This window comes from [Clostridium] aerotolerans DSM 5434, from assembly GCF_000687555.1.
GTDB classification, from domain to species: Bacteria; Bacillota; Clostridia; order Lachnospirales; family Lachnospiraceae; genus Lacrimispora; species Lacrimispora aerotolerans.
The window spans coordinates 1-57,671 of record NZ_JHWJ01000012.1; the positions used below are offsets into that span (position 1 = coordinate 1).

Consider the following 57,671-nt stretch of genomic DNA (forward strand, 5'->3'; position numbering starts at 1 on the left):
GTTTATCCAAAACTGTGACATACATTATCTTTTTCTTTATTTATAAAGCTTTTTTACATTACATACGAAAAAATTGACGGAGAATCAAACGACTTTCATTTGGGTCACATGCATCAGATTCAGCTTTTCTATTGCTGCCTTCTTCTGCTCCATCAGGGAATGAGCATAGATATTTAAGGTGATGGTTACATTGGAATGTCCTAGAATCTCACTGAGTGTTTTAATATCTACCCCGACCTCCAGCGCCCTGGTTGCAAAAGTGTGTCTTATGGCATGAAATTTTCTGTCCTTGATTCCTGTTTCTTTCAGAATTCTTTTATATAGCTTCTGATAAACACGGGGCTCAAAAGGCGTATTTTTATTAGAAAGGATAAAATGTTCCTCGGATTTAAATCCTGGCTTCTGTTCTTTTACAAGCTCTAACAAAAATCCAGGTAAAGGAATCTTTCTGGTGGAGGTTTTACTTTTTGGCGTTCCTATGTGGAGCATTGTTTTGCTTTCCTCCGACTGAAAATTCCGAATGCGGGATACCGTATTTCCAATAAACATAGTCCCTGCTTCCAGATCAATATCACGCCAGCGGAGAGCACAAAGCTCTCCTAAGCGAATGCCCGTATAAAAGCACAGAATGATACCCAGTGCTCTTTTATCCGGAGACATGAAGGCAGCCTGCTCCAGTATTCTCTGCTCCTTCATGGTAAAAACGCTGACCTCCTGATGAGTTTTTCCAGATGGTAAGACAGCCGCTTCCAAAAGCTTGGGCTGATTGGGGTAATCTTTATAAATTTCCCGGATAGACATCTTAAACACAGAAATGATTTTTCTTTTATATGTCTGGGAGATGGAAGTGTTCTCAGAGATCGACTTCACAAATCCACAAACACAGGACTGGGACATGGGCTGATTTTCTAATGATTTAAAATAGGGAATTACATACCCATGAATACAATGATAATAACTCTCATAGGTGGATGGTTTCACTCTTTCGGATACCGTGTCTGACAGCCAGCTCTGAAATAACTCTCCTGGATTTGTTGGAAGCGGAATGGTATTTTTCTTCTCAGCTTCCCTTTCCTGCCAGGCTTCCTTCATCTTGGCCCGTACCTCCCGATAAGTACTTGCATAGAAATACCGGTATTTGCCGTTGGCTCTTAAGCTTCTTCCTTCCCAGCGGCCATCTTTTCGTTTATAAATATTCTCTCCTTTGCGCGGCATCGCACGACTCCTTTCCATATGACGATCATTATGACGGCGGATTTTTTCTTTCAAACCGAAAATAACTGCTATATTTAGGATGAAAGCCCTAAATTAGCTTAGAATAAGTTTCATTTCCTCTTGTTGACAAACAATATCTGTCGATATATAATGAAATTTGTCAGAATATGTCTAACTAAGGGGTCTCGGTTTTGGATAAACTGCGATCATAAAATGCCCGTTCCATGGTTATTATGGAACGGGCGTTTTTTTAACTTTAAGGCTATGATCCAAGACATTTTTTTATGATATAAGACTTAAAAATACATCTGGATAGCTTTATTAAGAAATAGTATACTAACAACATGATATTTAATCAACATACTGTTCGTTAAGAATTGCCTATTAAGTAGCATCTTACGCCAGATGTGTTCGATATTTTTGAAAAAAATATATGATTAAGGAGATACCTATGAATAGGAAGGGAAACGGCAGCGATCGCAGGGTCTTATATACGAAAATGTTTTTAAAAGAAAGCCTGCTCTCTCTCATGGAGCAAAAGCCGGCGGCTAAAATATCTGTTTCTGAGCTTTGCCGCCATGCCGAGATAAACCGCAATACCTTTTATACCCACTATCGATCAGTGGAAGACCTGTTATCTGAGATAGAAAAGGATTTATATGATCAAATCAAAGAGGCCGTAGATCATTCCTGGAATCATGGGTCTGTTGCCCTTCTTTTAGAGGATTTATTTGCAATCTTTTTAGCAAACCAGGATTTTTGTAAGGTACTCTTTCAGAAAAACTATGATCATTTTCTTCAGAAAATGTTTGAGATGTTCTATGAGCAGGCAGTGACGGACTGGAAGATACTGGGCCAGCATGAGGACGTGGAACGCCTTGATATACTCTATGCATTTCTCTCCGGCAGTTGGCTGGCTGTCATACGCAGCTGGGTTCTGGGAGAGATCAAAGAATCCCCTCATGAACTGGCATTATTAATAGAGAAAGCAAATTACTTCGGATTAAGCAGCTTTATGAAAGCTTGATCCGTCATTGATATAAGGAGACCATTATGCCACAGGATAACGAAAAAAAAGTAGATCGCAGGGTGGTACTCACAAAGCTCTCGCTTCGGGAAAGCCTGCTCACACTGTTACTGGAAAAGCCCCTCCATAAGATTACCCCCTCCGAGCTCTGCCGCAAGGCAAATATGAACCGCAATACCTTTTACGCTCATTACCATTCGCCGGAACACCTGCTGCATACCATTGAGGATGATCTCTATGAAGAGGTCTCTGGAGCAATTAAAATGCTGGAAGCCGATTGGAGCAGCATTAAGCTTCTGACCACCATTATTGAGATACTGGCAAAGAACCGCAGCCTATGTATGGCACTTTTTTCAAATTGTAACAATCTGGACCTTCTGCATCGGATTGTTGAATTAAACCGGGAGACAATCACGGAGAAGTGGAAACAGGAAGGTATGAATCTGCCCAATACTCAGGGAGATATCCTGTATACTTATTTTTCAAACGGCAGCCTGGCTGTTGTACAGAAATGGGCGCTGGACGGAATGAAAAAAAGTCCCAGGGAGCTTGCTCTCTTTATCGGTGCCACCATTCGCTTCGGCTTAAAGCAATATACGTAATCCCCTTTCTTTTAAGCAGACATACAAGCCGCACCAAATCTCCTTTCTACTAATAACATGATAGTAAGAAAGGAGGCGCTTATATATGAATACTTGTAATTTTGAAGGTCTGACCGGCCGGGTGGTGACACCAGACGACCCTTTCTACCAGGAGTTAAGACAAGTTTATAACCGAGCTGTCAATAAATTCCCGCTTGCCATCGTTTTCTGTCAAAACGAGGCGGATGTAAGCAATGCCGTCTTATGGTCCAGATCACACTGTGTATCCCTCCGTATCCGAAGCGGGGGACACAATTATGAAGGCTATTCCACAGGAAATGATATTCTTGATATTGATCTAAGTGAATTAAGTCAAATTGCCATAAATGAAGCTTTAAGTCTTGTCACGGTTCAGGGAGGAGTTACCAATAAGCAGGTCTATGAAACTGTTTCAGCCCTGGGGTATCCCTTTCCAGGCGGTACCTGCCCTACCGTTGGTGTAAGCGGTTATGCCCTGGGAGGCGGCTGGGGACTCTCCTGCCGGTATCTGGGGCTGGGCTGCGATAATTTGGTGCAGCTGCGGCTTGTAAATTACGAAGGTGTCGTCCTGACCGCCAGCGATACGGAAAATCCCGATCTTTACTGGGCCCTTCGCGGAGGCGGAGGCGGAAACTTTGGTGTCGTCACTTCTATGACCTTCCGGCTTCCACCAAAAGTCTCAAACGTCACACTCATAGATATCCGTTATTCCAATGCTGACCAGGAAAAGCAGTCCTTATTTATCCAGACCTGGCAGGATTGGCTGAGGGATGCAGATATCAGGGTCACTCTTGTTTCACGAATCTTTAATTCACTGGAAGAGGGCCTGGGAATCATCGCAAGAGGCATCTTTTATGGTCCCCCGGAAATTGCTCTTGGTATTGTAAAACCCCTTTTGGAGCTTGGAGGTGTAAGATACAGTTTACGAAGCCTTACCTTCCTAGAAGCTGTCACCATCATTGGAGAATTTTATCCTCCCTATGAATCATTTCAATCTGCCAGCCGTTTTGTCCTCCGTGATTTCAGCGAATGTGAAACGTGTCAGCTGGCAGGTCTGATTGCAGAGAGGCCCAGGGGTTCTGTCTATGCTGCTCTTTCCTTCTATGCTTTAGGAGGAAGGGTCTTAGAGACTTCACCAAATGAAACTGCATTCTTCTACCGAAACGCACATTATATCACATGGCTTAATACCGTGTTTGAAAGCTGTAAATGTGAAAATTCTGACTGGATCAACGAACGATTCTGCTATTTACAATCTGTTACGGAGGGCTCCTATGTTAACTTCCCCTATGGTTCACTTCCCTGCTATCTAAAAGAATATTATGGAAGCAATGCCTGCCGGTTAAAGAAAGTAAAAAAACGTTATGATCCTTATAATGTTTTCTCCTTCCCACAGGGAATTCTAAGGAAGCCACCGTGCATATAAATAGTGGAAAATAATTCCATTTAACACACAAATCATCCCATAGCCTCGTGTAAATTACCCTTACACGAGGTCTTTTTAATTTCAGGTTACATTTATTTACAAAAAGCGACAGTTTTTTACTAATTTGATTGAGTTTTATCATTTTTTCACTTATAATCATAATTACAAATTTTTGGCTGATATGGAAATATTAGCAGATAGGAGTGAGCATAAAGAGTATTATATTTTAGCCGTGATCCAAACCTTACATATATCATCTGACCCATAAGAATCGTTTGGAACACATGGCAGGAACTGCCCTTTTTGTTTTTCAATCTTCACCGGATTCCAAAGAGCCTGAGCAGAGAAATAAACTTAATTATGGAATGAAAAATCAGCAGTCTTTCATTTCATCCCTACCGGGTCAGGTAGCTAGTAACTATCAGGAGGATTACTTATGAGAAATTTTAACGACTACAGTATTTCAAAAAAGCTGAGTGCTGGATTTATAGCCGTAGCTGCGATTATGCTGGTGGTAGGTCTGGTGGGTCTTGGGAGTATGCTCCGAATTAATTCATCAGATACCTACATGTACAAAGAAAAAACCGCTCCCCTGGAGGATATGTTCACTGCCGTACGAAGCTTGTATCAGATCCGTACCGATGCCAGGGATATGGTCATTAACTCCGGCGACAAGGAAAAAGTAGCAGCGCTGGAACAAAGCTATCAAAAGAACAAGGAACTGTTTCTTACCAGCTCAGAAACCTACCGAAAATCCATTCCTTCCTCGGCTCAGGATTCCATACAGTTATACGACGAAGCTGTGAAGCTTTTCCACGATTCCTATGACCCTGCGATCTCAAAAGCCATTACAGCCGCAAAAGCAGGAGATAAATTAAGCCTTCAATTGGCCTTAGCAGACCAAAGCGACGAGATACAGACCATCTATGGTAACTTTGATAAGCTGATTGATAATCGTATGAAAGAAGCAAATGAAATCAGCAACATCAATGAGACCATTGCAAGAGTGGCTACTGTACTGCTGATCCTATTTATTGCTGCAGGTATGATATCTGCCATTTTCCTTGGAAGAAAAATAGCCGCTATGATCAGCGTTCCCATCGGTAAGGTGGTAGACGCAGCAAAGCTTATTTCTCAGGGACAGCTTGATGTGGACCTTACAGACATTACTTCAAAGGACGAGACCGGCCAGCTGGCTATGGCATTTAGCGATATGACTAACGGGATTAAAGAGCAGGCATTGGCTGCTGTTAACATCAGCAACGGAGATTTCACCCAGAACGTTCCCATTCGTTCTGATAAGGATGCCATGGGACTTGCCCTGTTAAAGATTGAAAATGACTTAAACCAGTCTCTTCTTTCCATTCAGACTGCCTCCGATCAGGTAAACACCGGTGCAGAACAGGTATCCTCTGCTGCCCAGGCCCTTGCCTCTGGAACCACCGAGCAGGCTGCTACCATTGAGGAATTAAATGCTGCCATTACTAATGTAACACAGCAGGCGGAATTAAACGCTCAGAACGTGCAGAAGGCCACTGTTTATGTAAGTGAGGCGGATGCCGGCGTTATTGAGAGCAACGCTCATATGCAGAAATTAAATCTTTCCATGAAAGAGATTTCTGCTTCTTCCGATAAGATTTCAAGCATTACAAAGGTAATCGAAGACATTGCTTTCCAGACTAATATCCTTGCGCTGAATGCGGCAGTGGAATCTGCAAGAGCTGGAAGTGCTGGAAAAGGATTTGCCGTAGTGGCTGATGAAGTACGAAATCTGGCTGCAAAATCCGCTGCTGCTGCAAAACAGACAGCTGAGCTCATCGGACATTCTGCGGTTTCTGTTTCAGAGGGTGAAAAGCTGGCATTAGAAGCAGCTAACATTCTTTTAGAAGTCGGAAAGAAAGCAAAGCTTGCCGAACAGTCTATCCAGGAAATTGACAATGCATCCTCTGCACAGGTCGTTGCCATTGAAGAAATCAACCATGGTCTTGCACAGGTATCCGCAGTGGTACAAAGCAATGCAGCCACAGCCGAAGAAAGCTCCGCTTCCAGTGAAGAGCTGGCTGCACAGGCACAGATGCTGAAAGAAGAAGTTGGAAGATTCAAGCTTAAAACAGAGACGGGAAATTACCAGCCTCTGAAAGAAGAGTCTTATACTTCCCATGATACCTATGATTATGAACCTTCTTACACAACCGATCATATGTACAGCAAATATTAAAAAAAACTCAGGAAACCATTTCGGTGGCTTCCTGAGTTTTTTATTTGTCCGGATTCCGGCTGGAGCTTCCTAAGATCTTATATAACAGGTGATATAGCTGTTTTGCCTCATCCTGATCAAGAGGGACACATTTTGAAATCTTTTCCGGTATGAGAACCGCCTGTTCCTTCAGTTCCTCTCCCTGCTTCGTCAGAGTGACAATAACGCTTCTCTCATCAGTCTTATCCCGGCTGCGGCCTAGAAGTCCAGAAATTTCCATCTTTTTTAACAGGGGAGTTAAGGTACCGCTGTCCAGGTATAGAATCTCTCCAAGCTGTTTCACGGTAAGCTGCTTTTTCTCCCATAATACCATCATGGCGATATACTGGGTATAGGTCAGTCCAATCTCATCGAGAAATGGCTTATACATACGCACGATCTCACGGGAACAGGCGTAGAGAGGAAAGCATAGCTGGTTTTCTAATTTTAGTTTATCATAGTTCATTACGTTTCTCCGTTCTCCCACTGTCTTATATGGATTGCTTTACAGCAGCTGATTCATGCGTTCTTCCACAAGCTTCATATCAGCAGTAGGCTCAAATCGTTCTATTACATTACCTTTCTTATCAACCAGGAATTTTGTAAAATTCCATTTGATATCCGGTTCATTCTTATAGTTTGGATTTTTTTCTTCAAACATATTTTCCAGTACCGGTGTTAATTTATGGCCGGCATCAAAGCCTTTAAAATCCTTCTCTTTTACCAGATACTGATAAAGAGGAATCGCATTCTCTCCATTTACATCGATCTTGGAAAACTGAGGGAAGGTAACGCCAAAACGTCCGGTACAAAAGGTATGGATCTCTTCGTTATCACCAGGCGCCTGATTGCCAAACTGGTTGCATGGGAAATCAAGGATTTCCAGGCCTTTTTCTGCATACTTTGCATATAATTCCTGAAGATCTGTATACTGTGGAGTGAACCCGCACTCAGTTGCCGTATTAACGATTAATACTACCTTGCCTTCGTAATCAGATAAGCTCTTCTCTTCTCCAGCCATTGTTTTTACTTTAAAATCATAAACAGACATGTCATATACCTCCTTAAATGTATTATATCAAATTATATTTATCTAAATCATCTTTATTATAAGTTATTCAAGAAAACTTGTCAACGGTAATATCAAATTTAATTTTACTAAATTCAATTTGAGTATAAAAACAGATTGACTCCAGTTACTGCCAGTGTTATATTTGTATGTACAAACAAGAGAGAGAGGTGATGCTTTGAATAAGGTTTTAAATACCGAAGAACAACATGGCTTCCTCATGAACAGCTGTTTGTTTTTTTCCACCACCAAGCTTTCCAGAGCTTTGGGAAAAGTCGCAGAGGAAGCTTTTGCAAAAACAGGTCTTTCTCCAAGCCATGCCTTCCTGCTTACTCTTGTAAATCAAAACGGTGGCATGATGCAAAAAGATTTAGGGGAAACACTTCACTTAACTCCTTCCACCATTACACGGCTGATTGAAAAGCTGGAATTAAAACAGCTTGTCACCAAAAGGTCGGAAGGAAAGCAGGCTTATCTAAATCCCACCCCCAAAGGACTGGCCTTGCAAAAGGAAATTACAGAATCATGGGAACAGCTCCACAGACAATATGATAGTATACTTACGGAAGAAGAAAAAGCTCAGTTTATTGCCATTAGTGGAAAGCTATTAAAAAATGTTACAAAAGATTCCTAGGGTCATACGAAAACAAAAAATAAAGGAGAACATTATGATACACATTATTGCTAATAACTACGTAAAAGCTGACAAAGTTGAGGAGTATTTAAAATTGGCTACGGGTCTGGTTGATGATACCAGAAATAAGGATGCAGGATGCATCCGCTATGAGCTGGTTCAGGATTTAAAAAATCCTCAGATTCTTACCATGCTGGAAGAATGGGAAAGCCAGGAAGACTTAAACAACCATATGAATTCGGAGCATTTTAAAGAAGTCATGGCTGCAACTGCTGATTTTTCTGAAAAAGCTGTGGAAATTCACGTATGCAAAAAAATCAAATAAAGTACTTACCTATCCAGGAGCATTCTATCCCATAAACAGGATTAAGGTTTTATATGCTCCCTATATATGGTTAGATTTACGGGTCATAAATCAAATACCAGGATCATGGAGGGAAATTGTATGAATGTATTAGTAGTCACAGGCAGTCCAAGAAGGAACGGCAATACAGAAATCATGGCAGATACCTTTGCCCAGTCAGCAAAAGCAGCCGGTCATGATGTTACAGTGAGGAATTTAAGCACCTTGAAGGTGGGTCCATGTCTGGCCTGTCAATACTGCTTTACCCACGATGGTGTCTGTGTTCAGACAGATGATATGAGTCATCTTTTAAAGGATATCGAAGAGACCGATATGCTGGTTCTGGCCTCTCCCATCTATTGGTTTGACGTATCCGCTCAGACAAAGGCCTTTGTGGATCGTATGTACGCCTTTGCCAAAAAGGGCTTTCGCATCCGATCCATTGCCATGCTCTTAAACTCCGGAGGTGATAATGTTTATGATGCTGCCGAAGCTCAGCTCAATGCCATTTGTTCTTATCTGAAATGGGAAAACAAGGGCGTCATCAAAATATCAGGAATGACAGAAAAGGGGAGCATGAACCATACCGATCGGCTGGATTCCGTCAGAGAATTTGCTGCCAACCTTTCATAATCGAACGTACATAAAAATGGTGCTCCCAACGGGAGCACCATTTTCTATTATATTTAGAGCTCAAGCCCTCTTAATTTAATATAGTCTTTGATAAGCGTAGCAGTCTGCTCCAAATCGATTCTGCTGGTATTGATGATGAGATCATAATTATCCCAGTCCTCCCAGCTCTCACCGGTGTAATAGCGGTAATATTCTTTTCTCTCCCGGTTGATCTTCTTCACACGCTTGGTCGCTTCTTTTTCATCGATCTTATCCACATCCATGGTTCTTTTCACAAGTGTAGGGGTATCTGCGTATACAAATATCTTTACAAGTCCTGGTACCTTCACATCTTCACGGCTTAAGATATAATCCGCACATCTGCCTGCAATGATACAGGACTCTTCCTCTGCAAGCTCTCTGATGACCTGGGACTGAAAACGGAATAAGTTCTCCGGTTTTACAATATCCGAATCCGTCGATGGCTTTCCTAACTGGGGTTTTAATCCGCTTACGATCCGGTAAAGCAGATTATTTCCTGCCTTTTCATCTGCCAGGCGGAAAAATACTTCTCCCACAGCGCTCTGCTCGGAAGTAAGGGTCAAAATCTCTTCGTCATAAAAGTTAATTCCAAATTCTTCTGCAAGAGCCTTTCCTACGATACGGCCGCCGCTTCCGTACTGTCTTCCTATTGTAATGACCAGATTATTTTTCTCTTTCATAATGCCTGCCTCCTTTAGTTGCACGTTCTCATATCTTCTATTACTTACCTCTATTGTACTCTATTATGGCAGGATTTACAATTATTATTGCTTTAGAATCTCTTGAAAACAGATGGCTCCGTAAGGTCTGATGCTCATGCGGTATGCATTCCCCTCGCCCATGGCTTTTTCCATGTAGGCGATATACTCATCTGCCAGTTCATTGGGAATCATGGTCATAATAACACCGGCAAATCCGCCGCCATGAATCCTGCAGGCACCTGCCTTCTTTTCTCCCAGGTAAAGCTCTGTCAGAGCCAGAGCCACGGTGATTCCCTGCTCCTGATAGCTGGAATTGGTAAAGCAGTTCTGAAGCCATTTCCAGGAGGAATTACCGGAAGCAGTGATATTATGCAGAAAATCTTCAAAACGTCCTTCCTTTAAGGCTGCCACTTCTGCTTCCACCCGCTTATTCTCCTCAAAGAAATGAAGAGCACGAAGAACGGAACGGTCACCGGCAAATTCTCTCACCTCATTCAGGTTTAAAAGGACCTGTTCTTCTGTAATTTCTGCGCACACTTCTTTTCCGAAGAACTCTGCTACTTTTTTCATCTCCAGGGGAACAAGGGAATAATCCTCGCTTAAATCTGCATGTCCCTTGCCTGTATTCACGATGATCAGACTGTGATTTCTGGAAGCGAAATCAAAATCAATTTTTTCTACCTTTGGCTCAGATGGATTCTTAAAATCAATGGTAATAAGACCGCCTACGGCACATGCCATCTGATCTAAGAGACCTGAGGACTTGTCCCAGTAAACATTCTCAGAGTACTTGCCGATATGGGCGTAATCCACTGCGGTAAGACGTCCCTGATTAAAGAAGGTATTGATCATGCTGCAAAGGAGCATTTCATAAGAAGCAGAGGAGCTGACTCCTGCCGCACTGATTACATTGGTGGTAATATAGGCATCAAATCCCCCGATTTCATGGCCGGCTTCTAAAAAGCCTTTGAACAGGCCCTTGGTCAAATCAATGGTTCCTGCCTTCTTCTCACTCGGTCTTAAGTCATCAAGATCTATGGTGAAATTCTGATTATAGGTCTCACTGATTATGGTAACGGTCCTGGTACCATTTTTCGCGGCTACGCCTACACAGTCCAGATTTATACTTCCTGCAAGCACCTTTCCATGGTTATGATCTGTATGGTTACCGCTGATTTCTGTACGGCCAGGGGCAGAAAACAGCAGGACATCCTCATCCTGGGGGAATTTCTTTTCAAAGCTTACTAACAGCTCTTCATACCGTTTAATGTTTTTTTCAATTCCCTCTTCTCCATATAAGGAAGCCATAAGTCTTCTGGAATCATCTGATTTTAAAAGCTTAATGGTATCGGTAACTTTCATTATTATTCTCCTTTTCCCCATTCAATTACATTATAAAACAATACTATGAGTATAGCATAATTGTCAAAAGTTCTACAATACATTATTCTACGAAATCCTATAAAATAATTTGACAGTATCCCAGGGCCGCCCCTATAATAAAGCAATGACGAAAACCGGGGAGGCTTCTATGCTTTGGAACGAAAAACCTTATCATTCTCTTGACTTTGAAATGAAAAAACAATACGGGCAGAAGATTTATAAGCTGGCCCTGGACGGAGGAATGACCTGCCCCAACCGGGATGGCACCTTAGGGAAGAATGGCTGTATCTTTTGCAGCGGAGGAGGCTCAGGGGAATTTGCTGAATCCATGTGTGCTCATGCCTCTGTTACAGAACAGATTGAAGCTGCCAAGGAAACGGTCAGCCGGAAGATGAAACAAGAGGAAGGCCGTTTTATTGCATATTTTCAATCCTATACCAATACTTACGCCCCTGTTTCCTATTTAAGAAAGCTGTTTACAGAAGCCATATCCCATCCGGATGTAGCCATTCTTTCCATTGCTACCCGGCCAGATTGCCTTTCAGAAGACGTGATTCTATTATTAAAAGAGCTAAATAAGCAAAAACCGGTGTGGGTAGAGCTTGGATTACAGACCATACATGAGGCCACCGCTCAGTATATCAGGCGGGGTTATTCCCTTCCTGTCTTTTTTGATGCTTATGTACGGCTGAAAGAAGCCGGATTAACCGTAATTACCCATGTGATTTTAGGACTGCCAGGCGAAGATAAGGAGATGATTTTTGATACCATCCGCTATCTATCCCGCTTGGGAGACCATGGAACGGATGGCATTAAGCTGCAGCTTCTCCATATTTTAAAAGACACAGACCTGGCCCTGGAATACGAAAAAGGCTTGATTCCCGTTTACACCTTGGAAGAGTATGTAGATCTGGTGATCGACTGCATCGCTCTTCTTCCAAAGGAAGTGGTCATCCATCGAATCAGCGGTGACGGTCCGAAAGCCCTTCTTTTGGCCCCTCTCTGGAGCGGAAACAAGCGGCTGGTACTTAATTCTCTGGCAAAACGATTCAAAGAACGAGGTATCTGTCAGGGAGACAGATACCTCGGTTAAGATTAGTTATTATGATGAAGCACTCCTTGTTCATCCACGGTAACCCCAAAGGAGATTCCCTGAATGTACTGATAAAAGCTCTGTTTCTCTCCTTCCTCTGTTAAGGTCCTTGTATAACCAGACTTAGAAGTACCTGGAACCAGGGATAAGGTGGTGCTTCCCCCATCAAAATCCACATCAAGGCGTAACAGGGCTGTCTTTGGAATGGAGCTTCCAAAGATATAATTGCCAAGACTGTAGCAAATGGGTTTATCCTTGTAATATTCAAAGCCCTGAAGTACGTGGGGGTGGCTTCCAATGACCGCATCCGCCCCTGCATCAATGATCTGTTTTCCCAAAGCCCGTTGATATTGCTGGGGCTTTTCATCCCGTTCCACGCCCCAATGGACGTAAACGACAAGATAATCACAGAGAGGCCTCGCTTTTTTTATCTCTTCTATTAGAATCGTAGGATCGTATCCACTGACCATGCCAGGCTTCTGACTGCCAGCCACCCAGCCAGGGTCAGGATAAACTCTGGAGGCAGCAAGAAATCCTATGGTCTTTCCTTTGACCTCCATGGTCTGTAATTGCTTTGCCCGTTCCATGTTAGGACCGGCTCCCACATAACGGATGCCTGCCCCGTCTAAGGCAGTGCAGGTATCGAGAAGAGCATCGGTCCCATAGTCCAGTGTATGGTTATTGGCAATGGTCACAATATCCACTCCTATTTCATTCATCATAGAAACTCTGGAAGGCGGCAGTCGGAAGGTAAACTGTTTGTCCGGTGCGGCTGTCCCCCGGTCACTGAATGGGAACTCCTGGTTTGCCATAAAGATGTCAGACTGGCTGATTTCCGTCTGAAATCCAGCATCAAGCACACCATTAATACCTTTTGCATTATCATAAGCGGATGTTACATAATTAGAAAGTAATATATCCCCTGCAAATACCAGATGAACCACTGGGTTTTCCGGCTCTTTGTCCGGAGCTTTCGTTTCTGTCTCATCTTCTGACTGTTTTAGAGTGAGTACTTCTGTTTCTGTCTGAACCTGGAATTCCTTCCCTGATGGGTTGTCCGTTTCATAGGCCAGGGTTGGCTCGGCCTTTGATTCTTTCCATTCGCTGATTCCTATCCACCCAATAAGCATTACAAACAGTAACGCAGGAAGGAAAACCAGAATTTTGATCCAGTTGCCTGTTTTCTTCATCAATGCCTCCTGATTGTTAATAGTTTCAACATGTTTTTCATGATTTCCATAATGTTTTCCACATTTTTCGAGGAAAACTCCACATTTTCTTATAAAATCGAGGATTATCCACATAATGCATTCTGTTTTTACATAACTAAACCTTTATGCTTGTCTGGATTTTATTCCCATTTTTTTATCTTACCCAAATAATCAAGTTTTGTCAAATGGTAAAAGTGTCTGTAAAATCATAAGAAAGGACATGGCAAAACTGCCATGTCCTTATTCGTGTGCGTCTATCAATTGATAGTACCACCTGAATCATCAGATGGAACCACTTATGTATATACTAGTATGTCAGACCTCTTTTATCTATCTCTGCCTTATAAAGCTGATAGACATCCTCCTGCATATTTAAGAAGGATTTGAAGAAAATACCGTACATGAAGATTGCCATCATCTTTCTGTTCCGGCCTTTATCAGCTGCACTGCACAGCTTTATTAGCTGCTGGTCATTGACCTTTCCCTTTTCCAGCCTTCTTCTAATGCTGTTTTGCTGAATCTTACTCAGCATTCTTGTATACAAATTAAATAAAAGCATAATTCCTAAGATAAACGCTACAAGCACGACTATCGAAGTTACGTTATTCATATAATAGTCCCTCCTTTTTTTATCCTTGTAACAATATTTATACCATAAATTGTTAAAAAGGTAAATATTTTATCTTATTTTAATTATGAACTCATTTAACAAAATATGTACATTAATACTAATAAATTTCGTTATTGTCGCATTTTAAACAAAATTATTCCTGATAACTTCCTGAATTTTGGAAGTATTATCCACATCTTTATACTTAGTTTGTTTTGTAAATCACATGAAATCTGATTGTGATGATATAAGATTTTTTATAACACCACGTCTTTGTATTCATATGGTTTGTTTTATATTTGCTTGTCACTCTGCAGCAAATTGTTAAGATTAAAAAGAAGCCTGTCATGGAAAATGGGAGGACTCTCCTTTTCCATGACAGGCTCGATTCTTTTATTCAGGTATTTAAAAACGTAAGATTACAGCGTCATGATGATTCCACCGTCATTGGCATATACAGTGGCAACACCAGCTGTTTCCGTAATAATCACGTCTTTGAATTCTGCTCTTTTTCTCATCTCCTGCTTTACATACTCTGCTCTCTCAGGGTTGTTGCAGTGAGCTATGGCAAGTACCTTATCTCTGGTATCACCTGCATTCTTAATAGCGATCTCCACCATGCGTATTAAAGCTTTATTAATGCCTCTTGCCTGATCCAGCTTTACAATGACACCAGATTCTGCACTCATGACCGGTTTTATGTTAAGAGCCGTGGCAAAGAAGGCCTGAAGCCCTGTAAGTCTGCCGTTCTTTCGCAATGTATCAAGGCTTTCCAGCACAAAGTAGGTCTTCATGTTCTTAATAAAGGCTCTTGCTCTTTGCTCAATCTCCTCAAAAGGAAGGGCTGCCTGACAAAGGGACTGAACCAGCAGGGCAATGTTAAGCTGACCGGAAGAAGCGGAATCAGAACCTAAAACAGCAATTTTCTTTCCATCGTTTACGTGCTCTTCTTCATATAGCTTCTTACCAAGGACGGCGCTGTTGTAGCTGCCGCTTAAATGCTCGGATAAGGTTATGACGAAAACGTGCTCTTCCTCACACTCATATGCCTCTTTATAAAGCTCTGGAGAAGGACAGGCAGACTTTGGTGATTCACTGCTGCTTTTTACCAGTTCCAGAAAGCTTTTCTGATCAAAGGTATCGTCATCAATAATCTGGTTTTCTCCCACCTGTAGGGTAAGTGGAATTATCTGAAAGTGGGGATCTTTTTTTAAATCTGCTGTAAGATCAGTGCAGCTATCCCCAATAATTTTATAATTCATAATTCTATTCTTCCTCCTGACACGAAACTTATCATGTAGTATTCATTACCATATATTATAGAGAAACCCGTCACGGATGTCAATAGGATTATGGAGAAAAGGACCGTTACCCTTTGTTTTCCAGGGCAACAGTCCTTTTTATTTTTATCGGTTATATTGTCAGGCTTCTGCCATCACCATCATCAGCTCGTTGCTTCTTGCAATGAATTTTGTCATACGCTCTGATGTTAAAGAACCATGGCTTAAAGCTGCAAGATCGTAAAGCTGTTCGCAAATGGCGTTGGTATGAGATCCTTCCTTATGGTTCAATACATACTGTACCAGCTTATTGTTATAATTAAGCACAAGAGTCTCAGTACTGCCAAACATAGAATTATCCATACCAGGCATGGAATACATCTTCATCATCTCTGCCATACGGCGGGATTCTTCTGATACGGTGATCATAGAAGATACTGCTTCATTTTTCAGCTTCTCAACCTTAACATCAAGGGCTTCTTTGCCTAACACCTTACGGAACAGCTCAGTAAGCGCATCCACATCGGCTTTCATGGCTTCCTTATCCTCTTCACTCACTTCTTCCTTGAAGATATCGGATAAGTCAGAGTTGATGCATAAGAACTTCACATTCTCATTCTTCTGCTCTAAGTAGCCTACAAAAGGATTGTCTATGTTCTGGGTCATGTAAACAGCATCAAGACCTGCTTCCTTAAACATGTTGATATACTGGCTCTGTTCTTTTTCGTCTGTAATATAGAAGACGCTGTTTTCGTGCTTTTCTTTATTTTCTTCCAGACATTCAGCAATGGTTAAATACTTGCCTTCTAAATTTTTAAGGATAAGAGAATCATTGATCTTTTCAGCAAACTTTTCGTCTTTTAAGCAGCCGAATTTGATGAACGGATTGATATCATCCCAGTATTTTTCATAGTTTTCTCTGTCTGTCTTAAACATACCGGTAAGCTTATCAGCCACCTTCTTTGTGATATAATCGGAGATTTTTTTCACAAAGCCATCATTCTGAAGGGCGCTTCTTGATACATTAAGAGGAAGATCAGGACAATCAATCACTCCCTTTAACAGCATTAAGAACTCTGGAATGACTTCTTTAATGTTATCAGCGATAAATACCTGGCTGTTGAACAGCTTGATGGTTCCTTCCAGGCTGTCATAGTTGATGTTTAATTTCGGGAAGTAAAGAATTCCTTTTAAGTTAAATGGATAATCCATGTTTAAATGAATCCAGAACAATGGCTCCTTATAATCATGGAATACCTTACGGTAAAATCCTTTGTACTCTTCTTCGGTACATTCATTGGGGTGCTTATTCCAAAGAGGATTGGTATCATTCACCGGTACCGGACGTTTTGCAATTTTATACTTTTCTGTGGCTGGAGAAATTTCAACGACTTCTTTTTCGCCGTTCTCATTCTCTTTTTCCTCAGTTTTAGCTTCTTCAACAATGGTCTCGATTACGGTATCCTTATCAGTCAGCTCATCCTTTTCAATTGTCTCAAACTCAGGTTCTGCAGCTGCATTGGTCAGATAGATTTCAACCGGCATAAAGGAACAATATTTTTCAAGGACTTCTTTTGCACGGTATTCGTTACAGAATTCAAGGCTTTCTTCATTTAAATAAAGCTTGATTGACGTTCCCTGCTCTGCCTTGTCTCCGTCTACCATCTCAAATTCGGTACCACCGTCAGACTCCCAGTGAACTGGTTTTGCTCCATCTTTATAAGATAAGGTATCAATGGTAACCTTATCGGCAACCATGAATGCGGAGTAAAATCCAAGTCCGAAATGTCCGATGATCTGCTCTTCATTGGCTTTGTCCTTGTATTTCTCCAAGAAGTCCTGAGCTCCGGAAAATGCGATCTGATTGATATACTGATCAACCTCTTCCACGGTCATACCGATACCGTTATCAATAAAGGTAATGGTCTTTTCATTGGGATCGGTAATTACCTGAATCTTAAATTCAAGATCCTCCGGTTTCTGCCACTCTCCCATGATCTCCAGCTTTTTCAGCTTTGTAATCGCATCGCAGCCATTGGAAACCAGCTCACGATAGAAGATGTCATGGTCAGAATACAACCATTTCTTAATAATTGGAAAGATATTCTCGCTGTTAATCGTCAAACTTCCTTTTTTCGCCATATCGGAACACTCCTTACTCTCTTTTTTTCTATTTTAGTTCCATGAAATCATGGAATTCTCTCAATATTTGCCTGCAAAGAGTATTTTAATACGCAGTCCAAAAAATGTCAATAGAAAATTAGCACTCATTTAAAATGAGTGCTAATAATGCTATTCTTCTATAAATGGAATCTCATTTTTCTTTAAAAAGCCTTTAAAACCCTCATCCCATTCTTCATCAAGTGTCTTGTCCAAAGTGAACACAGAGACGGAGGTTCCTGTGATACAGGTAAGCTTTTCCTCCTCATAGCGGATATTGACATACAGTCCCTTTACCTGTTCTTTGGGGAATCCAATTCTTCTTGCGGAGAGAAAACGCTCTGTCCCGTCTTCCGGCATCAATAGGATGATACGAAAGCTTACAGGCAGCCGCTTCCCCTTAATCAGGGAAAAGCAAAAGGGCTTTAGGGTGGACCAGGAAGAATAGGTTCCTATATTCTGCTCCTCCAGCTCCTCCTGAGAATAGTATCCACTTTTAATGGTTCCGTCTATGGTAAATGTATTATAGGTCGAAATAGATGCCTCCTTGATCAGGAAGCGGTCAAATACCTCCCCTACAAATAGCTTGGAGGTAAAGGATTTAATATCCTCAATTTTTACTGAAATCATTTCATAATCTCCCATTCATGATTGTTCTTTGTTTAATATACAACGGATTCTCAACCTCTGTCAACGAAGGATTCCAAACCATCCATTTGTGTGGTATAATAGAAAGATAAGTTTCGCTCAGGAAACAAAAAGTAGTAAGAAAAGAGGATAACATATGAATACCATCAAAGAGTTAGAATCCCTGATCGCAGCATCCGTATCTCCTTATCATTGCATTATGGCATCTTCCAAACAGTTAAAAGACGCAGGCTTTAAAGAACTGCCCCTTTCCGCTTCCTGGAAGTTAAAAAAAGGAGAATCCTACTATATAAATGTTTTTGATTCATCCCTGATTGCATTTACTGTGGGAGAGACTCTTACAGATACTCCCTCCCTTCGTCTGGCGGCGGCCCATACGGACTGGCCTTGTTTAAAGGTAAAGCCATCTCCTGAGGTGACTTCCTTAGATTATGGAAAATTAAACGTGGAGGTTTACGGCGGCCCACTTCTTAATACCTGGTTTGACCGTCCCCTTTCTATGGCTGGAAAGGTGTCTGTGATGGGTAAATCCGTAATGGAGCCAAAGACTATTTTTGTAGACTTCGCCCGTCCCATTATCACGGTTCCAAGCCTTGCCATTCACATGAACAGAGGCGCCAATGAGGGTGTTCCCATTAATGCACAGGTGGATATGCTGCCTATTATTACACTGATCAAGGATAAACTAAACCAGAAAGACTTTTTCCTTCATGCTCTGGCAAAAGAAGCGGGAATCAGCAAGGAAGATATCCTGGATTATGAAATCTATGTTTACAGCCGGGAAGCTGGCGACTTACTTGGCTTACACGATGAGTTCTTTTCCGCTCCCCGTCTGGATAACATAACCTCTGTCCATGCATGTTTAAATGCAATCATAGAAGCTCCCTGTAAGGAAGGAATTCATGCAATTGCTTTATATGACAACGAAGAGATTGGAAGCAGTACAAAACAGGGCGCGGCTTCTGCCATGACAGAACATGTCCTCGAAAAGATATACTTATCCTTAGGATATACAAGAGAAACCTTCTTAAACGGCCTTTTAAGCGGCTTTCTGCTTTCCATGGATGTGGCTCACGCATTCCACCCAAATCATGGGGAAAAATGCGACATTAAGAATCAGATCGTCATGGGGGATGGCGTTGCTATCAAACTTGCTGCCAGTCAGTCTTACGCTACCGATGCCACAAGCACCGGAGTCATTGAAGGCATCTGCCGAGCCAATGACATACCGTATAAGAAATTCTCTAACCGCTCCGACATGAGAGGCGGCTCCACGTTAGGAAGCATCTCTTCTGCTCTTCTGACCATGCGCACCGTAGATGTAGGTGTTCCTATGCTTGCCATGCATTCAGCCAGAGAGCTTATGGGTACCCATGACCAGGCTGCCCTTGTAAAGCTTGCCACTGAATTCTTTAAAGCTTAAACAAGAAACAATTTTGATACAAAATAAGGGTCTGCCGCAGGAAGTAATTCACGCGACAGACCCTTTCGTTTATCATTTCTTAGATATCTTGTTGGTTAAAAACAAAGTTGGAATGAACAATACAAAGCTAAGGACTAAGGCTAACATGAAACCATTGTGGTAAGCAGTGGTCATGAGAGGAATTGTTGGTACTTTCCCCTGGATCCAGAGGCTGACAACCGTTGCAAGCACTGCGGAACCAAATGCACCACCAATATTTTGCATGATTCGGGTTCCCACACTGGCTTGTGCGATTTCTTGTTTTTCCATACCGGTGTAAGCATCCGTCATCATTGGAATGGTGACACCACCAATCCCCATACCTCGGATCGTTAAGACAATGCTTACAACAATGAGTGAAGATGTCTCATCAAAGAAGACAAATGGAATCGTGCCGACGATAGCTAATATCAAACTAACTAAGACAACGTAACGTGCGCCTGCTTTATCCGTTAGCCGGCCAACCAGTGGGCGGGCAACTAACATACCGATCCCTTGTGGAATCAGGATGAGTCCGGTATTTAATACGGAAAAGCCCTTAATATTTTGAAAAAACAAAGGTAATAACAGCATTGGGCCGTTGGTAGCAATCCCTGCAAGGAACAATCCAGCCATAACAGCACTGAAATTTTTCATTTGAAACAAATGTAGTGGAAGAATTGCCTGTTCCTTTTTAATGGCTGCGTAAATCATATAGACAGCTAATATTACGATCCCGGCAACAACAAAACCAATTGTCGTGCCATTGTTGAATGTTGCACTCTTTGCTGCTTTACTAATTCCATAAATCAATGAGGCTGAACTACCTCCCAATAAAATGATGCCAATGAAATCAAATTTGGCTTTTACATTGACCGGCGTGAAGTCAGGTAATTTTAAAACCATTAAGATGATGGCAATGATACCAATAGGAACATTGACAAAGAAAATATAACGCCATGACAGGAACTGAAGAATCACGGCACCAATGACCGGACCAAGGATTGGTCCTAAGACCATTGGGATACCAACCGTGGACATCATACGTCCCATTCGATCCCCTCCGGCAACTGCAACACACAACGTAGTCACAAGCGTCATAATAAAGCCGGCACTGGCACCTTGAACTATCCGGAAAACAATCAAGGAACCGATGCTCCAGCTAAGTCCGGAAGCAATGGAAGTAACTAAGAATACGATATTTGCACCTATCATTAACCATTTACCGTTATAACGTTGAACCGCCCAGCCAACGAGGGGAACGGAAATTGCCATGGATAACACGTAACCAGTAATTACCCACTGGATTAAATCAAGTCCGCTGCTAAAACCACTGCTTAAGCTCTTGATGGCAATGTTGATCATGGTTGAATCAAGCAGCGGCATAATTGCCCCAAGAACTAAAATCCAGGCTATATTGATGATACTCTTTGGAATCGGCTCAAATTCCGAGTCATTTTTATTCTTTTTCATGATAAATTAATCCTCCTTATGATGTGTAACGCCCGTACCTATTTATTTTCCCTTTACAAGACGCTGCATTTCGTTTAGAATCAAAGCATAAACTATAACGTTACGTTCGAGTCAAGAGCCTTTTAAAATTTGTAAAATGTAAAAGGAGAAAAAGCAATGAAAAGTGTAAATGAAGTGAGTAAGCTCTCCGGCGTAAGCCGTCGCACCTTGCAATATTATGATGAAATCGGATTGCTGCCGCCAAGCGCTGTGAAAGAATCGGGCTACCGCCTATATGATGAAGAGAGCTTGCGCCGCTTATGGAGCATTCTATTTTATAAAGAACTTGGCTTTACCCTTGATGACATTCGATTACTGCTTGAAAATCCAAAGGAAATGGAAAAGGAGATTGTAGGGAGACATAAGCAAATTCTCATGGAGAAACAAGCCAAGCTGCAAAAAATGATACTGTCCGTTGACCGAATATTAAATGACGATTTTGATATCTCAATGTTAAGAGATTTTGACAAAAACAGAATTGAAACACTGAGAAAAACATATGCAAATGAAATCAGAGCGTTAATGGAAAGCCTTTTTTTTCTTCCGTTAGTGAAAAGCGGCATCTATTCAAGCCGCATATCACTGATAAAAAATGCCTCAAATATCATGTATACGGATTTTGAAGAGATCCTTGCTCTTTGCGAGGATGTCATGCAAAAATTTCGCGAAGCTATGATAGATGGCCCGGAGAGTTCAGCGGCAGAAAATGCGGTTCATGCTTATGGAAAATTAATCAATAGATGGGTTCCCTGCAACGATGAATCTTTTCGTAAAATCGGGCAGGCGTATTTGATTTACAAAGAAGATTTGGACAAAAAGTCACCGGGTCTTGCAGAATTCATATACAAAGCATTTTTACATGTATATCACTAACCACTTATTTATTTGGCTGACGCTTCCCATTCATTCAATGATATGTTAAGTGAAACAACCGTTTATCAATCTGGAGGGGTAAATTGAACCCTTTGTCAAGGACAATAAAAAAGAGATAAAAGGTACCTGGATAGTTAAGCACAGCCACTTTTTTCTGTGTCTGACTATCCGGGTATCTTTTATCCCTTATTTTTTATTTTCTTATTTAAAAGTATAGGAAAAACTTTTATTTGTCATTTCCATGCATAGTCTCCGGAACTACTTCCCGGCTTGTTTCCAAAGGCTGATTGGAGGTCCGGTTTCCCTCCCAATAGCGGTAACCGTAGACTCCTCCGGCTATGACACCCACAAACAGAATCAATACAAACAAAAACAGCATGAACCCTCCAAAAACTTCCCGCCCACGGCTTTGTCTGCGCCTTCGGCTGTGGCTTCTTCTACGAATGGTATCTCTCTGGCTCATTTGCTTTCTGCCGTCCTTTCTTTTTATCAATCCGTTACATATTTTTTGTAAATTTCAAAAAAGTTAGTGGTCGTGGTCTTATCTTCCTTGGAGAACCTGACATCCTTCCATATTTCATTGCTGAAGGCCACAGGATTTTCTTCTTTATATTTATTATAAATCTGATCGAAGGCTTCTTTTTTCCGTTTTCGGTACAGTCCGGCTTTTCTTTCCTGGGTAGCTGTCTCATCATAATCATCGACGCATTTGATGATATAGAACCTTCCATTATCTTCCACGACAGGGCTGATATCTCCCTCTAACAAGGCAAATGCAGCCTCTTCATAGGCCTTAGACGCCTCTCCTCTTCCAATATGGCGTTCCATCGTTTCTTCTAAGGAATGCTCTCTTGCCAGGGCAGAAAAATCAGCGCCCTCGGCTGTTACAAGGGACAGGACCTGATCCGCCTGATCTTTGTCTGTGAGGACGATCTGGTCTACGATAATGACCTTAGCTTCACTGTCACTGATTTCCAGATTCATATCCTTGGTTAATTCAGTCACCACCTTATTGGACAGGTAATACTGCTCGTACATGCTGCGGACATCTTCTTCTGTGATCCCCATATAGGCAATGTCTTCTTTTGTCAGGGATCCAAAGTATTCATCCGATGCCTTACGCACCTTTTCTTTCTCACTGCTGGTAAGGGTAACTCCCTTATTCTCTGCAAGAAGATTCATCATCTTCATCTCCTGGAGAAATTCTTTTACCTGCTCGATGAGATAGGATTCAAAATTCTGATCTCCGGGCAGGTCTATGCCCCAAATCTGGCTGGTATATATTTGTTGGTACCGGTTTCTCTCCGTTGCCAGGATGATCATGGATTGAGGCAGTGTATATGCCTTCGTCTCCGCGATCTCAGAAACAATGGGGATATCTGCCTTACAACCGGTAAGCAGGGCAATAAGTGCCAAAACTGCCAGGAATATCCTTCCTCTTCGTTTTTTTTCACCTTTCACGTGCTTCCCTCTTTCCATGCTACAACAGCAGCTTCAGTATTTTTAACACTCCGTCATTGATATTTAAATCGGTACGGAACCTGGCCGCATTCTTTACTTCTTCTCTGGCATTTCCCACTGCAAAGCTGTAGTATGCCTGGCTCATCATTTCAATATCATTTAACTGGTCTCCAAAGACCATGGTCTCTTCGGGTTTGATCATAAGACTGTCCTGAAGAAGCTTTACAGCCTGCCCCTTGTTGATTCCGGGCTTCATGCAGTCCATCCACATCTCCCCTGCAATGGTAATCTTAAGACGGTCTGCAAATTTGGCCCTAAGCTCCACGGTATGAGCTTCCACATGAGATTTTCGATACACAGATACTTTTATAAATTCCGAATCCACCTGGGTCAAATCGTCCACCTGCTGAACCTGGAACTTATATCCATGGATCAGCCAGTCTAAGATCTCCTGATCCCTGGTTTCCACATAAACCACATCAGGTCCGCTTAACATAAGCTCCAGCCCTTCTGTACTTCGTACCTCCTGAATCATATCCATAACCGTCTGCCGCTCAATGGTATTTAGAAATAGATTTCTACCGTGACAGCCTACATAGGCTCCGTTATCCGACAAATAAAATATTTTTTCCTTCACAGGCTGAAAGATAGATTCAATGCTCACCCACTGGCGTCCACTTGCCGCAGCAAACTGAATTCCTTTTGCCCGCAGTTTTAATATTACATCAAAAATCTCCGGATTGATCTTATGGCTCCCGTCAGGCACCAAAGTTCCGTCAATATCTGATACAATCAGCTTAATCATGACAATCCTCCTATTCAAGCATCCCTTTTATCTCCTGAAACACTCGTCCTACTGGCAATCCTACTACATTATTGTAATCGCCGTCAATCCCTTTGACAAAAGCCGCGAATTTCCCCTGGATTCCATAGGCTCCTGCCTTATCCATTGGCTCTTCACTAAAGGCATACGTCTTTATCTCTTCTTCTGACATGGGATATACGGTCACATCTGTTTTTTCCACAAAGGTCTTTACCTTCTTCTCCGTTTGTCCACAATAAATTAAGGTGACGCCGGTATAAACCTGATGATCCCTTCCCTGGAGCATGGAAATCATGCGGTAAGCATCCTCATGGCTGACAGGCTTTAATAAAATCTGATGGTCCATAGCTACTACGGTGTCCGCTCCAATGACAAGGGTACCTGGTTCCTGGTGCTCAGCCACATCCTGGGCTTTCTGGCTGGAAAGCTCCGAAACCACGGCCTCAGGTATGGAAGAGGTAACCTTTTCTTCTAACGTACTTGGTTCAATCAAAGGGGTAAGCCCGATCTGGGCAAGAAGTTCTCTCCTACGCGGAGAAGCAGATGCCAGCACAAGTTTTTTCATTTGTTTCATATCCATCCTCCCTGTTTTTAAACGAACAAATAAGCGGGACCCGAATCGAATCCCGCCATTCATTAATATACTTTCAAACGACCAATCATGGTTGCATCGTCTTCGTCACAAGATGACTTAAGCTGCAGTCTCATGGTGTAAATAAAGTCGGCGATATAAAATGCCATAAGGCTTAATGCCACCATTCGCTCCAGACCTTCCGGAACTGCTCCTGCCATCTGGCTTACAAAGCCATCCAGGAACCGGAAATAAAAGATACCTAGAAATCCCCAGGCAACACTGCTTTCCAGACAGATAATGCCTTTGTAGTTAAATGGTTTTCTGCTGTAATCCCACCAGAAGGAACCAAACAGTTTAATCATCATTCTTGCCGTTATCAGCTCCATGGTCGTAGCCATTAACGTTGTTGCAATGTAAAGTAGAATAAGATTATCAGAAAGAGGCTTTAGAAGAATCATAGCTCCCATGGCACCGAATCCGTATATAATACAGAAGGGACCGTGTCCGAAACCGCGATTGACCACTGGCCTTTTATTTTCATAACTGAGTACTACACATTCAAGAAGGTATCCAAGAAAGCTGAACAGGAAAAAACATATGATCCTGTGATAAATCGTCATACCCATTTTACCTCCAAATTTGACAATTTTTGAACTTGTTAAAGTATAATATGGATATCTTAAGAAATCAAGGTCTAATTTCTTACGATTCACGGAAACAATTCTGTTTATTTAATAATATTGTGCCATAAACAGGGCGAGGAGTATGCCAAGGAGCGCTCCCGCTGCCACCTGCAAAGGAGTATGGCCAACATATTCCTTTAATGTCTCCTGTATCAGCTCTCCCTTAAGTTTTAAAGGGTTTTCTAACAATATGCTGTTTAATAATTTTGCCTGCCGTCCGGTTTCTCTCCGGACTCCCATGGCATCGTACATAACGATCATGGAAAGCACAAAGCAGACTGCAAATTCAAACGATCCGGGGCCATAACGGTAGCTGGCGGCGGTCGTTAATGCACATACCGTAGAGGAGTGAGAACTGGGCATTCCCCCGGATCCCACCAGCCTCTCCGGATTAAAATTTCTGTTAAGAGCAAGATCAATCAGTGTCTTTAAAACCTGAGCCACCATCCAGCCTGTGACAGCGCTCATTAAAACCTGGTTTCCCAGTATATCATCCCAATATTTCATGGTTTCCTCCATCTTATGCAGTACTTTTCCAGCCAACACTGAATAAAAACCAGCGTTTGAACCTGGCTACGGTTTCTATGAGACCGCAGAATTTGTCCGAATAAACAATCACCAGACCTCCCCTGGTCCTTGGGGGAATCGGGGTTAACGGCCACATATGACGCAGGATCATGTCTTTTTCATTCTCTGTTAATTCAAAGTACTTGACTGCGTTATTCAGTGCAGTCCTGGGATGAGTAAAACCATGAAAATGTTCCCCGGTTTCTCTGGCATGGGTATGCCAGTCATACAAAAATAAATCATGAAGAAGACCGGCTCTGGCGACTTCTTTATAGTCCCAGCCCAGCCTTCTACAGATACTGTAGCTCATATAGGATACTTTGATGCAGTGGTGTTTACAAGTCGTATCTCCATGCTGCATATAGTTTTCCATGGACTGGAATATGGGGTGTTCCAAGATATCTTTCACACAATCCATATAGACCAGATCCGCATTGTAGTTTTCCTGTTCAGCCCAGGAAGAATCTTCTGCCCATGTTACGGCAAGTTCTTTTTCTTCCTGGGTGAAATGCATGCTTTTCATTTTTATTCACTCATTTCTTTTCTGTAATTTCAGTCTGCTAACAGCCAGTGAGCCAGTCGTAAAGCTCCTGATATTTCATGGCAGAAGTTTTCCATGAAAAATCCTTTGTCATAGCACGGCAGACAAGCAGGTTCCACTCTTTCTTTTTATCGTAGAAAATGCTTTCCGCATACCGAATGATCCCAAGCATCTCATGGGCATTGTAATTGGAGAAGGAGAAGCCGGTCCCGCTCTTCTCATATTCATTGTAAGGCTCTACGGTATCCTTTAACCCTCCGGTCTCCCGCACAATGGGGAGTGTTCCATAGCGAAGCGACATCAGCTGACTGAGCCCGCATGGTTCAAATAAGGAGGGCATGAGAAATGCATCACATGCTGCATAGATCTTGTGGGACATGGCCTCTGAATAATATATATTCGCAGAAACCTTATCCTGATACTTCCATGCGTAATGACGGAACATATTCTCGTAACGTTCATCTCCGGTTCCAAGGATGACAAGCTGAATCTCATCCTGACACAGTTCATCCATGACGCACTGAATCAGGTCAAGTCCCTTCTGATCCGTCAGTCTGGATACAATGCCGATCATAAATTTGTTTTCATCCTGAGCAAGGCCAAGTTCCTTTTGAAGAGCTGTCTTGTTCTTACCCTTTTCCCCTTGAACGTTTTCGAAATTATAATTCTGTACGATGTATGAGTCATTCTCAGGATTGAATTCTTCGTAATCAATCCCGTTGACGATACCTCTAAGATCGCCTTCCCTGGCACGCATCAGGCCATCAAGGCCTTCTCCGTAAAAGGGCATCTGAATTTCCTTTGCATAGGTGTCACTTACTGTAGTGATGGCATCTGCATAAACGATGCCGCCTTTTAGTAAGTTACCGTCCTTATATGCCTCCAATTTGTCCGGAGTAAAATAATAATCCGGAAGGCTGGTAAGCCTCTGTATGGTCTTTACATCCCATACGCCCTGAAATTTTAAGTTGTGGATCGTAATCACCGACTTCATGCTGCGAAAAAATTCACCGTCATGAAACCGATCCTTTAACAGAACAGGAATAAGTGCAGTCTGCCAGTCATGGCAGTGTACCACATCCGGCTGAAATCCAATGACCGGAAGTGAGGATAAAGCTGCTCTTGAAAAGAAGCAGAACTTTTCCAAATCATATAACCAGTCCCCATACGGTTTGGGGCCATTAAAATAACTTTCATTGTCTATGAAATAAAACGTGATACCTTCGTAAACATATTGAAGAATTCCCACATACCTGCTCTGATCCAGATAGTCCATATAGAAGTGATCAATATAGGTCATCTGGTTTCTCAGTTCTTCTTTGATGCATAAATACTTGGGAATCATGACTCTCATATCAAAATGCTCTTTTGAAAAACACTTGGGAAGGGAACCTACAACGTCTGCAAGTCCTCCAGTTTTGATAAAAGGTACTGCCTCTGATGCTACGAAAAGTATCTTCTTCATCCACAAACCTCCCTTATCCTTACCACGAAAATGGTGGCATCTGTTAGTCTATAGTATACTTCATTTTAAAGAAATAAGGAAGTATCTTTCCGTATATTTAGGAAAGTTTAGGAAAGTTTTTTGTAATCCAGTCGTATTTTATCTGCGATTAATGCGATAAACTCTGAGTTTGTGGGTTTTCCTTTACCAGTACTTACCGTATAACCAAATAATTCATTGATGGTATCCATCTTTCCTCTGCTCCAGGCTACTTCGATGGCATGACGGATCGCTCTTTCTACTCTGCTTGGTGTTGTCTGGTGTTTTTTAGCAATGGACGGATAAAGTATCTTAGTAACTGAAGTAAGCATCTCCTGGTCCTGTACAGAAATGACAATGGCATCCCGAAGATACTGGTATCCTTTGATATGGGCAGGAATTCCAATTTCGTGGAGCATCTGTGTTACATCATTTTCCAGATTCTGCTCCATATATTCGGTTTTATTGACATAAGGCTTCACCTTTTTCATCCCCTGTAAATTAGGTGCTTTTGACTTTCTCTGACCCACTCTTCGAACCTTATCGACGATAATTTCCTTATTGAATGGTTTCATTATGTAATAATTTGCTCCCATGCGAAACGCGTCTTCGGTAATATTCTCGCTTCCTGCCGCTGTTACCATAATAAACGACGGTATCTTTGTAACAGAACCGTTGCCCCTAACTCGTTCCATTACTGTTATTCCGTCCATTCTCGGCATAATTACATCCAATAAGACAACATCGGGATTTGTTTTGAGGATCATGTTATAAGCATCTTCGCCATTATCCGCTCTGCCTACAACGTGGAAATCCTCCTCTCCTTCCAGTATATCGTTCAACAGATTTAATGTCTGAAGGTTATCATCGGCAATTGCAATACTGATTTCTGACATAGTAATACTCTCCTCCTGATTCATAAAAATAAAATAAAACTAGTGTATAGCCATTATAATCTTGCCTCAGCTTATGCCGCAATGGAATTCTATCGCAGGATTCGACAAATAATGTTTTTTACAAGCTGATTTCCAAATTTTTCCAAATTTCTAAAAATGTCGAACCGATAAAATGCCTTTTTGCATCTTGATTCGCTCCCAGCCCCCCTTTTTAACCAGTGTTGAAATTTGATGCTCCGTGTCGGCAAAAAAATCCGGCCTTTTACTATTCCTGGTTCTTATACTAACATATTCTCTCTGCCTTGAAAAGTATTAATCATCAGATTAATATAATTTATCTTACTTTTTTTTAGACTTTTCGAGACTCAAAGTATTTATTTACATACATTTCGAAAAATACGGGCAGAATGTAATAGAAGAAAAGGACAGCACTGTAATCGCCTTACAATCCTGTCCTTTTCCTACCATAATTAAATTTAATGATTCAACATGTTCTCAATAAAGATTCCGTAACCTCTTGTAGAATCCTGAATGAAAACATGAGTCACCGCACCTATGAGCTTACCGTCCTGAATGATAGGGCTTCCTGACATACCCTGGACGATACCTCCTGTGAGTGCTAAAAGATCCGGATCTGTGACTTTAATGACCATTCCTTTGCTTTTGTGAGCCGTGGAGTAATCCACACGCTGTATTTCAATCTCATAATCTCTTATCTTGCCGGATACATCACTTCTGACGTATGCAACGCCCTTTTTTACATCCTGACGGTATCCGATGGGTATGGCATCCTGCTTTATATTTTGCTTAAAGCGGTCGTTTACTGTTCCGAATATTCCTTCTTCCGTGTTGGCTGTAATCGTTCCCAGAGTGGAGCCAGGGCCGTAATAGATGATTCCGCTCATCACTCCAGGTTTTCCGAAGGTGCCTTTTTCAATTCCCATAATTGCTGTTTCATAGAGAGAGCCGTCTGTAATCTGTACTACATTGCCGGTATCACTGTCACTGATGCCGTGACCAAGTGCTCCGAACTGACCATTCATATCCACATAGGTCATGGTACCGATTCCCTGAGTGTCATCTCTGACCCAGACGCCGAGTTTATAGGTGCCATCTTCGGTCTGAACAGGATTCATCTTTACATCAATGGTTTCCCCATTACGTCTGACCTTTAAGATTGCTTCCGCAGCGCCTATCTTGTTTAATTCACTCATCAGGGATTCTTTGTCTTTCAGCGGAGTTCCGTTAATGGTTTCAATGTAATCACCAGACTGCAGAATGCCAAATGCTGGTTCCGTTGTCATTCCGTCCTTTTTTGTTACATCTCCAGTTCCTATGACCATGATACCATTGGATTTTAAATAAATTCCAATTGGAGTGCCGCATGGGACGGCATACTTGGTATCTACCACATTGACCTGTATGTCTTTTAATTGAATGAAGCCAAAGAGCTTCAGGCCCAGTTTATAGCTTCCCTGATTCTTAGAATATACAGAGAATGGCTCGTTTAACTGCAGGTGGATCTGATCGGAAGGGATATTGGAACCATTGCTTAAAACCACTTCCTCACTGTCTGAATGGAGGGTTACATCAAAAGGCATGGAGAAATGAAATTGTTCTTCTTCCTCTGCTACGATATTCAGTTTGTCGGGGATCACCCGTTTCATATAGAACCAGGAAAACCCAATGCAAAAGACCAGGCTGATCCAGAACGCTCTCACGATAAGCTTATGAACTTTGTTTTTACCCATCTCACATACCTCCTTAGAAGAATAAAGGAGACAATTTTTTTGGCTCCTCTCATAGTATGTGAGAAAAAAGTAAAAACACTCTGTCATATTTTAGTTGAATTCATTTAATATTGGTCATTGTTTTTTTTGACAGCAAGCCGTTTCATCTCTCTGGCGTTCTCTCTGACTGCTTCCGTGATCTTCGCACCGCCGAGAAGTCTTGCCAGTTCTTCCACCATCTCCCCATCACTTAGCGTACGAATGGTGGTTTGAGTCATTCCATCTTTTGCCGATTTTAAAATTTCAAAATGAGCATCGGCCATGGCGGCGATCTGAGGCAGATGGGTGATTAAGATCACCTGATGGCTGTTTGCGATATAGGAAAGCTTTTCTGATACCTTCTGCGCCGTCCTGCCGCTGATTCCAGTGTCGATCTCGTCAAAAATCAAAGTAGGGATATCATCGGAATCAGCAAGGACCGTTTTCACTGCCAGCATGATTCTTGATAACTCTCCGCCGGAAGCCACCTGACCAAGAGGCTTTAAGGATTCGCCGGGATTTGTGGAGATAACAAATTCCGCTTCATCATAACCGTTTGATGTATAGTGGTCCAGACGCTTGAATTCCATAGAAAATTCCACGTCTAAAAAGTTTAAATCATTTAAGCCTGCTTTGATTTTTTTTGTCAGCTCTTTTGCCGTGTCTTTTCTCATATAAGATAATTGTCCGCATAAGTCGTCCAGTTTATCCTCTATTTCCTTAATATCCTGTTCTGTTTTCCGCTTTAAGCTGTCGTAATCTTCAAGCTCCTCTAAACGGACCCTTTTTTCTTCCAGATTTGTAAAAATCTGGCTTACACTTTTGCCGTACTTGGCTTCCAGATTATGTATGACATCAAGCCTTTCCTCGATTTGACTGTATTCTTCCTCATCAAATGACATATCATCCATATAAGAAGAAATTTCATGGTTGATGTCATTTAAAATAGAATCCGCATCAAACAGCTGATCTCTGATCGCTGACAGCCTTTCATCATAAGAAGCAACGGATTCCATCTCTTTTAAAGCCCGGCTGATGAAATCCGTGCTCACTGCAGAATACGCCTGGGAAAGACTTTCGGCTATTTTTTTTCCGTGAAGAAACAGACGGTATCTGGAAGCAAGCTCTTCTTCCTCTCCATCTTTTAAATCAGCGTTTTCTATCTCTTCAATCTCAAAACGGATGAAATCCATTTCCCTGAGTCTGGTCTCTTCATCGAGAGCAAAGGTAGAAAGATGTTCCTTTAACCGGCAATATTCCCGGTATGCTTCTGCAATATTCTCTTTTAGCTCATGGGACTTTTTATCCTGGTATCGATCCAGAATCTCGAGATGTTTTGATTTGTAGAGTAAAGACTGGTGTTCATGCTGTCCATGAATATCGATCAAAAGTCCGGTGATATCCCGCAGCTTTCCTGCGGTCACCGTTTCGTCATTGATTTTGCTCAGACTCCTGGAAGGCATGATTTTTTTTGAAATGATTACCGTGCCATCGCCGTCGGGATGGACGTCATATTCCTTTAACATGGAAAGCTTTTCTGGATCGCTGACCGTAAAGATCAGTTCGATATAAGCATAATCCGCGCCCTTTCTGATGATGTCCTTGGGTACCTTGCCACCCAAGGCTATGGTCACAGAGCCGATAATAATTGATTTTCCGGCACCGGTCTCGCCGGTCAAGACATTCAGTCCTTCCTTAAATTCTACATCGGCCTTTTCAATCAGGGCTAAGTTTCTTACGTGTAATTCTGAAAGCATGGCAGCCTCCTTATCCCGTAATAAGTTTTTTCAGTTTGTCCATCATCAGGATGGTATCATCGGAGCTTCTTATGGCGCACATGATGGTGTCATCTCCAGCAATGCAGCCCACCATTTCATTAAAGTGAAGGGCGTCAAGAGCCGCAGCTACAGCCATAGCCATACCTGAGACTGTTTTAATGACAAGAATGTTCTGTGCCATGTCCATGGAAAGGTATCCATCCTTTAAAATTCTTATATATTTATCGCTGAATGAGCTCTGGCTCTGAAGCACCATATAGCGCTGTTTTCCAGATTCTGAAGGAACCTTTGTTAATTTAAGCTCCCTGATATCTCTGGATACGGTAGCCTGAGTTACCGCAAAACCAGCCTTATTTAAATATTCCGCCAGTTCTTCCTGTGTCTCGATTTCATGTTTTCCGATGAGTTCCACAATTTTGCTGTGTCGTTCCAGTTTCATTATGTTTCCTCCTTATATACCGGTCATCTTATTACGCAGGTTATCTAAAAATGAGATATGTTTCAGCTTAACCAGTATGGTCTTACCCTCTGACCTGCTGATATCCACTGTATCACCGGGGCACAGCCTCATCTGGGTATCCCCATCAAAAACTGCCTCCTGATAGATATCTTCCTGCCCCATCATCTCCACCCGTATGGAGTCATCGGAAGACAGAACAATGCTTCTGGCCCCCAGAACATGAGAACAGATGGGTGTTAATACAAGCATCCGGGAATCCGGCACCAGGATCGGCCCTCCGGCAGAAAGGTTATAAGCCGTAGAACCAGTCGGAGTTGCGGCTATGAGGCCATCCGCCCGGTACTCATTAAAGTATTCCCCATTGACAAACACCTTAAATTTAAGAACCTTCAGCTTCTGGTTTCTGATAATAACGATCTCATTTAAGGCAATATCCTGAAATATTTTTTCACCGGCACGGGTGACGGAACCATGTAACATCATCCGTTCTTCCAGTGTGTAATCTCCTGAAAGCAGGGAGGCCAGGGCTCCGTATATCTCTTCGGTGCGGGAAATCTGAGTCAGGTATCCAAGAGTACCCCGGTTGATTCCAAGTATGGGAATATTACGACCGGCTAAGTCTCTGGCCGCCTGAATGAGGGTGCCATCTCCCCCAAGGGTGATGATACATTCTGTTTCCTCAGGTACCATGGCTGAATCCGTATAATGGCTGCCCGGATTATCTTCCTTTTTATTGCTGCCACCAATGACACAAGTGGCGCCATGAGCCAGAAGATACTGACTGATGGTATCCGCAGTCTCCTTCGCACCTTCCTTATCCGGATTCATGATTACATAAAAATGTTTCATACGATTGCTCCTTACCTGCCACCACTTAGCTGTTCATGAGCCTCAGCAACAACCCGCTCCGGATCTGCCTCCATGCTTGGAGATAATCCCTCTGACTGGCAGTTTTTCAAATGTAGTAAATATTCAATATTCCCTTCCGGGCCTTTGATCGGAGAAAACTCCAGATGAAGGACGGAAAAACCGATGGAAAGGGCATATTGGATCACCGCTTCTATTACCTCAAGGTGGACGGAACTTTCTCTGACCACCCCTTTTTTGCCAACCTTTTCACGGCCTGCTTCAAATTGGGGCTTAATGAGACAAACAATCTCTCCGTCTTCCTTAAGAAGATTTTTGACCGGGCCTAATACCTTTGTTAAAGATATAAAAGAAACGTCAATGGACGAAAATTCAATGGGATCTCCAATGTCTTCCGGAATCACATACCGGATGTTGGTTTTCTCCATGCAGACCACTCGCTTATCTTCTCTGAGCTTCCAGGCCAGCTGACCGTGTCCCACATCCACTGCATACACCTTAACAGCGCCGTTTTGCAGCATGCAATCGGTAAAGCCGCCGGTGGATGAACCTACATCCATACAGACCTTACCCATAAGAGTCACATCAAAATGAGTCATTGCCTTCTCAAGCTTTAATCCGCCCCGGCTTACATACTTTAAGGTATTCCCTCTCACTTCAATGACAGAGGTTTCCGGAAAAGCGGTTCCAGCCTTGTCTTCTTTATCCCCGTCCACATAGACGATTCCAGACATAATAAGGGCTTTGGCTTTTTCTCTGGACTCTGCCAGTCCCTGCTTTACTAAAAGCACATCCAGTCTTTCTTTCATTCCTTTTTCTCTTTCCCTGTTTCGTCTTTATAATGCTTCCATTCGGTATTCTGGCGTTCCAGATCAAGATACTCTTTTTTCAACCGCCAGATAATGGAATCGCTGTCAATCCCCAACCCTTTTCTAAGAAGGGACACGTTGCCATGCTCTACATAAGAATCCGGCAATGCAATGTTTACTACCTTTATATGGGGATAATTCTCATGAATATAATTGGTGATGTTTAGGCCATAGCCGCCCTGAAGTACATTCTCTTCCATGGTAACCATAAGCCAATGATCTTTCGCCAGAGAATCAATCAGCTCTTTGTCAAAGGGCTTTATGAACCGTCCGTTTGCAAGGGTACAGTTCCAGCCGTCTGCTTTCAGCTTTTCTCTTACATGTTCTCCTGTACTGACCATGCTTCCTACTGCCAAAAGAGCGATGTCCTTTTCTTTATAGAGCATCTCACCTTTTCCAAATTCAATGGGACTGCGAAACTCCTTTAGGCCCTGGTATGCTTCTCCTCTTGGATAACGCACGGCTATAGGTGCGCCATAGGATAAGGCAAATTCCATTCCATCCATCAGCTCCCAAAGGTTCTTAGGCGCAAAAACGCTCATACTTGGAATCGCCGTAAGAAAGGAATAATCAAAGATTCCCTGATGGGTCTCTCCGTCACTTCCCACCAGTCCGGCACGGTCTACTGCAAATACCACGGGGAGATTCTGGATGCAAACATCATGAAGCACCTGGTCAAATCCACGCTGCAAAAAGGAGGAATATACAGCTACCACAGGCTTTAAACCTCCTGCTGCCATTCCGGCTGCCGAGGTTACAGCATGCTGCTCTGCAATTCCCACGTCAAAAAAGCGGTTCGGAAACTGTTTGGCGAAACGTTTTAAACCAGTTCCGTCAGGCATGGCTGCCGTAACTGCCACAATTTTTTCGTCTGCCTCAGCCAGACGGCATATGGTCTTTGAGAACACATCCGTATAGCTTGGATTTTTCTTTTCTTTTTTAGTTTCCCCTGTGAGGATATCAAACGGCTCCACCCCATGAAATCTGGAAGGATTCCTCTCTGCAAAAGTATACCCTTTTCCCTTTTGGGTGATGACATGGACCAGAACCGTATGGTTCAGCTTCTTAGCCTCCCGCAAGGCTCTGGTAAGAGCCTTTGTATTGTGACCGTCTATGGGTCCAAGATAGGTAATTCCCATATTCTCGAACAACATACCTGGAATCAACAGCTGCTTGATTCCGTTCTTGGTACGGCTGATCTTCTCAATGAGAGAGTCTCCGACCACAGGAACCCTGGAAAGGACATTGGTCACATGTTTTTTTAAATCCAGATATCCTTCTCCTGTTCGTATGCTGCTTAAATAAGTGGACATACCGCCTACATTCTCGGAAATAGACATGTTGTTGTCATTTAGGATAATGATAAAATTCTTTTCCATCCTGGCCGCATTGTTTAAGGCTTCATAGGCCATGCCTCCGGTCAAGGCGCCATCTCCGATGACGGAGACCACATAGTGATCCTCTCCCAGAACATCTCTTGCCTGAGCAAGTCCAAGGCCAGCGGAAATAGAAGTAGAGCTGTGGCCTGTATCAAATGCATCACAGGGGCTCTCTTTTCTCTTTGGAAAGCCGCTGATTCCACCAAACTGGCGAAGCTCATCAAATGCAGCTTTTCTTCCGCTTAATATCTTATGAGTATAGGACTGATGTCCTACATCCCATACCACCTTATCTTTTGGAAGGTCAAAGGCCAGATAAATAGCCATGGTAAGCTCAACCACTCCTAAATTGGAGGCAAGATGGCCTCCTATGGTGCTTATTTTTTCCAGTAAAAAATCCCGGATTTCCTGGCTTAAGACATCGAGTTCCTGCTTATTCAGCTTCTTGATGTCTTCCGGTCCGTTTATCTTATCCAATATCATATTTTAATCAAATCCTTTATTTTTCACGGTTTACCAGCATCCGGATCAGCTCTTCCAGGAATTCATTCTTTCCCGGAAGCTCATGAAGAACGGAAACTGCTTCTTCTGAGATACGTTCCACATCCTGCTTCGCCTTAGTCATACCATAGATGGATACATAGGTAGTTTTATGATTTTTTTCGTCGCTTAATACAGGCTTTCCAAGAACCTCGTTGCTGCTGGTCAAATCAAGGATATCATCCTGGATCTGGAATGCCATACCAATTAAGGATGCCATACGTTCTACCTGTTTTAATTCCTCTTCCCCCGCTCCGCCAAGCAGCGCACCAATCATCATGGAGGCTTCCAGCAGAGCACCTGTTTTCAAACGGTATATAAATTCAAGTTTTTCTTTTGGAACCGGTTCTCCTGAAAGTTCTACATCAACGGTCTGTCCGCCGATCATTCCAAAAATCCCTGTTTTTTCTGCCAGGATTCCCATTGCGCGGGCGACCCGGTCAGCTCTGTCCGTCATGGGCAGGGCCTTTGCCGCTGTTTCCATGGAATAGATAAGAAGTCCGTCTCCAGCTAAAACTGCCATGTCATAGCCAAATTTCACCCATGCCGTTGGAAGTCCCCGGCGCAGGGTGTCATTATCCATACAGGGCAGATCGTCATGGATTAAGGATGAGGTGTGGATCATCTCAATGGCTGCCATAAAGGGCTCTATCTCTTTGCCGCTGCCGCCAAATAAGCGGTATGTCTCCTCCATAAGCATGGGGCGGAGCCTCTTTCCTCCTGCCTTCACGCTGTAATCCATGGCCTCAAGCACAGTGCTTTGATAACCACTGACGAAAGGGAGATAGGATTCCACCACCTGACCGACCTCTTTCATACGGGCAGAAAACAATTCATTAAAGTTCACTTTTTTCACCATTTTCCTCTAATACGATTATCTTCTTTTCTACGTTATCTATCTTCTCATTGCAGGACTTCACAAGCTTCATGCCTGTTTCATAATGCTGAAAGGACTCTTCCAGAGAGCACTCTCCGCTCTCTAACTTCTTGATCAGTTCTTCCAGCTCAGCAAATGTCTCTTCAATGGTCTTTTCTTTTTTCACTGCCATGATGGACCTCCTCGTCACTTTGATTGATCCTGGAAATTACTGCTTCCATACTGCCATCCCTGACGATGACCTTAATGCCGTCTCCAGCTTTCACCTGGGTCACAGAATCGATTCTATGATCCTTTTGATCCGTTACGAATCCATATCCCCCGCCAATCTTCTTTAAGGGGGACTGGGCCTCTAAACGGCTGGCAAACAGCTCAAGCCGGTGCCTGTCACGGACTGTCTGTTTTTCTAACAGGGTCTTCATCCGATTGGCGGCGGTTTCGGCGTCTGCCTTATAGCCCGCAGTCATAGAAAGCAAAATGGTCTGAATCTTTATCTCCAGATCAGAAAGCCTCTGACGGCTCTCCCGGATGCTCCTTCTTGGGTCAAAATACTTAAGCCGTAACCCATACTGATCCGCATGGAAATGATAACGTTCCATCTTTCGTTCCATGGTCTTTTTTAAGGTGTTTCGGTACAGTTCCTTCTGCTCTATAAACAGGGAATAATCAAAAACTGCCAGCTCTGCCGCAGCAGAAGGCGTGGGAGCACGCATATCCGCCACATAATCTGCTATGGTCACATCTGTTTCATGACCGACCGCAGAAATGACTGGAGTGGAGCACTGAAAAATGGCTCTGGCCACAATTTCTTCATTAAATGCCCATAAATCTTCAATGGAACCGCCTCCCCTTCCCACAATAAGGACGTCAAGCCCCATCTGGTCCAGTACCTCGATTCCCTTTGCGATGCTCTCTTTTGCATTCTCTCCCTGAACAAGAGCCGGGTAGAGATAAAGCTGCACGTAAGGATTTCTCCTTGCCGATATATTCATAATGTCCCGAATGGCTGCACCGGTGGGAGCTGTTACGATTCCTATGGTCTTTGCATACCTGGGAATGGGCTTTTTATACTCCGCAGAGAACATTCCCATCTCCTCCAGCTCATTACGCAGCTTCTGGAACCGTTCAAATAAATCTCCAAGCCCTTCTCTTGTTATCTCCTGGGCATAGAGCTGATAGCGCCCATCCCGCTCATAAACCTCAATGCTCCCCTTTACCGTTACCTGCTGGCCTTCTTCCATCTGAAAGGAAAGACCCTTTCTGGAACCGGCAAACATCACAGCAGCTATGGACGATTTTCCGTCCTTTAAGGTAAAGTAGATATGTCCGGAGGTATGATACTTGCAGTTGGAGACTTCTCCTTTTACAGAGATTCGGTTCAGTGCAAAATCCTGGGCAAACATATTCTTAATGTAAGCATTGACCTGGGAAACAGAATAAGCGCCAGCCATATTACACCAGCTTTGCTAAGACTCCGTTGATAAATGCCGGAGCTTCGTTCCCGCCGTACTTTTTAGCCAGTTCCACTGCCTCGTTGATGGCTACCTTTTCCGGAACATCGTCGTCAAATAATATCTCATATAAAGCAAGACGGAGGATTGTCAGTTCGGCTCTGCCCATACGCTTTGTCTTCCAGCCTTCTGCCACTTCATTGATCTTAAGATCCAGTTCCGGTATCTTAACCATGACAGCTTCTGCTCTTTCTATTAACTGGTCGGAATTCTCACCGCTCATTGACACATCGTGTATGATCTCTTCCTTTCCTTCTTTGTCGAAATCATACTCAAGTGGTTCTTCAAAATATTGGTTAAGCTGCTCGTCCTTTTCCTCTGCCGGATGGAAATCCGCACAAAAAAGCAGCTTAAAGCAGTGTTCACGCATTTTACTTCTGGTCATTTACCATGGTCCTCCTGTTGGTAATTTTTCTGGGCGTTTGGAATTATTATACCTTACCGTGGTTTATTATACAATAGCAACTTTTCCTTATCCGTATGTGGATTATATGAAAATATCACCGATTTACGGCATACTGGTTCTTCCCTTTTCGCTTTGCCTGATACAAAGCTTCGTCCGCTCGTTTTAATATGGCATCGTAATCATTTTCATTCTCGCCTACCAGGGTGATTCCAATGCTTGCATGGATATTCCCTGAGATATTAAAGGCATTTAAAATCCGGGCGGCTATGGCTTCCGGCTGCTTTCTGCCTCTCATTCCATAGAGCCAGATACAGAATTCATCCCCTCCGAAACGGACGATGACGTCCTCCTGTCTGGTGCAGGCACTCAATATCTGCCCTACCTCTACCAGGACGAGGTCGCCTTTGTGATGCCCGAAGGTGTCATTGATCTTTTTGAAATCGTCTATGTCAAGAAACATGCAGGCATAGAATCGTTTATTTCCCACTCCTTTTAATCCCTGGGATACAAGCTTTCTTGCGGTTTCCCGGGTATAGACTCCTGTTAAATAATCCTTCTGGGCCCGTTTTTCTTCCTTCTTTCGGTAATGAAGAATGCCAAGGATGAGAAGGATGGCGCAGACCAACATTAACGTGGAGCTTGTAATAAAGCCAAGGGTCAGTCCCCGAATCCGGTTCAGCATGCTTTCATACCGTTCTGCTTCTACCAGGGAGGCTGTCATCCAGTCCTCAATTCCAGTGGGTTGGAAAAGCAAGAGCCGTTTTTTACCATTTTCATAATAAATGAGAAATCCGGTCTGTCCGCTTTCTACGACCTCCCTCATCTGCTCTAAGGATTGTCCATTTCGAAATTCCATATTTTTTAGAAGCTCGTATACCGTATCCTTCCGGTCGATTCCTGAGCTTGAGACCATGATCTGGCCTTCCTGAGTAAAAATGAAATTAGCGCCATAACGGCTTAAGGGACTGTCATCCAAATACTTTTCTATCTCTGCTGCGGAGTATTCCAGACAGGCAGCGCCTTTTACCTTAGAATCTCTAATGATAGGAACTGCCAGAACAATTCCGTCCTGGCCATCAAAGCCTCCGGGAAGGAGCCTGGAAATATTTTTTTCACCCTTCATGACCTTCTGGTAGTAAGCCCTCGCGGAAATATCAGCAGATTCATGGTTCCCGTAATAAATGGTTCCCTTATCATCTGCCACCCCTAATCTGGAGGTTTCTTTCTCATTTTCCGCTACCAGCTCCCACCAGCTTTCGTTTCCCGATCCATCGGGAGGGTCAGAGAATGAGGCAAACAGTTCCAGCCATTCAAGCTTTGACTCGGTCAAGTTCTGCAGATAGCTGAGAATCTTATCATTTTCAAGCTTAATATCCCGGTACGTCTGATCTACGAGGCTCTTTTCCACTTCTCTGAAATAATAAAGATTCATCGCCAGGATTCCTGCGATTATCGAAACCACCAGCCCGAACATTCCCATTATCTTTGGCAAGTAATGATTCCCATCCCTATGATTTATCATATTAAAAAACACCTGTCCTTAACATCCTGTCCTAATGCATATGGTTCATTATAAATCCTGTCCATTTTCATTACAAGATAAACTTTATTACGAAAAGAGAAAGAAAAACGGGGGTAAGGACCTTTGTGGCCCACCCCCGCGATAGATTTACATCTATTTGTTTTCTTCCATTGCAACACCGGCGATACGGATATTCACATCTAATACCGTAAGTCCTGTCATGTTCTCAATTGCAGTCTGTACCTTTTCCTGAACTTTCTCACTGACAGATGGTATGCTGTATCCGTACTTGATGTTTAAGGACAAATCCACAGATACATGCTCCTCAGTCAGCTCGACCTTAACGCCTTTTGATAAATTTTTCATGCCCAGCTTCGCCACCAGTTCATTGGTGATGTTGCCCGCCATGGAATCTACACCTTCTACTTCGGTTGCAGCAAGACCTGCGATGATAGCAACTACATCATCTGCAATCTGCACTTCGCCGATTTTATCTTTTTCATATACTTTGTGAGTATTTCTGATTTCTGCTTCTGCCACAGCAATTCCCTCCTGTACTAAAATTTCCGGGTTATGGAATCATTATAGCAAAATTGTCCATCGTTTGCAAAGGCTTTTTATTCACCCAGCTTCATAAGGGTGATAACAATATTTTCTGCTCCGACTTCTGCTTTTCTCTTTACAATATCTTCAATCTGTGCACGCTGCGGATCGGTGATGCTGGAGGCATTGATGACAACATCTACTTTACCGCTGGAAATGCTAACCACTGGATCTGAAAATCCTTTTGCAAGAAGAAGAGTTTCTGCTGCATTTTCTTTTTCGGAAACAGCTGTCATATCGATCATTTCCTGAATGGCCTGCTGTTTTGCGGACTCTTCCAGGTTTGGATTGTTAATCAGATTCATTAAGGTCTCTTTATTTCTTGCCCTTACCTGTTCTCTGTTTAACTGTACGCTGGATATGTAATCTGTTACGCTCATACCGCTTGTTAAAACGGCTTCTCCCGGATTATCAAGTCCGGCGTCTGCTGCTTTTGTCTCGGCTGCGGCTGCTACCTGCTCTGCGGCTGCCTTTGTCTCGCCTGCTGCTGTACTCTCAGAGTTAGCAACGTCTTTGTTTCCTTCTGACGTCGTTTCTGCGGCTGCCAGTTTATCAATATCCGATGCATCCTGATCCAGACTTGCGATATCCTGGCCGGAAGAACTCTCATTAAGGGCTTTGTTCTCCGCTAAGACGTCTTCTTCGGATATATCAGTCATTCCTGCTTCAAACACATCTTTACCTGAAACCGCCTCCTGTTTCCCGGCATAATTTAAATACCCGGCGGCAGCTATCATAACGGCCAGTGTGGTAATGATGATCTGATTTCTTCGGAACAGTTTCTTCATATCCATTTTCTTTGGGGTTTTAGGGACATTTGGTTCATTGCTTGTTTTCCAACTTCTCATACCTGACACTCCTTTTTATTCCACCCTCTTTAATACTTTTATTTTATGTGGGGGCAGGTTAAATAATGCTTCCATGGCACTGGAAATTTCTGCTTTCACCGTAGGACTGCCTCCGCCCTGGGCACTTATGATGATTCCTTCTATTTCCGGACTTATCTCTTTCTCCACGATAGGAGCCGTATTTTCTCCAGAACCGGTCAAAATTGTATTCTCCTGCTGTTCTTTGTTTGTGATATTTCTGGTTCCGCCGGAGCTGTCATTTTCCACGGTGGAAGAATCGGTTGTGTTTCTGTCCACCCTCAAAACCTTTTCCTTTGAGGATTTCAGCACGATCATCACATCCACCTGACCAACTCCATCTACGGTTTTTAACAGCTTTCTCACCCTTAATTCCAGCTGCTCCTCATAGGTATTGTCTGCACTTGCGGCTACGGCCGTGTCTTTCTCTGGCAGCTCTGTCACAATTCCCTTTTGCAGCTCTGTCTTATTTTTGCTCTCCGATGCTGTTCCAGTCTTTCCTGCACTGCCTGGACCGGAGGGAATCGCAAGGATCAGGATAATCATTCCAACCGCCAGCAGGATCAGCCATTTATCCTTTCCCATCTTCCACTTGAATTTCAATATCCTGTTCCTCCAAATCATAATATTCAGCAATCTTCCTTCTAAGACCTGATACTTGTGAATTTTCTTCTTGTCTTCCTTTTTCTTCTTTCTCCGGAGGGGAACCCGTGATTTTTACTCCTTCTACTTTGGCCACTTTTTCAATGGGTTCGATTTCTTTCACCGCAGGAACGGCTTCTTCTTCCCCTTCCTGCCCTTTTTGTACCTCTGGCGTAAGGACTAAGGACACCCGGACCACATGTCCGAACTTCTTGCTGTCCTGATCCTGGCTGATTTCTGCCTTTGACACGCTGCACCCAAAACCAGCAGAGGCTGCCATTGTCTTTAAATCTCCGGAAACAGCCTCCTCGTATTTGCTCATCATTTTATTCAGCCTTTGTCCTTCCATCTTTGCAATTTCTCCAGTAAGCTCTCCTGCCTCATTTTTCAAACTGATGGATTCAAAATAGTAGGCAAGTGTATCGTCAAGCCTAAGCCCTCCTGTGACCGGCTTTAGAACAAGAAGGATCAGTACCATTCCGGCAAAAAAGCGGATGTATTTTTCATACTTCTTGTTAGGCAGAAGATTCACCACAACTGTGATAAATATAAGGTAATAAATAATACTGCGTATCCAATCAAACAATCGTTCCATGTCAATCACCCGGAAAAATAAGTTGCATTCGTCGATGCACATACAAGAGCTATGGTTATTACAAAGAGCATGACAGCAGAAGCTGTTATGGAAAGAAGCAGCTTGTGCCCCTTTGCGATATCGGAGATGCAGGAGACGATTCTCTTGTCACAGACTGGCTGTAAGAGGGCCGCCACACATTTATAAAGCACCATCAGTACCACCAGCTTTATTAAGGGAATGGCAGCGATTATTAAAAGTATGACAATTCCGGCTGCACCAATGGTGTTTTTTATCACAACACCAGACCCAAGAACCATCTGGGATACGGAGCCTATGCTGTTTCCAATTCCCGGTATGGCTCCCGCCAGTTTTTGAATGGCTCCTGTCTTCATGGAGTCCACGTATGGGAGTACCATGCCCTGTATGATCTGGAACCCTAAAACAACCCCGACCATGGTCTTGACGCTCCAGGAGATAATCTGCTCCAGGAGCTCTGTCATCTTTGAGAGCATGTCTTCCTTTGCAATATGGCCTGCCATGACAAGTAGAGCGTAAACTTTAATCAGGCTTAATAAGACCTGTCCCAAAAGCCACTGGGCTGCCGCGATTACAAACAGGGTAAAACCATAGGAAGCCGCTGCAGCTGTGCTTCCTCCTGCAAATGCCACCGCCAGGAAATAGGCGGGAAGCAGGGCTTTCATAAATCCCAGGATCTGGTTAATTACATCTCCCGCAATGGAGACGCTGGTAAAGAAGCTGGCCGCCAGATAGGTAAACAATAGAAGATATGTAACAAAAAATCCGTTTTCCGAAATCTGGCTTCCGGAAAACACACTGGAGAAATTGGAAAATACGGCTCCAATGATGCCAAGTATGATAATCTGTCCCATCATATGTCCATTGGTCTTTATTTCGCCCAGCAAAAGCTCCTTAATGGCATTTCCTACTTGTCCCATTACCTGATCAAGCTTTCCATTCATCAGATCGAACATCAGCTGTTTAAAGGAAAGGTCAAGACCCTTTGTCCCATTTCTTCCGTCCAGAAAATTTTGAATGTCAGATAAATCGTATTGATCCAGATCCAGGTTGTCCGACCCTGGGTTTCCTTCTTTATACTCTTTCTGGGAATTTAGATCTGCGCCAAGGCAGCTCATGGGAAAAGCCAGAAGATATATAAAACAAACAAGGAAAAAAGTGATTCGTTTCATGGCCCTTCTCCCTTCTGTCATGATACAAATGCCTGGAGCGTTTCAATCAGTGCCAAAAGGATCGGCATGCTGACTGCCAGTACTGAAAGCTTTCCAAATATTTCGATCTGCGTTCCTATGGCCCCATAGCCCGCATCCTTGCAGATGCCTGCGGCAAATTCTGCGATGTAGGTGATGCCGATCATTTTTATCAGGGTGGACAGATAAATGTTGTTGATCTTTATATAGTTCTGGATCTCTTTCATGGTATCCAGTATGGAGGTAAGCTTTCCCATGCCATAGAAGAAGATAAGTAAGCCTGCCGCCATGACCACATAGGTCCCATATTCCACCTTAAGTCCTTTTAAAGAGACTGCCATTATAACCGCGATAATTCCGGTTACGGCAATGGTTACTACCGTCATGCGCTCACCTACAATGCAAACAGATTTTTGATAGATTCAAACAACTGGTATATGTAAGGTACAAGCCAGAACAGCACCAGGACCAGCCCCGCAAGGCTTGTTAAGAATGCCTGCTCTTCCCGTCCGCTATGCTTTAAGACCTGACATATGACGGAAACCAGAATTCCAACTGCTGCAATTTTAAATATCAAATTGACCCCCATGCCATCCTCCTTAATACATTACGATTGTAAGGAACAGTCCGCCCATGATTCCAAGGGTGGTATAAAGGCGGCTCTTTTCCTGCTTATGTTTTCTTAAATAATCAATGGTTAAGTCAAGCTGCTCTAAGTACAAAAGAATGTTCCTCTCCTGCATATCCATATCCAGATAGCCCAGATGCTCTCCCAGTCCTTTTAAATGCTGTTTGTCCTCCTTGGACAGGCAGACCTCCTTCGGAAGGTGATCGATTTCTTCCTGCCAGACCGTATAAAATGGTTCTGCCTGCTGTCTCAAGAGCCTCTCTGCCACTGCTACAAAAAGATCCCCCAGCCCTCCTCCGGCCTTTTTCCCAGTTCGTTCAAAGGCTTCTGTCAGGGGAGAATTGGCGTATACGATTTCTCCTTTTAATAGAAGAATCATCTTTTTTAAGGTCTCCATTGTTTTTAGATGTTCCCCCCACTGAGCTGCCATGTAGCAGCCAAGTCCTGATGAGGATACGATGACAAGTATTGCTCCCAATAGTTTTATATACATTCTATCCATAGGCCCACTCCTGCCTGTCCCACAGCGTTCCTACGGGCTGCATTGGGGCTTTATAAAGCTGGGTCCCTCTGGAATCGTAGATCTGATCAATGTTTCCGATTCTTCCCTGGTTATTCAGGATAATATATCGTTCAAAGGTCCTCTCTTCCACCAGCTTTCTAAGAACCGGCTTTTGCTTGATATCTTCAATGGAGCTGCCGTGAACCGTTGCAATGAGCTTGCAGCCGCAATTCATGACGTATTCCATGGCCTCCAAATCTTCCCTGCTGCCGATTTCATCCACTGCGATGACCCTGGGCGACATGGTGCGAATGAGCATCATCATTCCTTTTGCCTTGGGACAGCAATCTAAAATATCCGTTCGGATTCCAAGTTCATTTTGTGGCACGCCCTGGTAGCAGGCGCCGATTTCTGACCGCTCATCAACCACCCCTACCGTAAGCCCAGGGTGATCTTTATACCCATTGGATATCTGGCGGATCAAATCCCTTAGGAGGGTTGTCTTTCCGCACCTTGGAGGGGATATGATAAGAGTATGGCAGATATCACTAACTCCCTCATATACATAGGAAAGAACCGGCTGGGCACAGCCCTTGACCTGATGAGACAGACGTACGTTGATAAAGGATATGTACTTCATGGTCTTGATTCCGGTTTCGTCTAATATAGTCTTTCCTGCGATCCCGATCCTGTGGCCGCCCTGTATGGTTATGAATCCCTGCTTCATCTCTTCTTCAAAGGCGTACAGGGAATGATTGCTCATGTATTCCATGGTCTCTTTCAGCTCATTTTTAGAGGCGGTGTAAGCTTCTGTCCTCTCCTTGCTTAAAACGCCGCTGTAAGCCACATAGAACTCTTCGTTGCGGTAAACCATTAAAAGAGGGCCTGCCGCCCGGAGTCTTATCTCCTGAACCTCGTTAAAGTCCACGGAAACCCGGTTAAGAATCTCTCTTATGTTCTTAGAAAATATGTTAATAAGCTCGTCTTTCCTCTCCACCATCATCCCTCCTCTTAACTCAATATATGTAAAGGGGGACAAATTATGCTGAAAAAATAAAAGGCCCCATCTTTCCATGAAAGACAGGACCTCTTCACGTTATTTTAACTTCTCTGCAAATGGTGTTACCACAAAGCAGATCCATCACAAAGCTTGTTACTTCCCCCTTAAAACTACCCCCTTAATAAATTCTATAACACCCCCCTAACGCCAGTAATGCAAAGAAATACAGGCAATTGTCATAATATCTCCGGTTGCCCTTTCTAAGTGGAGTATTCCAAAAACGGTGGACCCATTCCCTTTTATATTTGCCATTAGAGGCCAGGGAAGCCTGGGCGTTGGTTGCAATGATCGCAATGGGGTGTAGAGACGTTACCCCCTCTACCCTCGTACCGTCAATGAGATACACTCCGTTTACATCCCCCCTCTCACTAAAAAAGCACTGAAGCTTATCCGCGGTCTCAGGAGCCCAGTCATCCGTTGGAAACCAGAGATGGTCCAGGCCAATGTTTGCGATGGTGCGGTAAGCATCGCTGTAATACCAGTCATGTCTGTCTTTTGAATCAGGCATCCAGTTCCTGGGAGTGCCATCGTAATCTGCATATTCCCCACAGAGACCGGTTGCCGGGTGGCAGGCTTTCTTTAAGTATTTCCGACTCTCCTTAGCTGCTTTTTTCCAGAATTTACGATCTTCCTCATACGACCACAAAGAGAATAATTCATAAAAATGCGGCAGATGATAAGACGGATCGGTAAAATCACAATCAGTGATAAATTTTATCAGATAATTATCTAAATTCCACATGGGTTTTCCATCGCCCTTTTTTTCTCCTTTATGAAGACAGGAGCGCAGAATATCCTTTGCCTCTTTGGAATAACAAAAGATTCCTTCCCCATCTCCCCATCGGTGGGAGGCAAAAAACAGTGCCATGGCAAAATATTCTTCCCCATCTGGTGCCGGTCCCCATGAATTCTTTGTCCCGTCTGTTTTACAGGACCAGGCAAAGTACCCGGCATTTTCCCCTTTGTCCAAATACATATATGTTTTTGACCATTTCCATATACGGTCAAACTCTTCCTTACGGTCCATCTGTACGCACATCATCATGGCGTAAGACATCCCCTCGGTCCGTACATCATGATTCCCCGTATCCTCAACGTATCCCATATCAGCGCCTGCCGGATGATAGATTCTCTCTCCCTTAGATCCGTAGAACATGGTCTGGAAGGCGGAATCAATTCTTCTTCTGATTTCATCCTCGCCGTAGCCGCATTCTAAAAATACGTTTGGATAACTCTTCCTTCTCATACTGTTACCTCCTTATTCTTTGACTCCTCCAATGGTAAGGCCAGTAACAAAGTACCTCTGTAAGAATGGATAGAGGCAGACGATGGGAAGCATAGTAAGTATGGTCGCCGCAGCTCGGACGGATGTTGGAGTTACGGTCCCCACCGCATTTTTCATGGATTCTACTGAAGTGCTTTGATTGGTCACCGAGGATAATAGCTTCATTAACTCGTACTGCAAAGTAGTCAGATTCGAGTTCATCCGGTTGTATAACATAGCATCAAACCAGGAATTCCAATGCCCTACGGCACAAAATAATGCGACCGTAGCATATACCGGTTTGCATAAGGGAGAAATGATTTTTGTAAATATAATCATATCTCCAGCTCCATCTAATTGGGCAGATTCCTCAAAGCTGTCTGGGATCCCCACCATAAATGTACGGATTACAAGCATATAAAAGGCACTTATCATTCCTGGAATAATATATACCAGAAAGTTGTTAGTAAGACCAAGTCCTTTGTATAAGAGAAAGGTGGGTATCAAACCTCCGTTTACATACATGGTAATCACCCAGAATAAGGATAGCTGTTTTTTAAAGAGAAAATGCTTCCGGCTTACGATATAAGCGAGGATAGCATTGGCCCCCAGTGCCGTAAGAGTTCCTATTACGGTTCTTCCTACCGTAACATAGGCACCTACCAACAGATTCTTCTTATGTAATACGGTGTTAAAATTCTTAAGCGTCCACATCCTGGGCCATAAATACAATCCTCCCCGCAAGGAATCGGTTCCATTATTAAAGGCTATGACCAAGGTATTCCAAACCGGATAAAGGGTTATGATTACGAATAAAATCATAAAAATCCCATTTAAGAAAACAAAAACTTTATCGCCTACTGATGTTTTTTTACGTGTTGCTGCTTTTTTCATCATGCCTGACCTCCTTAGAATAAGCGCTCTTCTCCAGCTCGTTTGGCCATCCCATTCGCTATTAATATGATGACAATACTTACAACGCTTTTGAATACGCCTGCCGCTGTACCCAAGGAATAATCGCCCTGGCTGATGCCCCATTTTAAAACATAGATATCTATGGTCTGGGAGACGCTTTGTACCAGCCCGTTTCCTAAGAGATACTGTACCTCAAAGCCGGCATTTAAAACATTTCCTGCATTCATCAAAAGGAGAATGATAATGGTTGGCTTGATTCCGGGCAGTGTGATGTACTTAATTCTTGCCCACCTTCCCGCTCCGTCAATGGCGGCCGCCTCATAAAGATTTGTGTCAATGGCAACAATCGCGGCCAAATAGATAATGGCATTCCAGCCTGTTTCCTTCCACACATTGGCAAAGGCCACAATTCCCCAGAAATACTTTGGGTGTGCGAAAAAGTTAAGAGGCTCCTTTAATACATGTAAGCGTAATAGAATATCATTTACAATTCCTGTTCCAGCAAGAGCGTCATGCAGGATACCAGTAACAATAATCCAGGATAAAAAGTGGGGTAAATAAGATATGGTCTGAACTACTTTTTTTCCACCCCGGGATTTTAACTCATTTAGAAGGATTGCAAATACAATGGCGGCAACAAAGGTTACAACCAGATTAATCACTCCCATTGCCAGAGTATTTCTAATTACACGTAGAAATCCATCATCTATAAACAACTGTTTAAACTTACCAAGTCCTATGAATTGGGAATGAAAAAATCCTTCCTTGGGCTTGTAGTTTTCAAATGCCATCAGCCAGCCTGCCAGGGGCAGATAACAGAATATAAATCCATAGATAACAAAAACCAAAGACCATAACAACAGCACTTTTTGTCTTTTTATTTCTTTCCAGCTGATCTTTCCAGTTCTTCCTTTCACAACAGATGTCATGGTATCACCCCTTTACTGAAAAACAGGCAGATGCAGTTTAGGGACCAATTGCTCTGCCTGTTCATACACTATTTATTGTGCTGCTTTTTCTGCTAGTTCGATTCTTCGATCTACTTCCGGCTGTACCTCATCTAAAAAGGCCTTAGGATTACAGCTTTCATAAACCTTCATATATTCCTTCCAGCCCTCTTCAAAATCAGGAGCCATTACAACCTTTGGCAGGTATTCCTGTTTGATTTCACGCATCTTTGTCCAAGCGGTTCCACCTGGTGTAGCAGTTGTCATGGTGCCCACAAAGGTATAAATTGGATACCATGGTCCTGGAATCTCATTTCTTCCTACCATGTCTATGTAGTTTTTGCAATTGTAAGCTTCTAAGCACTCCTGAACATTCTTTGGCAGACTGCTTAAAAATTCGTTGGGCTGCTGCTCTGGCTTATTTGCATTTAAGTTATCCTGGCTCATTCCTGAATAGGTAGGGAAATAGGAATAAGTACACATATGAGATGCTTTGTATGCAGTGTTAGTAACCTGCATACGGATTTCAGGAGTCCGGTAGAATAAGCCATCTTTATCTACCATATAATCCACATCTTTTACGCCCCAGTTTCTAAGATTAATGATTTCCTGGTTTAATAAATCATCAATAAATTTCAGTGCTCCTTCTACATCCTTACAGTCTTTGGTGATGGAAATACCAGACCCTACATTTACAGTGTCTCCTGAGGTATGCCATCTGCTTTCCACGCCCTCTTTTATGGTAATTGGAAGTGGGACGTAATTACAGCCCAACTCTTCAAGTCCCTGCTGCTTTAAGGCATCATTAACCGTTCCATAGAAGTCCCACCACTGATCGATCATTCCAAGTACACGGCCGGTGGATAATTTCGCAATGTATTCATCGTATTTCTGAGTGAAGGATTCGGGATCAACAATTCCCTTTTTAAATTCTTCATTCAGCTTATTAAAATAAACCTTCGCTGTTGGCGTGGTATTGTAATCAATTACCTTTTTTGTCTCTGGATCTACGATACAGCTTCCATCATTGGCATATCCGTCCAGGAACAGTGGAGCATTCTCCAGACAGAAATATCTCCAGTCATCACACAGGATGGTGTATGGAATATTCTTAGTTCCATTTGGCATGGTAGGATTGGCTTCCTGATAACGTTCAATCAAGTCAAAATATTGATCCATGGTGGTAATCTTTGGATAGCCTGCCCATTTCAGTACGCGGGTCTGAATCCAGAAGGCTTCGTCATTATGGGTTGTCTCCATCTCTTTCCCATAGCTGTTGTTAAACTGAGGAATCCAATAGATATGACCATCTGCCTGACGCAGGCTTTCCCATTCTGTTTTGGTGAAAAAATTCTTTATATTTGGATATTTGTCTATGTAATCATCAAGGGCTACCAAGGCTCCTGCTTCATAGAGCTGACTGGTTCCTTCACTTCCGCAGATAAAATCAGGATAATCTCCTCCTGCGATTAAGGTACCAACCGCTTCCTTAGCAGTCTGACCGGTCAGCCAGGTCTCTTTTACCTTGACTCCAGTAATTTCAGCAATCTTTTGCTGAATCTCATTGTCATCATTGATCTCATTGCCGGGTACTGCAATGAAATACGTAAACTCTTTGATTCCCCCACTATCCTTTGCTGCATTCCCGCCCTTTGATGACGCTCCCTTAGAGCACCCAGAAAGAGTCGTCATTAACACGGCACCAACTAAAAGCAGAGCTGTAATGTTTTTCCGTTTCAAAGCTTTTTCCTCCCTTTTTTGTTTTATACTAATAGTTTACTTCAAAGTCCTGTTTTCTCAACTGGAGAAAGCGTATAAGAAAACAGGGCAAATTATATATGTGATATACATGATTCGCCCTGTTTCGTTCTAATGTCTGGCCCCTTTTCTAAACTTTGACGGGGTACAACCCTTCACGGAGATAAACCGGTTCACAAAGTAATCCAGGTCGTGATACCCAACTTCCTCCGCAATCTGATATATTTTATCATCGGTCCTGAGGAGCCGGACCGCCGCCTGCTCGATGCGGCAGTTGTTTAAGTAGTCCTTAAAGGACATGCCGTATTTTTTCCGGAAGAGCTGTCCTAAGTAAGCGCTGTTTAAGTAGTATTTGTTGCTGTATTCCCGTAAGGTCAGATTTTTTCCATAATTTTTCCGGATGTCTTTCTCTACTTCATAGAGGATATCCTTTGATAAGTGTTTACGAAGCTGCTCCAAATAGGCTGCATATTCACAGGATAACCGGGTCAAATGCTCCTTGCCTCCTCTTAGCATCTCTCCCTCAAAGGAATTCTCACTGATGAAACGCATGATTTCCTCCTGATTGACATAGCTGTCCTGTTCGGATGCCAGGTGAATGAGTTGAAACAGCAGGTAATTAATGTTTAAATTGACCGTATCCATGGTAAATCTCATATGGTTCATCTCTTCAAACAGCTTTTCTACGCATTCCCCAATTCTTCCCTTTGCATTCTGTTCCACTGCAAGGAGCAAGTCGTCCAGATATTGTTTACATAATACAATACCATTGTTATTGACCTGTACTTCTTTTTCATAAAAATAGATGCGCCGTTTTTTCCGGAACGCCTGAAAAGAACGGAGAATTCTGGCTGCCCCATAGGAGTTTGATATTTTAGAAATATCCCCCACCTTTTTTCCCACCAGCATGACCACAGGAAGATTCATTGCCTCGTATAAATAGTCCCGGAACGCTTCTAAATATTCTTTTTGCGTCTGCTTCTTTTCTTTTGCCATATATTCACAGTAGATAAATCCGATATCATAGCTTTTTTCATGGCTGGTCACATCGAAAATGCAATGATCTCCGTCCTCTTTTAAGAACTCCAGGCACGCAGCGTAAAGCTTTCTTTGCTGGTTCCTTTTTTCTTCATCCATTAATTCTTCCATCTGACCAATGTTGTCTATTTCGATATCAACGTAACTGATCCCTTCTGACCACTTCATGTGCTCCCTGATGTAATCCAGATTGATCTGATCGTATTTTCCAAAGATGAGAGAAATCATGTTCCTTGCAAGATACGCCTTTTCCATCTTCTGAGTGTTCTGTTTTTGTGTCTTACTTCCCTGGCTCTGATAATTTAACCGGTGGAGGACCCGAAGCAGCTCTTCCTTGACCACTGGCTTTAGTATGTAATCAAAGCAGTCATTGCGGATTGCCTGCTGGGCAAAGTTAAAATCACTGAAGCCGCTTAAAATAATAAAATAAGCATCGGAGATCTTCTCTTTTCTTATGACCTCTAATAGCTCCAGTCCTGACATCACAGGCATCTTAATGTCTGCTACGATTAAATCTACCTGTTGTTCCTTTAGGTAGCTTAAAGCCTCCATTCCATTAGCAGCTGTCTTTACGATCTCATAACCTTCTTCTTCCCAATCGATTAAAACCTTTAATCCCTGTACGATAAATGGCTCATCATCTACTAATAAAACACGAAACATAACTACTCCCCCCATTATTTCGATAGATTTGATACCGGTATTTTGATAGTTACCATAGTGGAAATTCCAGCTTCGCTTTCCACATCAAAGGATACCTGATTGTCCGTGGCCATCTTAAGGCGCAGACAGGCATTTAAAATGCCGACCCCTTTCTTATCCTTTAATTTGTCTATGCTGGCATGTTCCATCTTGTATTTCAGCTGGTTTAAAAATGTCTCCTCGATTCCTTCTCCTGTATCTTCGATTTCCATATAAAACAGCTCATCTTTTAGATAAATGCGGACAAAAATCCAGCCCTCCGTGGTTTTGCTTTCTATCCCGTGAACACATGCATTTTCTGCAAAGGTTACGATAGTCAGCTTTGGAACCCGGTAATCCAGACATTCCTCCATAATCTCAAGCTTATAAGATAGCCGGTCCCCGAACCGGTATTTCTGAAGCTGTAAATAAGCCTCTACAAATGAAATCTCTTCCTTTACGGTGATGAAATCCGTTCCCCAATCGAAATTCTGCCGCTCCATCATGGCCAGTTTTTCTACCATGCAGGCTGTTTCTTTTTCATTTTTTAATAGGCTGTGCATACGAATGCTTTCCAGTGCATTAAAGAGAAAGTGTGGATTGATCTGACTGTGAAGGGCTAAAAGCTCTGCATTCTGTCTCTCAATATCCATCTCCTGCTCTCTTAGACGGTCGATATAAACCGTTTGAATCAAGTCGTTAATGGTAGCAACCATCCGGTTGTAATTGCGCATTACAATTCCGATTTCATCCTCTCCTCTAACATTCTTAATTTCCATCAGCTTTTCATCGTCGATTCGTTTAAAGGCTTCGCTCAGTTCCTTTAATCGTTCCGTGAAGGACTCGCTGATCATCTTCATAAAGATCCACGGAAGTATGGTGTTAATGAATATAAGCAGGGCAATGAGAGGCATGTTGTTCATGATCTGGCTTATGGTCTGTATCTTCGGCTTTAATACATAGACTTTAAGTTCTGTTCCATAAGATGTGAAGGCAGTTTCATAGCCAACCTGCTTTTGAAGATCAAAGGTATCGAACTCATTCCATTGACCGAAATGCCCCTGATTTGACAGTATGATCTTATCATTCCAGCACACGTAGACCGGTGCGTCATAATTCATCTTTACAATGCTTTGTGCCATGCCGCTGTAATCAAGATCCATTTTGACAATCTTTTCGCAACCGTCCCTCCGGTAGAAATTAAGCCTTCTTATAAAAGAAATCCTTCTCCTGGTATCTACCAGGGGAATGTTGCTGTCATCGTAATAAATACATAGGATTCCATCCTGGTCCGAGGCGCTTAGCTTCCGGTACCATTCCTGACTTTTAACCGTGGACAATCTTCTAAATTCCCCTCCGCTAATGATGGTTGGATTGTCCGCATACATGGTGATTTTAGATGCCGTGGTACCGATGCTGCTTTCAAACAAGGAATCCTTCATAAATGCCTGATAGCTCAGGTAATAATCAAGTCCTGATTCAAACTGCTTATCCAGGAATTGATTGACGTACTTGTTCATATAGATTTTTTTGGTGGTGCCTGCTGCATCTTCCACATCATAGTAGAAATTATATTTGACTGCGCTTGCTATGCCTTCCATCCCTTTTTGCATGGAAGCATTTTCCGATGCAATGAATATGTAAATGATCGCACTATCCGTAATGATGAGAGGAAGTAATACGCAATACACATAAAGAAATTTCAGCTTTTTCTTTAATTGGTAATCATCTAATCTGCTCCTAATACTTTTCCATAACCGCCCCATGGTTACCCCCTGTTATCTTTTGTCCCTTTGTTTATACTCATTATACGGGACAAACTCTCATTATCCTCCTGACAAATTATATGTATATGCCCGGTAAACTTTTGATATCCGGGGAAAGATATAAAAAGCGCATCAGGCTCCTGACATAAAACCTGATGCGCTCTCTTTTATTCGCTTAAAATTCTTCTTATGGACTGGATGGGCATAAAATCTACACTTGATACTTTAATGCCATCCTCAGGGCCGCTTGCATGGATGAGCTTATAGTCTCCTCCATAAATTCCGATATGGCCTATGTACGAAATCAGATCACCTGGTTTTGCATTCTCTATTCCATTTATCTCAATTCCTGCTTTTCCCTGCTCTCCTGAGGTTCTTGGCAGGTTGACTCCAAACTGCTTATAGATACTCAGTACAAACCCGGAGCAGTCCGCTCCTTCCGTCAGGCTTGTCCCTCCATACACGTAAGGATTCCCAAGAAACTGCCTGGCATAAGCGGCTACCTCCTGTCCCTTACCTGAGATAAGGCCAGACGACATACCAACACCAGGTCCTTTACTTCCTCCAGATGGGCCTGCCGGACCTGCCAACGCCTCAAACGGCATAGGCGGTACAATGGTTATGTTCTGAGTCTTTAACGTATCAGCCTTTGCCGGAACACTTCCTGCAGAGATTAAAAAAAGACTTAATATGAATGCTTTGACCAATAATTTCTTTCGCATATATTTCTCCCTGTCTGATGTTTTTTATAATCCCATCTCCACGGCTTCTTCCAGAAGGAACCGGTGGTATGTCACATGATTTTCATGAAACTTTAAATAGTATCTGTAATAATCAAAGGAGGCGTCTTCAAAAAATATGATATAATCGCACTCCTCCTGGTCTGATGATTTGCAGATAATTCTTCCCTTGGAATAGTTTCCAAATACGCTTAAGATATCATCCAGTGTGGTACCTGGCTTTTCCACCGCTTTGATAAATTCTCTTAAAAACCCGTTATCCTCCACATTCTGATATACGTATTCCACTCCTTCGGGGGAAATTTCAAAACAAAACCGTTCCTGGCTTTTTGTAATCCTTACGCTGTGAAGCCTGTCCTTTGTATATTCCTTAAAGCCTTCCATAAAGGCCTTTATCTCTTCTTTTGATTCTCCATCTATCTTTACTGCTCTTATAAGAGCCTTTTCCGGATAATAAAACCGAATGGCTTCTCTTTCGTATCCTAATTTAATCTGAACTTCCTTGATTGAATTAATGAGCATCTGTTCTAAAAAAGCATACTGCATGTCTCTTCTCCCAACCTGGTGCCTGTCCTTTTTAGGCAACATCTATCCCTATTATAGTCAATCATCACCTTACCAGTCAAGTCCGTTCTGCTATAGGTGGAGCCTTCGGATGATTTTATAAATTATGGCACCTTCCATTACTAAGGGCTGGGAATGGGCAAAAAAGACGATTCCTTCTGCCGGGGCCAAAATATGGCTGATGACCTCTCCTTCAAAGGGATCGAGAATCTCTGCAAGGACATCTCCCCGTCTTACCTCCTGTCCCGGCTGAAAGCAGGGACGGTAAATACCGGCCTGGTCTGTCCTTACACTTGCCAGGTCATTTTCATGAAGAACCGTGGCAATGTAACCGCTGTGGCCTGGATATCGGATCATACCCATTCTTGTTAAGAAGCGAAGTACAGAGGCCGCTGCAAGCTTGGCTGACTCTTCGTCAATCTGATCTGTACTGCTGGTGTAAACAGAGAATGCATTGGTCCCATTTATCTGCCAGTTATAATTTAGAGTCACCTTATCAATTGGCTTTGCTTCCCGTATAAGCACATAGGGTAAACCAAATAAATTAGCAAGGCTTGGATTTTGTACCCCAGTGTCCATCATTCTCACATGGGGAATAAAATCTCCGGGCATATAAAAGCTGGTAAACTGAATGCCATAGCTGTATTCCTTGACTGCCTCAAAGACTCCTGCTGCGATCCGCTTTGTAGTTTCTCCCTTCAGCTCTCCCGGGAACATACGGTTGATATCGGAATCATCGGTGGGCCAGAATC

The 57,671-nt window shown here is 42.9% G+C and carries 59 protein-coding genes (1 of these 59 running past the window's edge); 10 read left to right on the forward strand and 49 right to left on the reverse strand.

Features of this window, described 5'->3' with window-relative positions:
- Positions 1-84 precede the first annotated feature (84 nt).
- Entirely contained in the window at positions 85-1,215 is a 1,131-nt protein-coding gene (locus T546_RS0115475) for a site-specific integrase (protein ID WP_026892404.1), read from the reverse strand.
- A 451-nt stretch (positions 1,216-1,666) separates the two neighbouring features.
- Here T546_RS0115475 and T546_RS0115480 point away from each other — a divergent pair, with 451 nt between their 5' ends.
- The 4 genes from T546_RS0115480 to T546_RS23725 all read left to right on the forward strand — a co-directional run bounded on the left by T546_RS0115480 (position 1,667) and on the right by T546_RS23725 (position 6,506).
- Entirely contained in the window at positions 1,667-2,242 is a 576-nt protein-coding gene (locus tag T546_RS0115480; RefSeq protein ID WP_026892405.1) for a TetR/AcrR family transcriptional regulator, read from the forward strand.
- A gap of 26 nt (positions 2,243-2,268) precedes the next feature.
- Entirely contained in the window at positions 2,269-2,844 is a 576-nt protein-coding gene (locus T546_RS0115485) for a TetR-like C-terminal domain-containing protein (protein ID WP_026892406.1), read from the forward strand.
- Positions 2,845-2,929: 85 nt separating this feature from the next.
- Positions 2,930-4,288 (forward strand): FAD-binding oxidoreductase, encoded by a 1,359-nt coding sequence (locus tag T546_RS0115490; RefSeq protein WP_026892407.1) that lies wholly within the window; start codon positions 2,930-2,932, stop codon positions 4,286-4,288.
- Positions 4,289-4,724: 436 nt separating this feature from the next.
- Complete coding sequence (locus T546_RS23725; protein ID WP_084326471.1) at positions 4,725-6,506, forward strand: methyl-accepting chemotaxis protein; 1,782 nt, start codon at positions 4,725-4,727, stop codon at positions 6,504-6,506.
- A gap of 40 nt (positions 6,507-6,546) precedes the next feature.
- Here T546_RS23725 and T546_RS0115505 read toward each other — a convergent pair whose 3' ends face one another.
- On the reverse strand, positions 6,547-6,990 hold the full coding sequence (locus T546_RS0115505) for a MarR family winged helix-turn-helix transcriptional regulator (RefSeq protein ID WP_026892408.1): 444 nt from the start codon (positions 6,988-6,990) through the stop codon (positions 6,547-6,549).
- Positions 6,991-7,029: 39 nt separating this feature from the next.
- Complete coding sequence (locus T546_RS0115510) at positions 7,030-7,575, reverse strand: glutathione peroxidase (RefSeq protein ID WP_026892409.1); 546 nt, start codon at positions 7,573-7,575, stop codon at positions 7,030-7,032.
- Positions 7,576-7,771: 196 nt separating this feature from the next.
- Here T546_RS0115510 and T546_RS0115515 point away from each other — a divergent pair, with 196 nt between their 5' ends.
- The 3 genes from T546_RS0115515 to T546_RS0115525 all read left to right on the forward strand — a co-directional run bounded on the left by T546_RS0115515 (position 7,772) and on the right by T546_RS0115525 (position 9,203).
- The gene (locus T546_RS0115515; protein WP_026892410.1) at positions 7,772-8,227 is read left to right on the forward strand and encodes a MarR family winged helix-turn-helix transcriptional regulator; all 456 of its coding nucleotides are present in this window, start codon (positions 7,772-7,774) and stop codon (positions 8,225-8,227) included.
- Between the two features lie 34 nt (positions 8,228-8,261).
- A complete protein-coding gene (locus T546_RS0115520; RefSeq protein ID WP_026892411.1) occupies positions 8,262-8,552 on the forward strand; it encodes a putative quinol monooxygenase in 291 nt (96 codons plus the stop codon).
- A 120-nt stretch (positions 8,553-8,672) separates the two neighbouring features.
- Positions 8,673-9,203: a flavodoxin family protein gene (locus T546_RS0115525; RefSeq protein WP_026892412.1), complete on the forward strand. Its 531-nt coding sequence runs from the start codon at positions 8,673-8,675 to the stop codon at positions 9,201-9,203.
- Positions 9,204-9,256: 53 nt separating this feature from the next.
- Here the strand turns inward: T546_RS0115525 and T546_RS0115530 are convergent, their stop codons facing one another.
- Together T546_RS0115530 and T546_RS0115535 are read right to left on the reverse strand one after the other, a co-directional pair.
- Positions 9,257-9,904 carry a cytidylate kinase-like family protein gene (locus T546_RS0115530; protein WP_026892413.1) on the reverse strand — a complete coding sequence of 216 codons (648 nt, stop codon included), beginning with the start codon at positions 9,902-9,904 and terminating at the stop codon, positions 9,257-9,259.
- Positions 9,905-9,988: 84 nt separating this feature from the next.
- Positions 9,989-11,287, reverse strand: coding sequence for a galactokinase (locus tag T546_RS0115535; protein WP_026892414.1), 1,299 nt, complete (start codon positions 11,285-11,287; stop codon positions 9,989-9,991).
- A 169-nt stretch (positions 11,288-11,456) separates the two neighbouring features.
- On the opposite strand from T546_RS0115535, the gene T546_RS0115540 reads away from it, so the two are divergent.
- On the forward strand, positions 11,457-12,401 hold the full coding sequence (locus T546_RS0115540; protein WP_026892415.1) for a TIGR01212 family radical SAM protein: 945 nt from the start codon (positions 11,457-11,459) through the stop codon (positions 12,399-12,401).
- A gap of 2 nt (positions 12,402-12,403) precedes the next feature.
- Here T546_RS0115540 and T546_RS0115545 read toward each other — a convergent pair whose 3' ends face one another.
- From T546_RS0115545 to T546_RS0115565, 5 genes are all read right to left on the reverse strand, one after another.
- On the reverse strand, positions 12,404-13,591 hold the full coding sequence (locus tag T546_RS0115545; protein WP_026892416.1) for a CapA family protein: 1,188 nt from the start codon (positions 13,589-13,591) through the stop codon (positions 12,404-12,406).
- 328 nt (positions 13,592-13,919) lie between these two features.
- Positions 13,920-14,222, reverse strand: a complete 303-nt coding sequence (locus T546_RS0115550; protein ID WP_026892417.1) for a hypothetical protein — start codon at positions 14,220-14,222, stop codon at positions 13,920-13,922.
- 419 nt (positions 14,223-14,641) lie between these two features.
- Complete coding sequence (locus T546_RS0115555) at positions 14,642-15,484, reverse strand: DegV family protein (RefSeq protein WP_026892418.1); 843 nt, start codon at positions 15,482-15,484, stop codon at positions 14,642-14,644.
- A gap of 159 nt (positions 15,485-15,643) precedes the next feature.
- Positions 15,644-17,644, reverse strand: a complete 2,001-nt coding sequence (htpG, locus tag T546_RS0115560; RefSeq protein WP_026892419.1) for a molecular chaperone HtpG — start codon at positions 17,642-17,644, stop codon at positions 15,644-15,646.
- Positions 17,645-17,794: 150 nt separating this feature from the next.
- Positions 17,795-18,292, reverse strand: coding sequence for a DUF5721 family protein (locus T546_RS0115565; protein WP_026892420.1), 498 nt, complete (start codon positions 18,290-18,292; stop codon positions 17,795-17,797).
- 154 nt (positions 18,293-18,446) lie between these two features.
- Here T546_RS0115565 and T546_RS0115570 point away from each other — a divergent pair, with 154 nt between their 5' ends.
- Positions 18,447-19,733: a M18 family aminopeptidase gene (locus tag T546_RS0115570; RefSeq protein WP_026892421.1), complete on the forward strand. Its 1,287-nt coding sequence runs from the start codon at positions 18,447-18,449 to the stop codon at positions 19,731-19,733.
- Positions 19,734-19,805: 72 nt separating this feature from the next.
- On the opposite strand, the gene T546_RS0115575 is transcribed toward T546_RS0115570, so the two are convergent.
- Positions 19,806-21,224, reverse strand: coding sequence for an MDR family MFS transporter (locus T546_RS0115575; RefSeq protein WP_034599593.1), 1,419 nt, complete (start codon positions 21,222-21,224; stop codon positions 19,806-19,808).
- A 156-nt stretch (positions 21,225-21,380) separates the two neighbouring features.
- Between T546_RS0115575 and T546_RS0115580 the strand changes: the two genes are divergently transcribed.
- Positions 21,381-22,136, forward strand: a complete 756-nt coding sequence (locus tag T546_RS0115580; protein WP_026892423.1) for a MerR family transcriptional regulator — start codon at positions 21,381-21,383, stop codon at positions 22,134-22,136.
- 226 nt (positions 22,137-22,362) lie between these two features.
- On the opposite strand, the gene T546_RS0115585 is transcribed toward T546_RS0115580, so the two are convergent.
- The 38 genes from T546_RS0115585 to T546_RS0115770 all read right to left on the reverse strand — a co-directional run.
- Complete coding sequence (locus T546_RS0115585) at positions 22,363-22,599, reverse strand: hypothetical protein (protein ID WP_024838677.1); 237 nt, start codon at positions 22,597-22,599, stop codon at positions 22,363-22,365.
- Between the two features lie 26 nt (positions 22,600-22,625).
- Positions 22,626-23,597, reverse strand: coding sequence for a peptidylprolyl isomerase (locus tag T546_RS0115590; protein ID WP_084326473.1), 972 nt, complete (start codon positions 23,595-23,597; stop codon positions 22,626-22,628).
- Between the two features lie 19 nt (positions 23,598-23,616).
- Positions 23,617-24,402 carry an HAD family hydrolase gene (locus T546_RS0115595; protein WP_026892425.1) on the reverse strand — a complete coding sequence of 262 codons (786 nt, stop codon included), beginning with the start codon at positions 24,400-24,402 and terminating at the stop codon, positions 23,617-23,619.
- Positions 24,403-24,412: 10 nt separating this feature from the next.
- Positions 24,413-25,000, reverse strand: coding sequence for a Maf family protein (locus T546_RS0115600; protein WP_026892426.1), 588 nt, complete (start codon positions 24,998-25,000; stop codon positions 24,413-24,415).
- Between the two features lie 56 nt (positions 25,001-25,056).
- Positions 25,057-25,614: a putative ABC transporter permease gene (locus tag T546_RS0115605; protein ID WP_026892427.1), complete on the reverse strand. Its 558-nt coding sequence runs from the start codon at positions 25,612-25,614 to the stop codon at positions 25,057-25,059.
- A gap of 111 nt (positions 25,615-25,725) precedes the next feature.
- Positions 25,726-26,184 (reverse strand): divergent PAP2 family protein, encoded by a 459-nt coding sequence (locus T546_RS0115610; protein WP_034599603.1) that lies wholly within the window; start codon positions 26,182-26,184, stop codon positions 25,726-25,728.
- Between the two features lie 13 nt (positions 26,185-26,197).
- Complete coding sequence (locus T546_RS0115615; protein WP_026892428.1) at positions 26,198-26,767, reverse strand: HD domain-containing protein; 570 nt, start codon at positions 26,765-26,767, stop codon at positions 26,198-26,200.
- A gap of 37 nt (positions 26,768-26,804) precedes the next feature.
- Positions 26,805-28,250, reverse strand: a complete 1,446-nt coding sequence (gene glgA, locus T546_RS0115620; RefSeq protein ID WP_026892429.1) for a glycogen synthase GlgA — start codon at positions 28,248-28,250, stop codon at positions 26,805-26,807.
- 107 nt (positions 28,251-28,357) lie between these two features.
- Positions 28,358-29,164, reverse strand: a complete 807-nt coding sequence (gene spo0A / locus T546_RS0115625) for a sporulation transcription factor Spo0A (protein ID WP_026892430.1) — start codon at positions 29,162-29,164, stop codon at positions 28,358-28,360.
- Positions 29,165-29,640: 476 nt separating this feature from the next.
- Positions 29,641-30,915, reverse strand: coding sequence for a SpoIVB peptidase (gene spoIVB / locus T546_RS0115630; protein WP_026892431.1), 1,275 nt, complete (start codon positions 30,913-30,915; stop codon positions 29,641-29,643).
- A 104-nt stretch (positions 30,916-31,019) separates the two neighbouring features.
- Positions 31,020-32,690 carry a DNA repair protein RecN gene (recN, locus tag T546_RS0115635; protein WP_026892432.1) on the reverse strand — a complete coding sequence of 557 codons (1,671 nt, stop codon included), beginning with the start codon at positions 32,688-32,690 and terminating at the stop codon, positions 31,020-31,022.
- 10 nt (positions 32,691-32,700) lie between these two features.
- Entirely contained in the window at positions 32,701-33,150 is a 450-nt protein-coding gene (gene argR / locus T546_RS0115640; protein ID WP_024838687.1) for an arginine repressor, read from the reverse strand.
- Between the two features lie 12 nt (positions 33,151-33,162).
- Complete coding sequence (locus T546_RS0115645; RefSeq protein WP_026892433.1) at positions 33,163-34,020, reverse strand: NAD(+)/NADH kinase; 858 nt, start codon at positions 34,018-34,020, stop codon at positions 33,163-33,165.
- 11 nt (positions 34,021-34,031) lie between these two features.
- Complete coding sequence (locus tag T546_RS0115650) at positions 34,032-34,847, reverse strand: TlyA family RNA methyltransferase (RefSeq protein WP_026892434.1); 816 nt, start codon at positions 34,845-34,847, stop codon at positions 34,032-34,034.
- Positions 34,844-36,769, reverse strand: coding sequence for a 1-deoxy-D-xylulose-5-phosphate synthase (gene dxs, locus T546_RS23730; RefSeq protein WP_051629887.1), 1,926 nt, complete (start codon positions 36,767-36,769; stop codon positions 34,844-34,846). Before dxs ends, T546_RS0115650 begins: the two co-directional genes overlap by 4 nt.
- A 16-nt stretch (positions 36,770-36,785) precedes the next feature.
- The gene (locus T546_RS0115660) at positions 36,786-37,685 is read right to left on the reverse strand and encodes a polyprenyl synthetase family protein (RefSeq protein ID WP_207641329.1); all 900 of its coding nucleotides are present in this window, start codon (positions 37,683-37,685) and stop codon (positions 36,786-36,788) included.
- Positions 37,663-37,875 (reverse strand): exodeoxyribonuclease VII small subunit, encoded by a 213-nt coding sequence (xseB, locus tag T546_RS0115665; protein ID WP_024838692.1) that lies wholly within the window; start codon positions 37,873-37,875, stop codon positions 37,663-37,665. The genes T546_RS0115660 and xseB overlap by 23 nt, the downstream gene beginning before the upstream one ends.
- Complete coding sequence (gene xseA / locus T546_RS23735; protein ID WP_051629889.1) at positions 37,847-39,154, reverse strand: exodeoxyribonuclease VII large subunit; 1,308 nt, start codon at positions 39,152-39,154, stop codon at positions 37,847-37,849. Before xseA ends, xseB begins: the two co-directional genes overlap by 29 nt.
- Before the next feature lies 1 nt (position 39,155).
- On the reverse strand, positions 39,156-39,599 hold the full coding sequence (nusB, locus tag T546_RS0115675) for a transcription antitermination factor NusB (RefSeq protein ID WP_026892436.1): 444 nt from the start codon (positions 39,597-39,599) through the stop codon (positions 39,156-39,158).
- A gap of 115 nt (positions 39,600-39,714) precedes the next feature.
- On the reverse strand, positions 39,715-41,142 hold the full coding sequence (locus T546_RS0115680) for a sensor domain-containing diguanylate cyclase (RefSeq protein ID WP_026892437.1): 1,428 nt from the start codon (positions 41,140-41,142) through the stop codon (positions 39,715-39,717).
- A gap of 153 nt (positions 41,143-41,295) precedes the next feature.
- On the reverse strand, positions 41,296-41,682 hold the full coding sequence (locus T546_RS0115685) for an Asp23/Gls24 family envelope stress response protein (protein ID WP_024838696.1): 387 nt from the start codon (positions 41,680-41,682) through the stop codon (positions 41,296-41,298).
- 77 nt (positions 41,683-41,759) lie between these two features.
- Positions 41,760-42,593 carry a SpoIIIAH-like family protein gene (locus T546_RS0115690; RefSeq protein ID WP_026892438.1) on the reverse strand — a complete coding sequence of 278 codons (834 nt, stop codon included), beginning with the start codon at positions 42,591-42,593 and terminating at the stop codon, positions 41,760-41,762.
- Positions 42,594-42,608: 15 nt separating this feature from the next.
- A complete protein-coding gene (locus T546_RS0115695) occupies positions 42,609-43,235 on the reverse strand; it encodes a stage III sporulation protein AG (protein WP_024838698.1) in 627 nt (208 codons plus the stop codon).
- Positions 43,183-43,890 carry a stage III sporulation protein AF gene (locus tag T546_RS0115700; RefSeq protein WP_242842246.1) on the reverse strand — a complete coding sequence of 236 codons (708 nt, stop codon included), beginning with the start codon at positions 43,888-43,890 and terminating at the stop codon, positions 43,183-43,185. Before T546_RS0115700 ends, T546_RS0115695 begins: the two co-directional genes overlap by 53 nt.
- A complete protein-coding gene (locus tag T546_RS0115705) occupies positions 43,854-45,038 on the reverse strand; it encodes a stage III sporulation protein AE (RefSeq protein ID WP_026892440.1) in 1,185 nt (394 codons plus the stop codon). Before T546_RS0115705 ends, T546_RS0115700 begins: the two co-directional genes overlap by 37 nt.
- A 17-nt stretch (positions 45,039-45,055) precedes the next feature.
- Complete coding sequence (gene spoIIIAD / locus T546_RS0115710) at positions 45,056-45,442, reverse strand: stage III sporulation protein AD (protein ID WP_026892441.1); 387 nt, start codon at positions 45,440-45,442, stop codon at positions 45,056-45,058.
- Between the two features lie 8 nt (positions 45,443-45,450).
- Entirely contained in the window at positions 45,451-45,645 is a 195-nt protein-coding gene (gene spoIIIAC, locus T546_RS0115715) for a stage III sporulation protein AC (RefSeq protein WP_024838702.1), read from the reverse strand.
- Positions 45,646-45,655: 10 nt separating this feature from the next.
- Positions 45,656-46,177, reverse strand: coding sequence for a stage III sporulation protein AB (locus T546_RS0115720; RefSeq protein WP_026892442.1), 522 nt, complete (start codon positions 46,175-46,177; stop codon positions 45,656-45,658).
- Position 46,178: 1 nt separating this feature from the next.
- Positions 46,179-47,183: a stage III sporulation protein AA gene (gene spoIIIAA, locus T546_RS0115725; protein ID WP_207641331.1), complete on the reverse strand. Its 1,005-nt coding sequence runs from the start codon at positions 47,181-47,183 to the stop codon at positions 46,179-46,181.
- A 181-nt stretch (positions 47,184-47,364) separates the two neighbouring features.
- Positions 47,365-48,492 (reverse strand): glycosyl hydrolase family 8, encoded by a 1,128-nt coding sequence (locus T546_RS0115730; protein ID WP_026892444.1) that lies wholly within the window; start codon positions 48,490-48,492, stop codon positions 47,365-47,367.
- Between the two features lie 12 nt (positions 48,493-48,504).
- Positions 48,505-49,407 carry a carbohydrate ABC transporter permease gene (locus tag T546_RS0115735; RefSeq protein ID WP_026892445.1) on the reverse strand — a complete coding sequence of 301 codons (903 nt, stop codon included), beginning with the start codon at positions 49,405-49,407 and terminating at the stop codon, positions 48,505-48,507.
- A gap of 11 nt (positions 49,408-49,418) precedes the next feature.
- Complete coding sequence (locus tag T546_RS0115740) at positions 49,419-50,354, reverse strand: ABC transporter permease (protein ID WP_026892446.1); 936 nt, start codon at positions 50,352-50,354, stop codon at positions 49,419-49,421.
- 72 nt (positions 50,355-50,426) lie between these two features.
- Positions 50,427-52,112 carry an extracellular solute-binding protein gene (locus tag T546_RS0115745; protein ID WP_026892447.1) on the reverse strand — a complete coding sequence of 562 codons (1,686 nt, stop codon included), beginning with the start codon at positions 52,110-52,112 and terminating at the stop codon, positions 50,427-50,429.
- Positions 52,113-52,241: 129 nt separating this feature from the next.
- The gene (locus T546_RS0115750; protein WP_026892448.1) at positions 52,242-53,831 is read right to left on the reverse strand and encodes a response regulator transcription factor; all 1,590 of its coding nucleotides are present in this window, start codon (positions 53,829-53,831) and stop codon (positions 52,242-52,244) included.
- A gap of 14 nt (positions 53,832-53,845) precedes the next feature.
- The gene (locus T546_RS0115755) at positions 53,846-55,615 is read right to left on the reverse strand and encodes a sensor histidine kinase (RefSeq protein WP_026892449.1); all 1,770 of its coding nucleotides are present in this window, start codon (positions 55,613-55,615) and stop codon (positions 53,846-53,848) included.
- A gap of 167 nt (positions 55,616-55,782) precedes the next feature.
- Entirely contained in the window at positions 55,783-56,337 is a 555-nt protein-coding gene (locus T546_RS23740) for a C40 family peptidase (protein ID WP_051629890.1), read from the reverse strand.
- Positions 56,338-56,361: 24 nt separating this feature from the next.
- On the reverse strand, positions 56,362-56,901 hold the full coding sequence (locus T546_RS0115765; protein ID WP_026892450.1) for a DUF3877 family protein: 540 nt from the start codon (positions 56,899-56,901) through the stop codon (positions 56,362-56,364).
- A gap of 90 nt (positions 56,902-56,991) precedes the next feature.
- Positions 56,992-57,671 carry the 3' portion of a M14 family metallopeptidase gene (locus T546_RS0115770; RefSeq protein ID WP_026892451.1) on the reverse strand. Its footprint extends 256 nt past the window's final position, so the window shows 680 of its 936 coding nt (coding positions 257-936); the start codon falls outside the window, past its right edge — the gene reads right to left on this strand; it ends in the stop codon at positions 56,992-56,994.

Bases quoted from the DNA above. Each gene is read 5' to 3' on its own strand.
- T546_RS0115490 (WP_026892407.1), top strand. From the start codon at position 2,930: ATGAATACTTGTAATTTTGAAGGTCTGACCGGCCGGGTGGTGACACCA.
- T546_RS0115765 (WP_026892450.1), bottom strand. From the start codon at position 56,901: ATGCAGTATGCTTTTTTAGAACAGATGCTCATTAATTCAATCAAGGAA.
- T546_RS0115585 (WP_024838677.1), bottom strand. From the start codon at position 22,599: ATGAGCCAGAGAGATACCATTCGTAGAAGAAGCCACAGCCGAAGGCGC.
- T546_RS0115535 (WP_026892414.1), bottom strand. From the start codon at position 11,287: ATGAAAGTTACCGATACCATTAAGCTTTTAAAATCAGATGATTCCAGA.
- htpG (WP_026892419.1), bottom strand. From the start codon at position 17,644: ATGGCGAAAAAAGGAAGTTTGACGATTAACAGCGAGAATATCTTTCCA.
- spoIVB (WP_026892431.1), bottom strand. From the start codon at position 30,915: ATGGGTAAAAACAAAGTTCATAAGCTTATCGTGAGAGCGTTCTGGATC.
- spoIIIAD (WP_026892441.1), bottom strand. From the start codon at position 45,442: ATGACGGTAGTAACCATTGCCGTAACCGGAATTATCGCGGTTATAATG.
- xseA (WP_051629889.1), bottom strand. From the start codon at position 39,154: ATGGCTGGCGCTTATTCTGTTTCCCAGGTCAATGCTTACATTAAGAAT.
- T546_RS0115555 (WP_026892418.1), bottom strand. From the start codon at position 15,484: ATGAATTATAAAATTATTGGGGATAGCTGCACTGATCTTACAGCAGAT.
- xseB (WP_024838692.1), bottom strand. From the start codon at position 37,875: ATGGCAGTGAAAAAAGAAAAGACCATTGAAGAGACATTTGCTGAGCTG.
- T546_RS0115610 (WP_034599603.1), bottom strand. From the start codon at position 26,184: ATGAAATATTGGGATGATATACTGGGAAACCAGGTTTTAATGAGCGCT.
- T546_RS0115480 (WP_026892405.1), top strand. From the start codon at position 1,667: ATGAATAGGAAGGGAAACGGCAGCGATCGCAGGGTCTTATATACGAAA.
- T546_RS0115700 (WP_242842246.1), bottom strand. From the start codon at position 43,890: ATGTGCATCGACGAATGCAACTTATTTTTCCGGGTGATTGACATGGAA.
- T546_RS0115570 (WP_026892421.1), top strand. From the start codon at position 18,447: ATGAATACCATCAAAGAGTTAGAATCCCTGATCGCAGCATCCGTATCT.
- dxs (WP_051629887.1), bottom strand. From the start codon at position 36,769: ATGATATTGGATAAGATAAACGGACCGGAAGACATCAAGAAGCTGAAT.
- T546_RS0115730 (WP_026892444.1), bottom strand. From the start codon at position 48,492: ATGAGAAGGAAGAGTTATCCAAACGTATTTTTAGAATGCGGCTACGGC.
- T546_RS0115575 (WP_034599593.1), bottom strand. From the start codon at position 21,224: ATGAAAAAGAATAAAAATGACTCGGAATTTGAGCCGATTCCAAAGAGT.
- spo0A (WP_026892430.1), bottom strand. From the start codon at position 29,164: ATGTCAGAAATCAGTATTGCAATTGCCGATGATAACCTTCAGACATTA.
- T546_RS0115740 (WP_026892446.1), bottom strand. From the start codon at position 50,354: ATGACATCTGTTGTGAAAGGAAGAACTGGAAAGATCAGCTGGAAAGAA.
- T546_RS0115720 (WP_026892442.1), bottom strand. From the start codon at position 46,177: ATGTATATAAAACTATTGGGAGCAATACTTGTCATCGTATCCTCATCA.
- T546_RS0115510 (WP_026892409.1), bottom strand. From the start codon at position 7,575: ATGTCTGTTTATGATTTTAAAGTAAAAACAATGGCTGGAGAAGAGAAG.
- T546_RS0115485 (WP_026892406.1), top strand. From the start codon at position 2,269: ATGCCACAGGATAACGAAAAAAAAGTAGATCGCAGGGTGGTACTCACA.
- T546_RS0115540 (WP_026892415.1), top strand. From the start codon at position 11,457: ATGCTTTGGAACGAAAAACCTTATCATTCTCTTGACTTTGAAATGAAA.
- recN (WP_026892432.1), bottom strand. From the start codon at position 32,690: ATGCTTTCAGAATTACACGTAAGAAACTTAGCCCTGATTGAAAAGGCC.
- T546_RS0115705 (WP_026892440.1), bottom strand. From the start codon at position 45,038: ATGAAACGAATCACTTTTTTCCTTGTTTGTTTTATATATCTTCTGGCT.
- T546_RS0115650 (WP_026892434.1), bottom strand. From the start codon at position 34,847: ATGAAAGAAAGACTGGATGTGCTTTTAGTAAAGCAGGGACTGGCAGAG.
- T546_RS0115680 (WP_026892437.1), bottom strand. From the start codon at position 41,142: ATGATAAATCATAGGGATGGGAATCATTACTTGCCAAAGATAATGGGA.
- glgA (WP_026892429.1), bottom strand. From the start codon at position 28,250: ATGAAGAAGATACTTTTCGTAGCATCAGAGGCAGTACCTTTTATCAAA.
- T546_RS0115520 (WP_026892411.1), top strand. From the start codon at position 8,262: ATGATACACATTATTGCTAATAACTACGTAAAAGCTGACAAAGTTGAG.
- T546_RS23740 (WP_051629890.1), bottom strand. From the start codon at position 56,337: ATGCGAAAGAAATTATTGGTCAAAGCATTCATATTAAGTCTTTTTTTA.
- T546_RS0115545 (WP_026892416.1), bottom strand. From the start codon at position 13,591: ATGAAGAAAACAGGCAACTGGATCAAAATTCTGGTTTTCCTTCCTGCG.
- T546_RS0115565 (WP_026892420.1), bottom strand. From the start codon at position 18,292: ATGATTTCAGTAAAAATTGAGGATATTAAATCCTTTACCTCCAAGCTA.
- T546_RS0115600 (WP_026892426.1), bottom strand. From the start codon at position 25,000: ATGGATATGAAACAAATGAAAAAACTTGTGCTGGCATCTGCTTCTCCG.
- T546_RS0115695 (WP_024838698.1), bottom strand. From the start codon at position 43,235: ATGATTTGGAGGAACAGGATATTGAAATTCAAGTGGAAGATGGGAAAG.
- T546_RS0115660 (WP_207641329.1), bottom strand. From the start codon at position 37,685: ATGGTGAAAAAAGTGAACTTTAATGAATTGTTTTCTGCCCGTATGAAA.
- spoIIIAC (WP_024838702.1), bottom strand. From the start codon at position 45,645: ATGGGGGTCAATTTGATATTTAAAATTGCAGCAGTTGGAATTCTGGTT.
- T546_RS0115615 (WP_026892428.1), bottom strand. From the start codon at position 26,767: ATGAAAAGCATGCATTTCACCCAGGAAGAAAAAGAACTTGCCGTAACA.
- T546_RS0115690 (WP_026892438.1), bottom strand. From the start codon at position 42,593: ATGAGAAGTTGGAAAACAAGCAATGAACCAAATGTCCCTAAAACCCCA.
- T546_RS0115505 (WP_026892408.1), bottom strand. From the start codon at position 6,990: ATGAACTATGATAAACTAAAATTAGAAAACCAGCTATGCTTTCCTCTC.
- nusB (WP_026892436.1), bottom strand. From the start codon at position 39,599: ATGACCAGAAGTAAAATGCGTGAACACTGCTTTAAGCTGCTTTTTTGT.
- T546_RS0115580 (WP_026892423.1), top strand. From the start codon at position 21,381: ATGAAAAGTGTAAATGAAGTGAGTAAGCTCTCCGGCGTAAGCCGTCGC.
- argR (WP_024838687.1), bottom strand. From the start codon at position 33,150: ATGAAACTGGAACGACACAGCAAAATTGTGGAACTCATCGGAAAACAT.
- T546_RS0115605 (WP_026892427.1), bottom strand. From the start codon at position 25,614: ATGACGATTTATCACAGGATCATATGTTTTTTCCTGTTCAGCTTTCTT.
- T546_RS0115595 (WP_026892425.1), bottom strand. From the start codon at position 24,402: ATGATTAAGCTGATTGTATCAGATATTGACGGAACTTTGGTGCCTGAC.
- T546_RS0115735 (WP_026892445.1), bottom strand. From the start codon at position 49,407: ATGATGAAAAAAGCAGCAACACGTAAAAAAACATCAGTAGGCGATAAA.
- T546_RS0115525 (WP_026892412.1), top strand. From the start codon at position 8,673: ATGAATGTATTAGTAGTCACAGGCAGTCCAAGAAGGAACGGCAATACA.
- T546_RS0115645 (WP_026892433.1), bottom strand. From the start codon at position 34,020: ATGAAACATTTTTATGTAATCATGAATCCGGATAAGGAAGGTGCGAAG.
- T546_RS0115550 (WP_026892417.1), bottom strand. From the start codon at position 14,222: ATGAATAACGTAACTTCGATAGTCGTGCTTGTAGCGTTTATCTTAGGA.
- T546_RS0115750 (WP_026892448.1), bottom strand. From the start codon at position 53,831: ATGTTTCGTGTTTTATTAGTAGATGATGAGCCATTTATCGTACAGGGA.
- T546_RS0115530 (WP_026892413.1), bottom strand. From the start codon at position 9,904: ATGAAAGAGAAAAATAATCTGGTCATTACAATAGGAAGACAGTACGGA.
- T546_RS0115755 (WP_026892449.1), bottom strand. From the start codon at position 55,615: ATGGGGCGGTTATGGAAAAGTATTAGGAGCAGATTAGATGATTACCAA.
- T546_RS0115475 (WP_026892404.1), bottom strand. From the start codon at position 1,215: ATGCCGCGCAAAGGAGAGAATATTTATAAACGAAAAGATGGCCGCTGG.
- T546_RS23725 (WP_084326471.1), top strand. From the start codon at position 4,725: ATGAGAAATTTTAACGACTACAGTATTTCAAAAAAGCTGAGTGCTGGA.